The organism is Saccharopolyspora sp. 7B, assembly GCF_020177435.1.
GTDB classification, from domain to species: Bacteria; Actinomycetota; Actinomycetes; order Mycobacteriales; family Pseudonocardiaceae; genus Saccharopolyspora_C; species Saccharopolyspora_C gregorii.
Genome location: NZ_JAIUKC010000079.1, coordinates 1 through 57,671 on the forward strand (window position 1 = coordinate 1; position 57,671 = coordinate 57,671).

General features: G+C 74.0%; 46 protein-coding genes and 1 riboswitch (1 of these 47 running past the window's edge). Of the genes, 25 read left to right on the plus strand and 21 right to left on the minus strand.

The window, feature by feature from the left end; all coding sequences use genetic code 11:
• Positions 1–144 precede the first annotated feature (144 nt).
• Both LCD33_RS13690 and LCD33_RS13695 read right to left on the minus strand, forming a co-directional pair.
• Positions 145–1,461: an NlpC/P60 family protein gene (locus LCD33_RS13690; protein ID WP_224957428.1), complete on the minus strand. Its 1,317-nt coding sequence runs from the start codon at positions 1,459–1,461 to the stop codon at positions 145–147.
• A gap of 259 nt (positions 1,462–1,720) precedes the next feature.
• Positions 1,721–2,551 carry an NAD-dependent deacetylase gene (locus LCD33_RS13695; protein ID WP_373690053.1) on the minus strand — a complete coding sequence of 277 codons (831 nt, stop codon included), beginning with the start codon at positions 2,549–2,551 and terminating at the stop codon, positions 1,721–1,723.
• Between the two features lie 170 nt (positions 2,552–2,721).
• On the opposite strand from LCD33_RS13695, the gene LCD33_RS13700 reads away from it, so the two are divergent.
• The 9 genes from LCD33_RS13700 (at position 2,722) to LCD33_RS13740 (ending at position 17,843) form a co-directional block, all read left to right on the plus strand.
• A complete protein-coding gene (locus tag LCD33_RS13700) occupies positions 2,722–4,098 on the plus strand; it encodes an MFS transporter (RefSeq protein ID WP_224977916.1) in 1,377 nt (458 codons plus the stop codon).
• Positions 4,091–6,196, plus strand: coding sequence for a molybdopterin oxidoreductase family protein (locus LCD33_RS13705; RefSeq protein WP_224966132.1), 2,106 nt, complete (start codon positions 4,091–4,093; stop codon positions 6,194–6,196). The genes LCD33_RS13700 and LCD33_RS13705 overlap by 8 nt, the downstream gene beginning before the upstream one ends.
• Entirely contained in the window at positions 6,193–7,605 is a 1,413-nt protein-coding gene (locus LCD33_RS13710; protein ID WP_224977917.1) for an FAD-dependent oxidoreductase, read from the plus strand. The genes LCD33_RS13705 and LCD33_RS13710 overlap by 4 nt, the downstream gene beginning before the upstream one ends.
• A complete protein-coding gene (gene nirB, locus LCD33_RS13715) occupies positions 7,602–10,127 on the plus strand; it encodes a nitrite reductase large subunit NirB (RefSeq protein WP_224957424.1) in 2,526 nt (841 codons plus the stop codon). Before LCD33_RS13710 ends, nirB begins: the two co-directional genes overlap by 4 nt.
• Positions 10,124–10,450, plus strand: coding sequence for a nitrite reductase small subunit NirD (nirD, locus tag LCD33_RS13720; RefSeq protein WP_224966134.1), 327 nt, complete (start codon positions 10,124–10,126; stop codon positions 10,448–10,450). Before nirB ends, nirD begins: the two co-directional genes overlap by 4 nt.
• Before the next feature lie 112 nt (positions 10,451–10,562).
• Positions 10,563–11,669, plus strand: coding sequence for a uroporphyrinogen-III synthase (locus LCD33_RS13725; RefSeq protein ID WP_224977927.1), 1,107 nt, complete (start codon positions 10,563–10,565; stop codon positions 11,667–11,669).
• Positions 11,666–12,367 (plus strand): sirohydrochlorin chelatase, encoded by a 702-nt coding sequence (locus LCD33_RS13730; protein ID WP_224966135.1) that lies wholly within the window; start codon positions 11,666–11,668, stop codon positions 12,365–12,367. Before LCD33_RS13725 ends, LCD33_RS13730 begins: the two co-directional genes overlap by 4 nt.
• Before the next feature lie 113 nt (positions 12,368–12,480).
• The gene (locus tag LCD33_RS13735) at positions 12,481–13,158 is read left to right on the plus strand and encodes a hypothetical protein (RefSeq protein ID WP_224966136.1); all 678 of its coding nucleotides are present in this window, start codon (positions 12,481–12,483) and stop codon (positions 13,156–13,158) included.
• 146 nt (positions 13,159–13,304) lie between these two features.
• The gene (locus LCD33_RS13740) at positions 13,305–17,843 is read left to right on the plus strand and encodes a cation-translocating P-type ATPase (protein ID WP_224977918.1); all 4,539 of its coding nucleotides are present in this window, start codon (positions 13,305–13,307) and stop codon (positions 17,841–17,843) included.
• Between the two features lie 300 nt (positions 17,844–18,143).
• On the opposite strand, the gene LCD33_RS13745 is transcribed toward LCD33_RS13740, so the two are convergent.
• Positions 18,144–19,103: a DMT family transporter gene (locus LCD33_RS13745; RefSeq protein WP_224957419.1), complete on the minus strand. Its 960-nt coding sequence runs from the start codon at positions 19,101–19,103 to the stop codon at positions 18,144–18,146.
• A 114-nt stretch (positions 19,104–19,217) separates the two neighbouring features.
• The gene (locus LCD33_RS13750) at positions 19,218–20,087 is read right to left on the minus strand and encodes an MIP/aquaporin family protein (protein ID WP_224966139.1); all 870 of its coding nucleotides are present in this window, start codon (positions 20,085–20,087) and stop codon (positions 19,218–19,220) included.
• A 355-nt stretch (positions 20,088–20,442) separates the two neighbouring features.
• Here LCD33_RS13750 and LCD33_RS13755 point away from each other — a divergent pair, with 355 nt between their 5' ends.
• Positions 20,443–23,265 carry an aconitate hydratase gene (locus LCD33_RS13755; RefSeq protein ID WP_224966140.1) on the plus strand — a complete coding sequence of 941 codons (2,823 nt, stop codon included), beginning with the start codon at positions 20,443–20,445 and terminating at the stop codon, positions 23,263–23,265.
• A 78-nt stretch (positions 23,266–23,343) separates the two neighbouring features.
• Here LCD33_RS13755 and LCD33_RS13760 read toward each other — a convergent pair whose 3' ends face one another.
• Positions 23,344–24,738 (minus strand): LCP family protein, encoded by a 1,395-nt coding sequence (locus LCD33_RS13760; protein WP_224957415.1) that lies wholly within the window; start codon positions 24,736–24,738, stop codon positions 23,344–23,346.
• A gap of 290 nt (positions 24,739–25,028) precedes the next feature.
• On the opposite strand from LCD33_RS13760, the gene LCD33_RS13765 reads away from it, so the two are divergent.
• Together LCD33_RS13765 and LCD33_RS13770 are read left to right on the plus strand one after the other, a co-directional pair.
• Entirely contained in the window at positions 25,029–25,304 is a 276-nt protein-coding gene (locus LCD33_RS13765) for a hypothetical protein (protein WP_224957412.1), read from the plus strand.
• 345 nt (positions 25,305–25,649) lie between these two features.
• Positions 25,650–26,360 carry a cyclopropane-fatty-acyl-phospholipid synthase family protein gene (locus LCD33_RS13770; RefSeq protein ID WP_224966143.1) on the plus strand — a complete coding sequence of 237 codons (711 nt, stop codon included), beginning with the start codon at positions 25,650–25,652 and terminating at the stop codon, positions 26,358–26,360.
• A 13-nt stretch (positions 26,361–26,373) separates the two neighbouring features.
• Here the strand turns inward: LCD33_RS13770 and LCD33_RS13775 are convergent, their stop codons facing one another.
• The 5 genes from LCD33_RS13775 to egtA all read right to left on the minus strand — a co-directional run bounded on the left by LCD33_RS13775 (position 26,374) and on the right by egtA (position 31,360).
• Positions 26,374–26,838: a nitroreductase/quinone reductase family protein gene (locus LCD33_RS13775; protein WP_224957409.1), complete on the minus strand. Its 465-nt coding sequence runs from the start codon at positions 26,836–26,838 to the stop codon at positions 26,374–26,376.
• An 81-nt stretch (positions 26,839–26,919) separates the two neighbouring features.
• Positions 26,920–27,891 carry an L-histidine N(alpha)-methyltransferase gene (gene egtD / locus LCD33_RS13780; protein ID WP_224966144.1) on the minus strand — a complete coding sequence of 324 codons (972 nt, stop codon included), beginning with the start codon at positions 27,889–27,891 and terminating at the stop codon, positions 26,920–26,922.
• On the minus strand, positions 27,888–28,646 hold the full coding sequence (egtC, locus tag LCD33_RS13785; protein ID WP_224966145.1) for an ergothioneine biosynthesis protein EgtC: 759 nt from the start codon (positions 28,644–28,646) through the stop codon (positions 27,888–27,890). Before egtC ends, egtD begins: the two co-directional genes overlap by 4 nt.
• Before the next feature lie 7 nt (positions 28,647–28,653).
• On the minus strand, positions 28,654–29,952 hold the full coding sequence (gene egtB, locus LCD33_RS13790; RefSeq protein WP_224966154.1) for an ergothioneine biosynthesis protein EgtB: 1,299 nt from the start codon (positions 29,950–29,952) through the stop codon (positions 28,654–28,656).
• A 160-nt stretch (positions 29,953–30,112) separates the two neighbouring features.
• Positions 30,113–31,360, minus strand: coding sequence for an ergothioneine biosynthesis glutamate--cysteine ligase EgtA (gene egtA / locus LCD33_RS13795; RefSeq protein WP_374201647.1), 1,248 nt, complete (start codon positions 31,358–31,360; stop codon positions 30,113–30,115).
• Positions 31,361–31,616: 256 nt separating this feature from the next.
• Between egtA and LCD33_RS13800 the strand changes: the two genes are divergently transcribed.
• Complete coding sequence (locus LCD33_RS13800; RefSeq protein ID WP_224966146.1) at positions 31,617–32,210, plus strand: TetR/AcrR family transcriptional regulator; 594 nt, start codon at positions 31,617–31,619, stop codon at positions 32,208–32,210.
• A 100-nt stretch (positions 32,211–32,310) separates the two neighbouring features.
• Positions 32,311–34,488 carry an FUSC family protein gene (locus LCD33_RS13805; protein WP_224957404.1) on the plus strand — a complete coding sequence of 726 codons (2,178 nt, stop codon included), beginning with the start codon at positions 32,311–32,313 and terminating at the stop codon, positions 34,486–34,488.
• A gap of 46 nt (positions 34,489–34,534) precedes the next feature.
• Here LCD33_RS13805 and LCD33_RS13810 read toward each other — a convergent pair whose 3' ends face one another.
• Complete coding sequence (locus LCD33_RS13810) at positions 34,535–36,013, minus strand: peptide MFS transporter (RefSeq protein ID WP_308011277.1); 1,479 nt, start codon at positions 36,011–36,013, stop codon at positions 34,535–34,537.
• Positions 36,014–36,509: 496 nt separating this feature from the next.
• Between LCD33_RS13810 and LCD33_RS13815 the strand changes: the two genes are divergently transcribed.
• The 9 genes from LCD33_RS13815 to LCD33_RS13855 all read left to right on the plus strand — a co-directional run bounded on the left by LCD33_RS13815 (position 36,510) and on the right by LCD33_RS13855 (position 44,256).
• On the plus strand, positions 36,510–37,856 hold the full coding sequence (locus tag LCD33_RS13815) for a hemolysin family protein (protein WP_224966147.1): 1,347 nt from the start codon (positions 36,510–36,512) through the stop codon (positions 37,854–37,856).
• Complete coding sequence (locus tag LCD33_RS13820; protein ID WP_224957401.1) at positions 37,853–38,896, plus strand: hemolysin family protein; 1,044 nt, start codon at positions 37,853–37,855, stop codon at positions 38,894–38,896. Before LCD33_RS13815 ends, LCD33_RS13820 begins: the two co-directional genes overlap by 4 nt.
• A gap of 374 nt (positions 38,897–39,270) precedes the next feature.
• Entirely contained in the window at positions 39,271–40,110 is an 840-nt protein-coding gene (locus LCD33_RS13825; protein WP_224957399.1) for a mycofactocin-coupled SDR family oxidoreductase, read from the plus strand.
• Positions 40,107–40,529, plus strand: a complete 423-nt coding sequence (locus LCD33_RS13830) for a nuclear transport factor 2 family protein (protein WP_224957396.1) — start codon at positions 40,107–40,109, stop codon at positions 40,527–40,529. The genes LCD33_RS13825 and LCD33_RS13830 overlap by 4 nt, the downstream gene beginning before the upstream one ends.
• On the plus strand, positions 40,526–42,076 hold the full coding sequence (locus LCD33_RS13835) for an AMP-binding protein (RefSeq protein WP_224977919.1): 1,551 nt from the start codon (positions 40,526–40,528) through the stop codon (positions 42,074–42,076). Before LCD33_RS13830 ends, LCD33_RS13835 begins: the two co-directional genes overlap by 4 nt.
• The gene (locus LCD33_RS13840; RefSeq protein WP_224977920.1) at positions 42,073–42,522 is read left to right on the plus strand and encodes a hypothetical protein; all 450 of its coding nucleotides are present in this window, start codon (positions 42,073–42,075) and stop codon (positions 42,520–42,522) included. Before LCD33_RS13835 ends, LCD33_RS13840 begins: the two co-directional genes overlap by 4 nt.
• 5 nt (positions 42,523–42,527) lie before the next feature.
• Positions 42,528–42,932: a MaoC family dehydratase gene (locus LCD33_RS13845; RefSeq protein ID WP_374108036.1), complete on the plus strand. Its 405-nt coding sequence runs from the start codon at positions 42,528–42,530 to the stop codon at positions 42,930–42,932.
• Between the two features lie 5 nt (positions 42,933–42,937).
• The gene (locus LCD33_RS13850; protein ID WP_224977921.1) at positions 42,938–43,363 is read left to right on the plus strand and encodes a thioesterase family protein; all 426 of its coding nucleotides are present in this window, start codon (positions 42,938–42,940) and stop codon (positions 43,361–43,363) included.
• A gap of 17 nt (positions 43,364–43,380) precedes the next feature.
• Positions 43,381–44,256, plus strand: coding sequence for a 3-methyladenine DNA glycosylase (locus tag LCD33_RS13855; protein WP_224957389.1), 876 nt, complete (start codon positions 43,381–43,383; stop codon positions 44,254–44,256).
• 104 nt (positions 44,257–44,360) lie between these two features.
• Here the strand turns inward: LCD33_RS13855 and LCD33_RS13860 are convergent, their stop codons facing one another.
• The 8 genes from LCD33_RS13860 to LCD33_RS13895 all read right to left on the minus strand — a co-directional run bounded on the left by LCD33_RS13860 (position 44,361) and on the right by LCD33_RS13895 (position 52,465).
• Positions 44,361–44,645 (minus strand): HesB/YadR/YfhF-family protein, encoded by a 285-nt coding sequence (locus tag LCD33_RS13860; protein ID WP_224957388.1) that lies wholly within the window; start codon positions 44,643–44,645, stop codon positions 44,361–44,363.
• Between the two features lie 84 nt (positions 44,646–44,729).
• Entirely contained in the window at positions 44,730–47,627 is a 2,898-nt protein-coding gene (gcvP, locus tag LCD33_RS13865; protein WP_224957387.1) for an aminomethyl-transferring glycine dehydrogenase, read from the minus strand.
• Positions 47,628–47,791: 164 nt separating this feature from the next.
• Positions 47,792–47,894: riboswitch (glycine riboswitch) on the minus strand.
• 383 nt (positions 47,895–48,277) lie between these two features.
• The gene (locus LCD33_RS13870) at positions 48,278–48,898 is read right to left on the minus strand and encodes a MerR family transcriptional regulator (protein ID WP_255614343.1); all 621 of its coding nucleotides are present in this window, start codon (positions 48,896–48,898) and stop codon (positions 48,278–48,280) included.
• Positions 48,899–49,203: 305 nt separating this feature from the next.
• Positions 49,204–49,680, minus strand: coding sequence for a bifunctional nuclease family protein (locus LCD33_RS13875; protein ID WP_224957385.1), 477 nt, complete (start codon positions 49,678–49,680; stop codon positions 49,204–49,206).
• Positions 49,681–50,205: 525 nt separating this feature from the next.
• The gene (gene garA, locus LCD33_RS13880; protein ID WP_224977922.1) at positions 50,206–50,664 is read right to left on the minus strand and encodes a glycogen accumulation regulator GarA; all 459 of its coding nucleotides are present in this window, start codon (positions 50,662–50,664) and stop codon (positions 50,206–50,208) included.
• 115 nt (positions 50,665–50,779) lie between these two features.
• A complete protein-coding gene (gene gcvH, locus LCD33_RS13885) occupies positions 50,780–51,163 on the minus strand; it encodes a glycine cleavage system protein GcvH (RefSeq protein ID WP_224977923.1) in 384 nt (127 codons plus the stop codon).
• A gap of 155 nt (positions 51,164–51,318) precedes the next feature.
• Positions 51,319–51,924, minus strand: a complete 606-nt coding sequence (locus LCD33_RS13890; RefSeq protein WP_224957460.1) for a CDP-alcohol phosphatidyltransferase family protein — start codon at positions 51,922–51,924, stop codon at positions 51,319–51,321.
• A 322-nt stretch (positions 51,925–52,246) separates the two neighbouring features.
• Entirely contained in the window at positions 52,247–52,465 is a 219-nt protein-coding gene (locus LCD33_RS13895; RefSeq protein ID WP_224957459.1) for a hypothetical protein, read from the minus strand.
• A gap of 423 nt (positions 52,466–52,888) precedes the next feature.
• Between LCD33_RS13895 and LCD33_RS13900 the strand changes: the two genes are divergently transcribed.
• Both LCD33_RS13900 and LCD33_RS13905 read left to right on the plus strand, forming a co-directional pair.
• Complete coding sequence (locus tag LCD33_RS13900) at positions 52,889–54,766, plus strand: propionyl-CoA synthetase (RefSeq protein WP_224966158.1); 1,878 nt, start codon at positions 52,889–52,891, stop codon at positions 54,764–54,766.
• Between the two features lie 145 nt (positions 54,767–54,911).
• Positions 54,912–56,474: a beta-N-acetylhexosaminidase gene (locus tag LCD33_RS13905; protein ID WP_224977924.1), complete on the plus strand. Its 1,563-nt coding sequence runs from the start codon at positions 54,912–54,914 to the stop codon at positions 56,472–56,474.
• A 245-nt stretch (positions 56,475–56,719) separates the two neighbouring features.
• Here the strand turns inward: LCD33_RS13905 and LCD33_RS13910 are convergent, their stop codons facing one another.
• Together LCD33_RS13910 and LCD33_RS13915 are read right to left on the minus strand one after the other, a co-directional pair.
• Positions 56,720–57,127 (minus strand): DUF779 domain-containing protein, encoded by a 408-nt coding sequence (locus LCD33_RS13910; RefSeq protein WP_224977925.1) that lies wholly within the window; start codon positions 57,125–57,127, stop codon positions 56,720–56,722.
• On the minus strand, positions 57,127–57,671 hold the final stretch of the coding sequence (locus tag LCD33_RS13915) for an aldehyde dehydrogenase family protein (protein ID WP_224977926.1). 979 nt of this gene lie beyond the right edge of the window; 545 of the gene's 1,524 nt are visible here — the last part of the coding sequence; its start codon lies beyond the right edge, outside the window; the stop codon is at positions 57,127–57,129. Before LCD33_RS13915 ends, LCD33_RS13910 begins: the two co-directional genes overlap by 1 nt.

Below are 57,671 nucleotides of genomic sequence, written 5' to 3' on the forward strand. Positions count from 1 at the left end.
GCTGGTACCCCCCCCGTAAATCCGCCCCCCCCCCCCCCCCCCCCCCCCCCCCCCCCCCGCGGGGGCGGGGGGGCCCCCCCCCGAAACCCCGGGGGGGGGCGGGGCGGGGGGGGACCCACCCGGCACGACCGCCGCCGGAACCGATCAGAGGAGGCGGACCGCGTAGGGCGCGATGCCCGCGTACCGCACCGAGGTGACCCGCACCTTCGAACCCGAGTACGGCGCCTCCACCATCCGGCCACCGCCCAAGTACAGCGCCACGTGGTGCACCCGTCCCCCGCTGCGCCAGAACAGCATGTCCCCGCGCTGCATCGAGGACAGCGGCACCTGGGTGCCGGACTGGTACTGGTAGCCGCTGTAGTGGTCGAGCTGCACGCCCGCCCCGGCGAACGCGTAGATCATCAGCCCGGAGCAGTCGAACCCGATCTTCTGGTAATCGCCGTACGAGTCGGCCACTCCCCCGTCGCGGATGCCGCGGGTCGGGCCGCTGGAGTTGCCGCCGCCCCACGCGTAGGGCATGCCGAGCTGGGAGAGCGCCCGCCGCACGACGGTCTCCACCGAACCGGTGGCGACCTCGGTGTCGTCGTCGGAGTCCGGCGCGGGGCTGCCCTGCGCGTTCCCGGCGGCGGCCTGCGCCTCGGCCGCTTGCTGGGCCTGCGCCGCCTGGCTCGCCTTGAGCCACTCCTCGTAGCGGTCGCGCTGGGATTCCAGCCCGCGCACGGCGGCGCGGGCGGCGGTGAGCTCCTGCTGGACGCCGGAGCGTTCGGCCTCCAGCCTCGCGGAGGTGCTCGCCTGCGAGGCGCGGGCGGCGATCGCGGCCTGCTGCGCCGTGTCGGCGCGCCCCTTCGCCTCGGCGGCGGTGGCGCGGGCCGCGGCCGCTTCCTGCAGGGCTTCGCGCGCGAGGGAGTCCTTGTTGACCCGGTCGATGCGGGACCGCTCCAGGTCGTCGAGCACGTCGAGCTGGGTGCGCCCGACGGTGTCGAGGAGTTCGGCGCGCTCCAGCAGCTCGTCCGGCCCGCGGGCGCCCACGTACGCGGTGAGCGAGCCGAGCTTGCTGCCCTGCCGGTAGCTGCCCGCCGCGAACTCGTCGAGCCGGGCGCGCTGGCGCTCCACCTCGTCGGCGGCCGCGTTGGCCTGGCCCTGGGCGCCGGCCGCGGTCTGCTCCGCGCGGGAGCGGGCGAGTTCGGCGCGGTCCAGGTCGACGCGCGCCTTGTTGGCGTCCTCCATCGCCAGTTCCACCCGCGCGCTCAGCTCGGTCAGCCGGGTCTCGGCTTCGGAGAGGCGTTGGGTGAGCTCGCCGACGCGGTCCGCCCGGTCGCCGACCCGGTCGCGCTGTGTTTGGATCTCGCCGTCGTCAGGTCGCGCCGGGGGGTCCGGCGCGCCGGCCGCGGCCAGCGGGAGCGCGAGGGCGAACGCGGAGGCGAGCACCAGACCGCCGGGCAGTAGTCGAGGTCGCCGCACGACCGCCACCTCCAGGCACCGAACTAGGCCGTTCGGACTTGCAGTGTTGCGCCATTCAGCGCACAGGACGAGCACAACTGTGCATCGTGACCCCACTACTCGCAATTCGTCGCACGAACCACTTGCACCACAAGTCGTACTTCAGGGCTTGAACGGGACTTTTCGGGCGCGCTGAACCGCTCAAGCCGCGCAGGCGAGCAAGGAATCGACCCGAGACCGTCGAGACGCTCTCGGGTGCTTGCGGGGTGCGAGGGCCGGTTCAGCCCCAGGTGCTCGGGTCGCCCCAGGTGCGCAGCGGCTCACCGGACTCGGCGAGCGGCACCGCGGCCAGCTCCGGCAGCACCTCGGCCAGCGGCTCGCGCAGCACCGCGGCGGCGAGCTCGTCGTACGGCGTCGGCTCGGCGTTGCAGATCACCAGCCGCGCACCGGCGCGCACCGCGAGCTCCGCCAGCCCCGCCGCCGGGTGCACCGTCAGCGACGTCCCGGCCGCGACGAACAGATCGCAGTCCAGGGCGGCCCGCTGCGCGGCGCGGATCACGTCCGGGTCGAGGTTCTGGCCGAACGAGATGGTGGTGGACTTCAGGATCCCGCCGCAGGAACGGCACGGCGGGTCCTCCTCGCCGTCGGCGACGCGCTCCAGCGCCGCCCGCATCGACCCGGTCGCACCGCAGTCCAGGCAGACCACGCCGAACACCGAACCGTGCAGCTCCAGCACCAGCCCGGCCGGGAGCCCCGCCCGCTGGTGCAGTCCGTCGATGTTCTGGGTGAGCAGCGAGGTCAGCCGGCCCTGCGCGGCCAGGTCGGCGAACGCGCGGTGCGCCGGGTTCGGCACCGCCTCCCACGCCGGGTGCTCGGCTCGGCCGCGCCAGGCGAGCCTGCGCACCTCCGGGTCGGCCACGTACGAGTCGAGGTCGGTGAGCCGCTGGGCCCGCGGATCCCGCGTCCACACCCCGTTCGGGCCGCGGAAGTCCGGGATGCCCGAGGCGGTGGACACCCCCGCCCCGGTCAGCGCCGTGATGCGCCGGGCCGAGCCGAACAACTCCCGGGCGCGGGCGTGCTCGGTGCCGGGATCGCTGCCGCGTGCTGTCACCCCACCACGGTGCCACGTGGCCGCAGCCACCCCGAATCCGGGCGTCGGCGCAGTTCACGCCCGGCGGCCGCGCGGGTGTGATGGCGGCTTTGCCTCGCGGTAACGCGCGGCGTCGATCGGCGGAAACACCCGGTTCCTAGCGTCGGCCCTGCCCGACGAGAGGAGGCGCGGTGACCACCACCCCGCACAGCAGGCCCGGCCGCCGGATCGACGGCTGGGACCCGGAGGACGAGGCGTTCTGGCAGCGCACCGGCCGGCGGGTCGCGCACCGCAACCTGCGGCTGTCGATCCTGTCCGAGCACGTCGGGTTCTCGGTGTGGAGCATCTGGTCGGTCCTGGTGCTGTTCATGTCCCCGGAGATCGGCCTGGACTTCGACGCCGCCGAGAAGTTCCTGCTGACCACGGTGCCGACGCTGGTGGGGGCGCTGCTGCGGCTGCCCTACAGCTACGCGGTGACCCGCTTCGGCGGGCGGAGGTGGACGGTGTTCGCCACCTCGGTGCTGCTGGTGCCGACCGGGCTGATCTGCTACTTCGTGCAGCAGCCGGGGACGCCGCTGGGCGTGTTCCTGGTGCTGGGCGCGCTGACCGGGCTCGGCGGCGGCAACTTCGCCTCCTCGATGACCAACATCACGAGCTTCTTCCCGCAGCGGGAGCAGGGTTGGGCGCTGGGGTTGAACGCCGGTGGCGGGAACATCGGCGTCGCCGTCGTGCAGGTGGTGGGGCTGCTCGTGGTGGCCACCGCGGGCGGGACGAGCCCGGCGCTGGTCGCCGGGATCTACCTGCCGCTGATCGTGCTGGCCGCGCTGCTGGCGGCGCTGCGGATGGACGACATCGACGCGGTCGTCACCGCACCGGGCGCGCAGCGGGAGGTGCTGCGCAGCTCGCACGCCTGGTGGCTCTCGCTGCTCTACGTCGGGACGTTCGGGTCGTTCATCGGCTACGGGTTCGCGTTCGGGCTCGTGCTGCAGAGCGAGTTCGGCTTCACCCCGCTGCAGGCCGCGACCTGGACGTTCCTGGGGCCGCTGCTGGGTTCGCTGGCGCGGCCGGTCGGCGGGCTGCTGGCCGACCGGTGCGGCGGGGCGCGGGTGACGTGCTGGAACTTCCTGGCGATGGCCGCGGGGACCGGGGTGTTGCTGGTGGCCTCCGGGCTGGACTCGTTCCCGCTGTACCTGGGGTCGTTCGTGGTGCTGTTCGTGCTCAGCGGGATCGGCAACGGCTCGGTCTACAAGATGATCCCGGCGGTGTTCGCGGACCGGGCGCGCCGGGAGATCGCCGGGGGCGGGGCACCCGCGGACGCGTTCGCGCGGGCCCGCAGGTCCTCCGGGGCGCTGATGGGCGCGGCCGGCGCGGTCGGGGCGCTCGGCGGGGTGTTCATCAACCTGGCGTTCCGCGCCTCGTTCGGCGGGGCGGCCGCCAGCGGGGACGCCGCGCTGGCCACGTTCCTCGGCTGCTACCTGGTGTGCGTGCTGGTGACCTGGGCGGTGTACCTGCGGCCGCGGCACGCCGCGGCGCGGCCCGCGATCGCGGGAGGTCCCGGCCGTGCCTGAACCCCACACGACGACCACCCACTGCCCCTACTGCGCGTTGCAGTGCGGCACCCGGTTGACCCGGGAGCGCACCGGCGTCGTGGTCGAACCGACGGACTTCCCGGTGAACCGGGGCGGGCTGTGCCAGAAGGGCTGGACCGCGCCCGCGCTGCTCGACGTCCCCGATCGGCTGCTGCACCCGATGGTGCGGCGCGGCGGCCGGCTGCGGGCCGTGGACTGGGACACCGCGCTGCGCACCGTCGCCGACCGGGTGCGGGAGCTCCAGGCCGAGCACGGCTCGGACGCGGTCGGCGTGTTCGGCGGCGGCGGGCTGACGAACGAGAAGTCGTACCTGCTGGGGAAGTTCGCGCGGCTCGCGCTGGGCACCAGCCGCATCGACTACAACGGCCGGTTCTGCATGTCCTCGGCGGCCGCGGCCGGGACCGCCGCGTTCGGCTCGGACCGGGGGCTGCCGTTCCCGGTAACCGACCTCGGCCGGGCGGACGTGGTGCTGCTGGCCGGGGCGAACCCGGCCGAGACGATGCCGCCGCTGCTGCGGCACCTCACCGCGCCGGAGCTGGTCGTCATCGACCCGCGGCGCAGCGCCACCGCGCAGCGCGCCGCCCTGCACCTGCAGCCCGCGCCGGGCACCGATCTGGCGCTGGTGCTGGGGATGCTGCACATCGCGGTCGTCGACGGCTGGGTGGACGGCGACTACGTCCGGGACCGCACCACCGGTTTCGACGCGGCCCGGCAGCGCGCGATGAGCTGGTGGCCGGAGCGGGTGGAGCGGATCACCGGCGTACCGGTGCGCGCGCAGCGGGCGGCGGTGCGGATGCTCGCGCGCGCCGACCGGGCCTACGTGCTGACCGGGCGCGGCGCCGAGCAGCACGCGAAGGGCACCGACACCGTCGCCGGGTTCATCGACCTCGCCCTCGCGCTCGGGCTGCCCGGCCGCGACGGCAGCGGGTACGGGTGCCTCACCGGGCAGGGCAACGGGCAGGGCGGCCGGGAGCACGGGCAGAAGGCCGACCAGCTGCCCGGCTACCGCTCGATCACCGACCCCGCGGCGCGCGAGCACGTCGCCGGGGTGTGGGGCGTGCCGCCGGAATCGCTGCCCGGGCCGGGGATCAGCGCCTACGAGCTGCTGGATGCGGCGGGCGCGCCGGGCGGGGTGCGCGGGCTGCTGGTGTTCGGGTCGAACCCGGTGGTCTCCGCGCCGCGCGCCGGGCACGTCGCCGAGCGGCTGGCGGCGCTGGACCTGCTGGTGGTGGCGGACTTCGTGCCCTCGGAGACGGCGCGCGCGGCGGACGTGGTGCTGCCGGTGGCGCAGTGGGCCGAGGAGGACGGCACCGTGACGAACCTGGAAGGCCGGGTGCTGCGCCGCCGCCGGTTGCGGGTGCCGCCGGGGCACGCGCGCAGCGACCTGGAGGTGCTGCACGGGCTGGCGCGGCGGCTCGGCGAACCCGGCCACCGCTACCCCACCGCGCCGCGCGAGGTGTTCGAGGAGCTGCGCCGCGCGTCGGCGGGCGGCGCGGCCGACTACGCGGGGATCAGCTACGAGCGGCTCGACGCCGGGGAGGCGCTGCACTGGCCGTGCCCCGCCGAGGACCACCCGGGCACGCCCCGGCTGTTCCTGGACCGGTTCGCCCACCCCGACGGCCGCGCCCGGTTCGCCGCGGTGGAGCACCGCCCGGCGGCGGAGCAGGTGTCCGCCGAGTTCCCGCTGCACGCCACCACCGGCCGGGTGCTGGCCCACTACCAGTCCGGTGCCCAGACCCGCCGGATCCCGGAGCTGGCGGCCGCAGCGCCGGAGGCGTTCGTCGAGGTGCACCCGGACACGGCGCGGCGCGCGGGGCTCGCCGACGGGGATCTGGCGCTGGTGAGCTCGGCGCGCGGCCGGACCGCCGCGCGGGTGCGGCTGGTGGACTCGATCCGGGTGGACACCGTGTTCCTGCCGTTCCACTTCCCCGGCGCGGGGCGCGCGAACCTGCTGACGAACCCGGCGCTGGACCCGCGCAGCCGGATGCCGGAGTTCAAGGTGGCCGCGGCCCGGCTCGATCCGCTGCCCGCCGACGCGGCGCCGCCCGCCGGGGACGCGGCGGAGGTGTTCGCGTGAACCACGTGCTGATCGCCGGGAACGGTCCCGCCGCGCACCGCCTGGTGGAGCGACTGCGCGGGCACGGCCACGACGGCCCGATCACGGTGCTGGGCGCGGAGGACCGGCCCGCCTACAACCGGGTGCTGCTGGCCTCGGTGCTGGACGGGACGTTGCCGCCGGACGCGGTGGAGCTGCCGGAGCTCGACGCCGAGGTGCGGACCGGAGTCACCGCGACCGCCGTCGATCCCGCGCGGCGGCTGGTGCGCACGGACGCCGGGGTGGTGCACCGGTACGACGAGCTGGTGCTGGCGACCGGGGCGCGGGCGGCGGTGCCCGCGGTGCCGGGGCTGCGCGCGGCGGACGGGACGCTCGCGGCCGGTGTCACGGCGCTGCGGACCCTCGCGGACTGCGCGCGGATTCCGGCCGGGGCGCGGCGCGCGGTGGTGCTCGGCGGCGGGGTGCTCGGCGTGGAGACCGCGCGCGGGCTGCTCGGCCGCGGCCTGGACGTGGTGCTGGTGCACCCGAATCCGCACCCGATGGACCGGCAGCTCGACGCGGCGGGCGGGACGCTGCTGGCCGAGCACCTGCGGGAGGCGGGCGTGCGCACCCGGTTCGGCCGCCGCGCCGCCGCGCACCGGCCGGGTGAGCTGGTGCTCGACGACGGCGAGGTGCTGGCCGCGGACGTGGTGGTGCTGTGCACCGGTGTGGTCCCGGAAGCGGGGCTCGCCCGCGAGGCGGGGCTGCGGGTGGGCCGCGGCGTGCTGGTGGACGACCACCTGATGACCTCGGATCCGCACGTGCACGCCCTCGGCGACTGCGCCGAGCACGACGGGCGGGTGCCCGGGCTGATCGCACCGGCCTGGGAGCAGGCGGAGGTGCTGGCGCGGCGGCTCGCCGGCGGTGCGGCGCGGTACCGCGCCGGAGCGACCGCGACCCGGCTCAAGGCGCGCGGCATCGACGTGGCCTCGCTGGGCGACGTGGCGCTGCTGGCGTCCCCCGAGGTGGAGCAGGTGGTGCTCTCGGACCCGGCGCGCGGCCGGTACGCGAAGCTCGCGGTCCGCGCCGAGCGCCTCGCCGCAGGGGTGCTGATCGGGTTCCCGCAGGCCGCCGCCACCCTCGCCCAGCTGCACGACCGGGGCCTGCCGCTGCCGGTGGACCGGCTGGGCCTGCTGCTGGGCGCCGCGCCCGCCGCCGCACCGGCCGAGCTGCCCGCGGACGCGGTGCTGTGCCGCTGCAACGACGTGAGCAAGCGGCGGCTGGAGGACGCGTGGCACGCCGGTGCCCGCGACCTCGGCTCGCTGGCCCGGACCACCCGGGCCACCACCGGCTGCGGCGGCTGCGCCGACGAGGTGCGCGGCCTGTGCGCCGCGCTGCGCGCCGACGGACCGACCGGAGCCGACGAACCCGAACAGGAGGGCGTCGCATGACCCGAACCCTTGTCGTGATCGGCCACGGGATGGTCGGCCACCGCCTCGTCGAGGAGCTGCGCGCCCGCGACGACGCGGACCGCTGGCGGGTGGAGGTCCTCGCCGAGGAACCCCGCGCGGCCTACGACCGGGTGGCCTTGTCGTCCTACCTGGACGGCAGCAGCGCCGCGGACCTCGGCCTGGCCGGGCCGGGATTCTTCGCCGACCCGCTGGTGCGGCTGCACCTGGACCACGCCGTCACGAGCGTCGACCGCGCGGCGCGGACCGTGCGCACCACCGGCGGCGCCGAGTTCCGCTACGACGCGCTGGTGCTGGCCACCGGGTCCCGGCCGTTCGTGCCGCCGGTGCCCGGTCACGACCTGGCCGGCTGCCACGTGTACCGCACGCTCGACGACCTGGACGGCATCCGGGACGCGGCGGTGGCGGGCGCGCCCGGGGTCGTCATCGGTGGCGGGCTGCTCGGGCTGGAGGCGGCGAACGCGCTGCGGCTGCTGGGGATGCGCCCGCACGTGGTGGAGCGGGCGCCCCGGCTGCTGCCGCTGCAGGTCGACGACGGCGGCGGGCGGGTGCTGGCGCGGCTGGTCGAGGACCTGGGGCTGGCGGTGCGCTGCGGGACGGCTACCGCCTCGATCGACGCCGGGCCGGACGGGCGCGTAGCCGGGGTGACCCTCGGCGACGGCGACAGCATCGCGGCCGAGCTGGTGGTGTTCTCCGCGGGAGTGCGCCCGCGCGACGAGCTCGCCGAGCGGTCCGGTCTGGCGCGCGCCGACCGCGGCGGGGTGCTGGTGGACGGGCGCTGCCGCACTTCCGACGAGCACGTCTGGGCGGTCGGCGAGTGCGCCGCCGTCGAGGGCCGCTGCTACGGGCTGGTCGCCCCCGGCTACGCGATGGCCGAAGTGGTGGTGCGCCAGCTGCTGGGGCTCGACGGCGACGCGTTCACCGGTGCCGACATGTCGACGAAGCTGAAGCTGCTCGGAGTGGACGTGGCCAGCTTCGGCGACGCGCACGCGACCGCGGACGGCGCGCTGGAGGTGGTGCACGCCAACCACGCGGCGGGCACCTACGCGAAGCTCGTGCTCAGCGACGACGCGCAGGTGCTGCTGGGCGGGGTGCTCGTCGGCGACGCGAGCGCCTACGCCTCGCTGCGGCCGCTGGTGGGCCGCGCGCTGCCCGCCCCGCCGGAGCGACTGCTGCTGCCCGCCGGCCCCGCGCCGGACGCGGGGGCGCTGCCGGACGACGCGGTGGTGTGCTCCTGCAACAACGTGTCCAAAGGGGACATCACCGCGGCGATCGGCGGCTCCGGGCTGTCCGATGTGGCCGGGATCAAGGCGTGCACCCGGGCGGGGACGAGCTGCGGATCGTGCGTGCCGATGCTCGGCAGGCTGCTCGCCGACTGCGGCGTCGCGCCCTCCCGCGCGCTGTGCGAGCACTTCGCCCACTCCCGCGCCGAGCTGTTCGAGATCGTCCGGGCCACCGGAATCGCCACGTTCTCCGAACTGGTCCGCGCCCACGGCCGCGGTCGCGGCTGCGACGTGTGCAAACCGGTGGTGGCCTCGATCCTGGCGAGCCTCGGGCGCGGGCACGTGCTCGACGCCGAGCACGCCGGGCTGCAGGACACCAACGACCGGTTCCTGGCCAACCTGCAGCGCAACGGCACCTATTCGGTGGTGCCGCGGGTGCCGGGCGGGGAGATCAGCGCGGACGGGCTCATCGTGCTCGGTGAGGTGGCCCGCGAGTTCGGGCTCTACACGAAGATCACCGGCGGGCAGCGGATCGACCTGTTCGGCGCCCGCGTCGAGCAGCTCCCCGCGATCTGGCGGCGGCTGGTGGACGCCGGGTTCGAATCGGGGCACGCCTACGGCAAGGCGCTGCGCACCGTGAAGTCCTGCGTGGGCACCGACTGGTGCCGCTACGGCGTGCAGGACTCGGTGGCGATGGCGGTCCGGCTCGAACTTCGCTACCGCGGGCTGCGGGCGCCGCACAAGCTGAAGTCGGGGGTGTCGGGCTGCGCGCGCGAGTGCGCGGAGGCCCGATCGAAGGACTTCGGCGTCATCGCCACCGACCAGGGCTGGAACCTGCACGTCGGCGGCAACGGCGGGTTCAGCCCGCGGCACGCGGAGCTGCTCGCCGCCGACCTGGACGACGAGCAGCTGATCCGGCTCGTGGACCGGTTCCTGATGTTCTACGTGCGCACCGCCGACCGGTTGCAGCGCACCGCCGCGTGGATCGAATCCCTCGACGGCGGCCTGGACCACGTGCGGGAGGTCGTCGTCGAGGACTCGCTGGGCATCGCCGCCGACCTGGAGGCCGCGATGGCCGAGCACGTCGCGGGCTACGCCGACGAGTGGGCCGGGGTCCTGGCCGACCCGGCGAAGCTGGCCCGGTTCGTGTCCTTCGTCAACGCCCCCGACGCGCCCGACCCGACGGTCGGTTTCCTGCCCGATCGAGACCGGCCTGGCACCGGCCCGGTCCCGCTGCCCGCGCCGTCGATCCGGCCCGGTTCCGCGGAGGTCCCCGCATGACGACCTGGTACCCGATCTGCCCGTGGGAGGCGCTGCCGCTCGCCTGCGGCGTGCCCGCGCTGCTGGCCGCCGGGCCGGTCGCGCTGTTCCGCACCTCCGACGACGAGCTGTACGCGGTGGGCGGCGTCGACCCGTTCTGCGGGGCGGGGGTGATCAGCCGCGGCATCGTCGGCGATCGCGGCGGCGAACCGACCGTGGCCTCGCCGATGCTCAAGCAGGTGTTCTCGCTGCGGACCGGTGCGTGCCTGGACGATCCGGCCGCCCGGCTGCCGACCTTCCCGGTGCGGCGGCGCGGCGGAGTGGTGGAGGTCGGGCTGCCGTGAACGCGTGCTGCCCGTCTTCGTTCCGGCGCCGAGCCGACGCCCCGGCCCGCCCACCGGTTCCCGAGCTCGTCGCGACCGGTGCGGGGAGGTGGTGACGTTGCGCGAACCACCGATGCCGCTGGCCGGGTTCACCGTCGGTGTCACCGCCGCGCGCCGCGTCGACGAGCAGACCGCGCTGCTGGCGCGGTGCGGGGCGCGGGTGCTGCCCGGGGCGGCGCTGCGGATCGTGCCGGTCGCCGACGACGCGCGGCTGCGCGCCGCCACCGAGCGGTGCGTCGAGGCCCCGCCATCGGTGGTGGTGGCCACCACGGGGATCGGGTTCCGCGGCTGGGTGGAGGCCGCCGAGGGCTGGGGGCTCGGCGCGGACCTGCTCAGCGCGCTCGGCTCGGCCCGCCTGCTGGCGCGGGGGCCGAAGGCGCGCGGCGCGGTCCGCGCCGCCGGGTTGCCGGACACCTGGTCGCCCGAGTCCGAGTCGTCCGCGGAACTGCTGGCGCACCTGCTGTCCGCACCGTTGGCCGGGGTGCGGGTCGCGGTGCAGCTGCACGGCAGATCACTGCCGGAGTTCACCGCCGTGCTGCGGTCCGCGGGCGCCGAGGTCGTCGAGGTCCCGGTGTACCGCTGGTGCCCGCCGGCCGACACCGCCGCGCTGGCGGCGCTGGTCGACGCGGTGTGCGCCCGCGAGCTCGACGCCGTCACGTTCACCAGCGCGCCCGCCGCGGCCGGACTGCTGGCTCGCGCCACCGAGCAGGGGTGCCGCCGTGAACTGCTCGCCGCGCTGCGCGGGCCGGTGCTGGCGGCATGCGTCGGCCCGGTGACGCACGCGCCGCTGGCCGAGGTGGACGTGGCCGCGGTGCTGCCGCGGCGCGCCCGGCTCGGCGCGCTGGTGCGGGAGCTGTGCGAGCGGTTGCCCGGGCGTTACCCGTCGCTGCCCGTCGCCGGGCGCACCCTGCAGCTGCGCGGGCACGCGGCCGCCGTCGACGGGGTACCGCGGCCCCTGTCGCCGGGCGGCAAGGCGCTGCTGCGGGTGTTGCTGGCCCGGCCCGGCGAGGTCGTCGCCCGCGAGGAGCTCGCCACCGCCCTGGCGCCGAGGCGGTCGCCGTCCGCCGACGCGCACGCCGTGGAGCAGGCCGTGGCACGGCTGCGGTCCGCGCTCGGCGCCCCGGAACTGGTGCAGACGGTGATCAAGCGCGGCTACCGGCTGCCGCTGGAGGGCGCGTGACTCCCTCGCTGCTGCTGGTCGCGCACGGCACCCGCGACCCGGCCGGGCCGCCGGTCGTGGATCGGATCGCCGACGCCGTCGCCGAGCGCGCCGGGATCGCGGTGCGCACCGCCTACGTCGACGTCATCGGACCGACCGTCGCCGAGGCGCTGGACGGGCTGGACGGGCCGGTGGTGGCGGTGCCCGCGTTCCTCGCCGCCGGTTACCACGTGCGGGTCGACCTGCCCGCGCAACTGGCCGCCGCGGGACGCGAGGACGTGACGACGAGCGCGCCGCTGGGGCCGGACCCGACGCTCGCCGAGGTGATGCTGCGGCGGTTGCGGGCCGCGGGGTGGCGGCCGGGCGCGGCGGTGGTGTTCGCCGCCGCCGGTTCGACGGATCCGCGGGCGCTCGCCGACGTGCGGACCGCCGCGCGGCTGCTCGGCGCGCGCTGCGGGCAGGTGCTGCGGCCGAGTTACGTCACGACCGCGGCGCCGCGCACCGCGGAGGTGTGCGCCGATCCCGGGCCGGAGCGGTTCGTCGCGCCGTACCTGCTGGCGCCGGGGAGGTTCCACCGCGGGCTCGCGGCGCTGCCGGTGCGCGCGGCGGCCCCGATCGGGGCGCACCCGCTGGTGGTGGACCTGGTGCTGCGCCGCTACCGGTCCGCCTGCCGGGAGGTGTTCGACCCCGTCCGGGCCGGGCCGAGCCACCCGCGGTGAAGCCGGGTCCTCCGACCTGACTCCTTCGTGGGGACTTGGCGTTCGTTCGATTCATAGCTCGTTCAGCCCCGCTTACGGTGGACATTTCTTGCGTCGTCAGCGGGGAGGCACACATGACCAGCGCAACCAGTTCCGGAGCGAAATCAGGTTCCGGTCGGCGCACGTCCGGCGGCAGCGTCCGGGGGCGCGGATCCGGCTCCTCCGGGTCCGGCTCGCGCTCCGGCGGTTCCCGCTCCAGCAGCACCCGGCAGAGCACCGGTACGTCCGGGACGAGCACCACGTCGAGCAGCACCGGATCGTCGCGCACGTCGAGCGGCTCCGGCTCCAGCACGGCCCGCGGTTCGCGCACCGGATCCAGCACTTCCCGGAGCTCGCGCAGCAGCAGCGGGACCACGCGCAGCGCCGGAACCTCGCGCAGCACCAGCGGCACGTCGCGCCCCGCCACGACCGGGCGCCGCACCGCAGGCAGCCGCGGCACCACGAGCACCGGCACCACCAGCACCGGGACGAGCGGCACCTCGCGGACCGCCGCCACCTCGTCGAAGGCGCAGGAAGCCACCGTGCACCTGCCGTTCGTCACGGCCCAGTTCTACAAGCCCGACGTACACCTGCCGGGCAAGCACGAACTCGCCTCCGCGACCGAAGCGGTCCGCGCGCAGCTGCCCGAACCCGGCCAGGCCCTGTTCTACGGCGGTCTCGCCGCGGGCGTCGCGCTGAGCCTGCTCGAATGGCCGGTCGCGCTGGCCATCGGCGTCGGCACCGCCGTCATCGGCCGCGAGCGGCACGAGTAGCCGCACCGCGGTGCCGGGCGACCGCGCACCGCACCGCCCCGGCCCCCGGACCCGCGTCCCGGGCCGGGGCGGTGCGCGCCGCACTCGGAACCTCGCGTCCCGCCCACCGCGTCCGCCGACGGGACGCACGCCTGGAGAGGGGATCCATGCCGTTCGGCGCCCTGCTGTCCCGAGTCGCCCACCTCGCCGCGCCGGTGCTCGACGCCGTGCGCAACACCGGTTCCCCACCGCTGAACCGCCGCACCTACTCCCGGCAGGGCCGCACCCACCTGGAAGTGCGCGGCCTGCACCTGCCCGAGTCCGCCGGAGCCGCGCGGGACCTGCGCGCGCGGCTGTCCGAAGTGGACGGCGTGGCGTCGGTCGAGGTGAACGCCGTGCTCGGCCGGGTGCTGGTGCACCACGACGCCGAGCAGGTCGGATGCGCGGTGCTGGCCGAGGTCGTCGACGCCGTCGAGCGCGACCACGACCTGGCCGGCCTCGGCAGCTCCCCCGCTGGCGTCGCGCACCCCGGCAACCCCGACGCGCTGATGCGCGACGTCGGCGCGTTCGGGCTGAGCGTGCTCGGCCTCGGCTACTCGGCCGTCGCCGGACTGCTGCCGTTCCGTCCCGCGTCCCCGCTGATCCCGGCCGCGGTGTCGCTGGCGGACGCGGTGCCGTGGCTGCGCGAAGGAGCCGAACGCACCCTCGGGCGCACCGGTGCCGAAGCGGCGCTCGCGGTGGGCGGGGCCGTCACCCAGGGCCTCTCGCAGAACCCGCTGGCGGTGTTCAGCGACCTGTCCGCCCGCTTCTGCTCCGCCCGCGAGGGCATCGCCCGCCAGCAGGCGTGGCGCCGGTGGGAGGAGACCACCCCGCCGGGCGCGCACGAATCCACCGCGATCAGCACCGAGCCGCGGCCGGTCGAGCTGCCGGACGGGCCGGTCGAGCAGATCTCGAACCTCGCGGGCGCGTTCGCCCTCGGCGGCTACGGCACGGTGCTCGCCGCCACCCGCGATCAGCGGCGCGCGCTCGCCACCATGCTCGCCGCGATCCCGAAACCGGCGAAGACCGGCCGCGAGGGGTTCGCCGCGCAGCTGACCACCGCGCTGTCCGCCCGCGGCACCCTCGTCCTCGAACCGAAGGCGCTGCGCAAGCTGGACCGAGTGGACACCGTCGTGCTGGACGCCCCGGCGCTGCTGACCGGCAGGCGCGTCGTGGACGAGGTGCTGCCGCTGGACAGCGACGCCGACGCCACCCGGTTGTTCGCGCACGCCGCCGAGCTCGTCGACCCGCAGCGCCCGAAGGCCCGCCGCAGCCGCGGGAAGTGGTCCTGCGCGCCGCTCGACGGCCGCGCCGCGCAACTGCCCGGGCGAGTGCAGGCCGAGCTGCGCGCGCACCGCGACCGGGGTGCGGTACTGCTGGAGCTGCGCCGGAACGACGAGGCCGTCGCCGTGGTGGTCGTCATCGACGAGCTCGACCCGCTGGCCGAAGCGCTCGCCGAGGCCGCCCGGGCCGCGGGGACCGCGGTGCTCGCCGGGATCGGCAGCAAGCTGAACCGCCGGATCACCGTCGACGACGTGGTGCACGGCGGCACCCGGCTCGCCGCCTCCGTGCGGCGGCTGCAGCAGGACGGCCGGGTGGTGGCGGTGCTGTCCACCCGCGCGCACGCCGCGTTGGCCGCCGCCGACGTCGGCATCGGGATCGCCGAGGACGACCAGCCGATGCCGTGGGGCGCCGACCTGCTGTCCCCGAACCGGTCCGAGGCGCACAGCACGCTGTGCGCCGTCGCCGAAGCCCGCACCGCCAGCAAGCACGCCGCGGCGCTGTGCGCGGGCGGGGCGTGCCTCGGCGTGCTGTTCGGCGCGCTCGGACCGTCGGCGGGCGCGCCGGCGCGCGCCGGGCTGCCGGTGCACGCCGCGAACCTCTTCGCGCTCGGCACCGGGACCCTGGCCGGGTTCCAGGCGGGCGAGCGACCACCGCCCGCGCCGCACCAGCGGACCCCGTGGCACGCGCTGCCCGGCAGGGCCGTGCTGGGACTGCTGGACAGCTCGGTCGACGGCCTCAGCGCCGCCGTCGCGCGCCGCTGGCGCCGCGCCCAGCCGCAACGCGCCGACCGCGGGATCGGGGTCGTCGGCGCCACGCTGGAAGGGCTGGTCAACCCGATGACCCCGGTGCTGGTCGCCGGCGCGGTCGTGTCCGCCGGGCTGGGATCCGCGGTGGACGCGGTGCTGATCACCGGGGTGCTCGGGATCAGCGCGCTCATCGACGGGGTGCAGCGCATCGCCACCGACCGCGAGCTCGCCAGGCTGCTCGACGCCGGGCAGCTGCCCGCGCACGTGCGCCGCGACGGCACCACCTCCACGGTGCCCGCCGACCAGCTGGTGCCGGGAGACGTGGTGGAACTGCGCTCCGGCGACGGGGTGCCCGCCGACTGCCGGGTGCTGGCGGCCGAGTACCTGGAGGTCGACGAGTCCAGCCTCACCGGCGAGTCGGCCCTGGTGGTCAAGACGCCGGAGGCGACCTCGGCGGCGGCGCTCGGCGACCGCACCGGGATGCTCTACCAGGGCACCACCGTGGCCACCGGCACCGCGACCGCCGTCGTCGTCGCCACCGGCGCCGCCACCGAGGTCGGGCGCACCACCGGCGAGGACGGGCACCCCACCGGTGCCGCGGGCGGGGTGGAGGCCCGGCTCGCCGAACTGACCCGGCAGATCCTGCCGCTGTCCGTCGGCGCGGGCGGCGCGCTGCTGGCCGTGGACCTGCTGCGCGGCACCCCGCTGCGGACCACCGTCGGCCGCGCGGTCGGCCTCGCGGTCGCCGCGGTCCCGGAAGGGCTGCCGTTCGTGGCGACCCTCGCCGAGCTGGCCGCGGCGCGGCGCCTGGCCCGCCGCGGCGTGCTGGTGCGCAGCCCGGCCACCATCGAGGCGCTGGGCCGGGTGGACGCGCTGTGCTTCGACAAGACCGGCACCCTCACCCAGGGGCGCATCACCCTCGGGCAGGTCTCCGACGGCACGCGCAGCAGCACCCCGGACCGGCTCGACGCCGCCGGGCGCGCCGTGGTCGAGGCCGCGGTGCGGGCGAACCCGCAGGCCGAGGGCGACCAGCCGCTGCCGCACCTCACCGACCGGGCCGTGCTGGAGGGCGCGCTGGCCGCCGGCATCGACCCGAACGACCGCGAGGTGCTGGCGGACCTGCCGTTCGAACCGTCCCGCAGCTTCCACGCCACCCGCACCCGCGGACCCGACGGGGTCGAACTGCACGTCAAAGGCGCGCCCGAGGTCGTGCTGGAGCGCTGCACGCGGTGGCGGGGCGCCGAGTTCGACGCGCCGGCCCGCGCCGAGGTGGAGCGCGAGATCGAGCGGCTCGCGCTGCTCGGCTACCGGCTGCTGGCCGTCGCCGAGAAGGCCGCGCCGGACGACACCGGGTCCGAACTGGACGACGCCGAGGTGTACGGGCTGAACTTCGTCGGGCTGCTCGGCCTGGCCGACCCGGTGCACCCCACCGCCGCCGAAGCGGTCAGCCGGCTGCGGCGGGCCGGAGTCGACGTCATCATGATCACCGGCGATCATCCGAGCACCGCCGAGGCCATCGCCGCGGAGCTCGGCATGCTCGGCGGCAAGCGGGTGCTGCACGGCGCGGAGCTCGACGAGCTCGACGACGAGGAGCTGGCCGCCGAACTCCCCGCCGTCTCGGTGTTCGCCCGGGTCAGCCCGGCGCAGAAAGCCCGCATCGTGCGGTTGCTGCGCGCCGACGGCCGCACCGTGGCGATGACCGGCGACGGCGCCAACGACGTGCCCGCGATCAAGCTCGCGCACGTCGGCATCGCGCTGGGTTCGCGCGCGACCCCGGCCGCGCGGGAGTCGGCGGACCTCGTGGTGGCCGACGACCGGATCGAGACCATCACCGACGGCATCGTGGAGGGCCGCGGAATGTGGGCTTCGGTGCACGACGCGCTGTCGATGCTGCTCGGCGGCAACCTCGGGGAGATCGGCTACGCGGTCGGGTCCGGGTTCTTCGGCGGGGACGCCGGGCTCAACGCCCGCCAGCTGCTGGTGGTGAACATGCTGACCGACGTGCTGCCCGCGATCGCGAGCGCGGTGCGGCCGCCGCCGCACGCCACCCCGGAGCGGTTGCTCGCCGAAGGGCCGGACGCCTCGCTCGGCAAGGCGCTCACGGAGGCCGTGTACCTGCGCGCGGCGGCCACGGCGGGCGCGGCCGGACTCGCCTGGGCGCTGGCCCGCCCGGTGTCCACCGCGGCGCAGGCCCGCACCACCGGCCTGGTGGCGCTGGTGGCCGCGCAGCTCGCCCAGACCCTCGCCGTGCGCGGGCGCACGCGGCTGGTGCTCGCCTCGGGCGCGGTGTCGCTGGTGGTGCTGTTCGGGGTGGTGCAGGTGCCGGGATTGAGCCGGTTCTTCGGTAGCAGTCCGCTACTACCACACCAGTGGTGCATCGCGGTGGGCTCGGCGATCGGAACCACCACGGCCGTGGTGCTGTGGCAGCGCCCACCTGCGGATTCCTCCCCCGCCGAACCGCGCGCGCTGCCCGCGGCGGAGGAGGAACCGGCCGAACCCGCCCCGGACGAGATCACCGAGGGTGCGGACGGTCCGGTCGTGGACGGCGAGGTGCTCCCGCCTCCGCGCGCCGCCCGCAACGGCGCCGACCGCGGCATCCCCACCGGGTCCGCGCCGCTCGCCACGACACCCGGGTGAGCGGCGCGCAGCACCTCGGGCGACCGGTCGCACGCGGCCCGGGAGATCCCCTCACCTGGTGGAACGGCGGATTTTCCCCGCCGCTTCACCTGCCCGTCACCCGGAACCAACCCGGCCCTCACCCCGCACCGGGACCGTCGGGGCGTACGAGCAGGAATCCGACGGCAGAAAGCACGCCCACCATGAACTTCCTGGCGACCCTGCTGACCAGCGTGGCCGTGGCCCTCCTGGAGGGGCTCATCGTCCACGCCGCCAAGACCGCCTACCAGCGCATGTCCCGCACCCGCGCGGCCTGACCGATCAGCGCTCCGGCGTTGCTCGGACCTCGACGGGCCGGGCGGTGGGTTCGACCGCGGGGGCGGACCGCTGGGCGATGAAGGCACCGGCGAGCACCAGCGCTCCCCCGGCGAGCTGCCACGGGCCGACGTGCTCGCCGAGCAGCAGCCAGGCCAGCACGGTGGCCACCACCGGCTCCAGGAACGCCACCGCGCCCGCGACCGGCGGCGACAGCCGCCGCACCGCCAGGATGCCGGTGAGGTAGGCGAGCACGGTGCTCACCAGCACGACCCATCCGACGACGAGCAGCGCCGGGAACGGCGTGCCGGACAGCTGCACCGGCCGCGCCAGCAGCGCCCAGTCCAGCTCCCACGGCCGCGCGACCAGCGTGACGACGGCGGCACCGACGAGCAGGCCGTAGGAGACCAGCGCCCGCGGATCCACCTCGGCGGAGCTGTCCGAGAGCAGGAAGTACCCGGCCTGGCACCCGCCCGCGGCCAGCGCGAGCAGCAGCCCGGCCGGGTCGAAGCGCAGCCCGGCGGCGACCTCCACGACGCACGCCAGCCCGACCAGCGCGAGCGCGGTGCCGATCGCGGCCTGCCTGGTCACCGGGGCGCGGCGCACGAACCGGATCCAGCCGAGGACCAGCACCGGCCCCAGGAACTCGATGAGCAGCGCCACCGCCACCGGGATCGAGGCGATGGCCGCGAAGTAGCAGGTCTGCACCCCGGCGATGGCGAACAGCCCGTAGCCCAGCAGCAGCCACGGCGCCCGCCGCAGCGCTCCGGCGTGGCGCACCGCGAACGGCAGCATCAGCAGCGCCCCGCCCGCCAGCCGCATCCACGCCACCTGCAGCGGGGTGAAACCGACGGTGATCAGCGGTTTCGCGAACGGGCCCGAGCCGCCGAAGCAGAGCGCGGAGAGGACCGCGGCGGTCACGCCGGCGGACTTGGGAGCGGCGAGCAGGGTGCGCACGCAGGTCATCGAAGCACAGGCGCCGGGCCCGCCGCTCCGAGTCCCGGCACCACCCGGAGCACCGCACCTCCGCGGTTCCCCCCGACCGGTCGACCCGCTCGGATCGAGGGCGGACCGTCCGGTCTAGTCGCCGGTCCGGCCGGGTTCGGGCGCCGTGTCGCGCGCGGCGAGCACCCGGCCGATGAACAGGTCGTAGACGACCGCGCCGAGCACCCCGCCCACCAGCGGCCCGACGATCGGGATCCAGAAGTACCAGCTGAAGTACTGGTAGCTGCCGGGCAGCGCGATCTCGTCCCACCCGGCCAGGTAGGTCCACAGCCGCGGCCCGAAGTCGCGCGCCGGGTTGATCGCGTACCCCGCGTTGGTGCCGAAGCTCAGCCCGATGGCGGTCACCACCATCCCGATCAGGAACGGGCCGAGGTTCGAGGCGGGCGCGGTGTTGCGCAGGTCGATGAGCGCGCAGATCAGCGCGACGAGGATCGCGGTGCCCACGACCTGGTCCAGCAGCGGGCCGAACCAGGAGTCGCCGAAGTACTTCGCCGGGAACGTCGCGAAGATCGAGAACGTGTCCAGCGCTTCCGGGCGGGTGACCCCGGCCTTCGCGTTGTAGGCGTCGATGGCCCACCGGTAGCAGGCGTGCACGACGCCTGCGGCGAGGAAGGCCCCGACCACCTGGGCGGCCACGTAGGGCACGACCTTGCGCCACGGGAAGCTCCGCCGGACGGCGAAGGCCAGGGTGACGGCGGGGTTGATGTGCGCGCCGCTGACGCCGCCCGCGATGTAGACGCCGAACACGACGGCGAAGCCCCAGCCGAAGGCGATGATGAGCCAGTTGCCCGCGCCGAACGCGTCCTCCTGGCGGCCGGAACCGGGGAGCCCGGCGAGCGCGACGGCCACCGAGCCGCAGCCCAGCAGGATGAGCACGAAGGTGCCGAGGAATTCCGCCGCCAGCTCGCCGCCGAGCCCGCTGCGGGACCGCTCCCGTGTGGCCATGGTTCCCTCCTGCGCTGGAGCGCCGGACGGCACCGTTCCGCCCGGGCGGTCTGCCGCGTCGAGCGTAAGTCCGCGGCCCGGTGGGCGCGCGGCGCCGAGGCGGGCGGGACGCGTCCGGGGCGAAACGTGATCTCCCGCACCGTTCCGCGGCGTTCCGGACGGGATTCCGCCGGAAAAAACGGGGTTGTGCACGAACCGGAACATCGGACGGCCGATTCGGGCGGACCCGGCCTTGAGCCGGATTACAGGACAAGCGTACTGTTATGACCATCAGACCGCCGGGGCTGCGCGCATGCTCGGCCGACGTGCGCGAGACTCGCGGTCGTTCCCTGAACTGACTTGCGCCCGTCGCGAGATGGAGTTGAACGTGACTGCACCTGCGAGCAAGGACAGCTTCGGTGCCCGCGGCACGCTGAAGGTCGGTGACGCCTCCTACGAGGTGTTCCGGCTGAACGCGGTCGACGGCGCGGCGCGGCTGCCCTACAGCCTCAAGATCCTGCTGGAGAACCTGCTGCGCACCGAGGACGGTGCGAACATCACCGCCGACCACGTGCGCGCCCTGGCGAGCTGGGATGCCAAGGCCGAGCCGTCGACGGAGATCCAGTTCACCCCCGCGCGGGTCATCATGCAGGACTTCACCGGAGTCCCCTGCGTGGTCGACCTGGCCACCATGCGCGAGGCCGTCGCCGACCTCGGCGGCGACACCTCCAAGGTGAACCCGCTGGCCCCCGCCGAACTGGTCATCGACCACTCGGTGATCATCGACGTGTTCGGCAAGCCGGACGCCTTCGAACGCAACGTCGAGTTCGAGTACGGCCGCAACAAGGAGCGCTACCAGTTCCTGCGCTGGGGCCAGGGCGCCTTCGACGAGTTCAAGGTCGTCCCCCCGGGCACCGGCATCGTGCACCAGGTCAACATCGAGCACCTGGCCCGCACCGTGATGGCCCGCAACGGCCAGGCCTACCCGGACTCGTGCGTCGGCACCGACTCGCACACCACCATGGTCAACGGCCTGGGCGTGCTGGGCTGGGGCGTCGGCGGCATCGAGGCCGAGGCCGCGATGCTGGGCCAGCCGGTGTCGATGCTCATCCCGCGCGTCGTCGGCTTCAAGCTGACCGGGGAGATCCCCGCCGGTGCCACCGCCACCGACGTGGTCCTCACGATCACCGAGATGCTGCGCAAGCACGGCGTCGTCGGCAAGTTCGTCGAGTTCTACGGTTCGGGCGTCGCCTCGGTGCCGCTGGCCAACCGCGCCACCATCGGCAACATGAGCCCCGAGTTCGGCTCGACCGCCGCGATCTTCCCGATCGACGACGAGACGATCCGCTACCTCAAGCTCACCGGCCGCCCGGCCGACCAGGTCGCGCTGGTGGAGGCCTACGCCAAGGAGCAGGGCCTCTGGCACGACGCCGACCACGAGCCGGAGTACTCCGAGTACCTGGAGCTGGACCTCTCCACCGTGGTGCCGTCCATCGCCGGGCCGAAGCGCCCGCAGGACCGCATCGAGGTCTCCGACGCCAAGCCGTCGTTCCGCAAGTCGCTCACCGACTACGTGCAGGTGCAGAACACCGACGACGCGGCGCTCGACGAGGCCGGCGAGGAGTCCTTCCCCGCCAGCGACCCGGTGTCGGTGACCCACCACGGCGAGGGCGACAAGCCGCGGCTGGTCTCGGCCGCCGACGGCGCCTCCGGCCGCCCGACGAACCCGATCAAGGTGTCCTCGGACGAGTACGGCGAGTTCGAGCTCGACCACGGTGCCGTGGTGATCGCCTCGATCACCTCCTGCACCAACACCTCGAACCCGTCGGTGATGCTGGGTGCCGCGCTGCTGGCCCGCAACGCCGTGGACAAGGGCCTCACCCGCAAGCCCTGGGTGAAGACCTCGATGGCGCCGGGTTCGCAGGTCGTCACCGACTACTACGAGAAGGCCGGTCTCTGGCCGTACCTGGAGAAGCTGGGCTTCCACCTGGTCGGCTACGGCTGCACCACCTGCATCGGCAACTCCGGCCCGCTGCCGGAGGAGATCTCCGCCGCGGTGCAGCAGAACGACCTGTCGGTCACCTCGGTGCTGTCGGGCAACCGGAACTTCGAGGGCCGGATCAACCCCGACGTCAAGATGAACTACCTGGCCTCGCCGCCGCTGGTCATCGCCTACGCGCTCGCGGGCACCATGGACTTCGACTTCGAGACCGACCCGCTCGGTCACGACACCGAGGGCGAGCCGGTGTTCCTGCGCGACCTGTGGCCCTCGCCGCAGGAGGTCCAGGAGACCATCGACTACGCGATCACCCAGGAGATGTTCACCAAGGACTACTCCGACGTGTTCAAGGGCGACGAGCGCTGGCGTTCGCTGCCCACGCCGGAGGGCGAGACCTTCGAGTGGGACTCCGAGTCCACCTACGTGCGCAAGCCCCCGTACTTCGAGGGCATGGGCATGGAGCCGAGCCCGGTCACCGACATCTCCGGTGCCCGCGTGCTGGCGCTGCTGGGCGACTCGGTCACCACCGACCACATCTCCCCGGCCGGTGCGATCAAGCCGGACTCCCCCGCGGGCAAGTACCTCAGCGACCACGGCATCGACCGCAAGGACTTCAACTCCTACGGGTCGCGCCGCGGCAACCACGAGGTCATGATCCGCGGTACCTTCGCGAACATCCGGCTGCGGAACCTGCTGCTGGACGACGTGCAGGGCGGCTACACGCGGGACTTCACCCAGGACGGCGCTCCGCAGGCGTTCATCTACGACGCCGCGCAGAACTACGCCGCGCAGGGCACCCCGCTGGTCGTGCTGGGTGGCAAGGAGTACGGCTCCGGTTCCTCCCGCGACTGGGCCGCGAAGGGCACCAGCCTGCTGGGCGTGCGGGCGGTCATCGCCGAGTCCTTCGAGCGCATCCACCGCTCGAACCTGATCGGCATGGGCGTCATCCCGCTGCAGTTCCCCGAGGGCTCCTCGGCGAAGTCGCTGGGCCTGGACGGCACCGAGACCTTCGACCTGTCGGGCATCACCGCGCTCAACGACGGCGAGACCCCGCAGACGGTCAAGGTCGTGGCCACCAAGGGCGACGGTTCCACCGTCGAGTTCGACGCCAAGGTGCGCATCGACACCCCCGGTGAGGCGGACTACTACCGCAACGGCGGCATCCTGCAGTACGTGCTGCGCAAGATGATCCGCTCCTGATCACCTGCCGATCCGGCAGGTAGCTGATCGGCGGGGGCGGCACGTCACAAGCGGCCGGGGGCCGTCGCGCGTTCCGGGTCAGTTGATGCAGTTGATGCCGTCGGCGGTGAGCGGTTCCGGGGCGATGGGCTGCTCCTGGCGGGGCGCCGAAGTGCCCGTGCGGCTCGTCGTCGGCTCCGAGGTCCGCGTGGTCTCCGAGGTCGTGGAGCGGGTGCTCGACGAGCGGGTGCTGCTGGAGGGGCTCGTGGTCTCCTCGCTCGACCGGGACGTGCGGGTCGTCGAGGTTCGCGGCGAGCTCGTGGACGCGCCGGTCTCGTCGGCCTCCCGGGTGCTGCGGGTGGACGTCGACCGGCCGGTCTCCGCGGTGTGCTCCCCGGTGGAGCGCGCGCCCGTGGGATCGGCCTGGCGCGGCACCGGCCTGCCGTGCGCGGCGCCCTGCACGGCGCGACCGACCTCGACCGGATCGACCCGCACCGCCTGGCCGTCGCGGGTGTCGAAGTTCGCGTCCCGGATCGGGATGGTGGAGAACTCGACGGCCCCCGCGGTGAGCCCCTGCATCCGCTGGGCGAAGGTCAGCACGTCCCACTCCCGGTCCAGCACGATCGACTGCCGCGCCGAGTCGATCAGCTCGCTCAGCCGCGCGGGCTGCGCGAGCACCCCGCCGGAGGTCGCGGTCCGCACCAGCCCGGCCAGGAACGCCTGCTGGCGCACCATCCGGTCCAGGTCCCCGCGGGGCAGGCCGTGGCGCTGGCGCACGAACGCCAGCGCCTCCGCACCGGCGATCCGCTGGTGCCCCGCGGCGAACTCCGCCCCCGAGTAGGAATCGCGCACCGGCCGCTTCAAGCACACCGGCACCCCGCCGACGGCCTCGGTGAGCCGCGCGAAGCCCAGCAGGTTCACCTCCGCGTAGTGGTCGACCTGCACCCCGGTCAGCCGCTGCACCGAGTCGGTGACCAGCGATCGGCCCGCGTCGGCGGAACGCCGTTCCCGCTCCGCCGGGTCGAGCCCGACCAGGCGCGCCGCGGCCGCCGCCTTCCCCCGCCCGTACGCCGAATTGATCTTGTGCTCGCCGTGCCCCGGGATGGTCGTGTACGTGTCGCGCGGGATGGAGAACGCGGTGGCCCGCGACCCGTCCTCCGGCACGTGCACCAGGATCAGCGTGTCGGTCAGGCTCGCCGGGTTCCGCCCGGCCCCCAGCCGGCGCAGCACGTCGTCCGGCAGCGGCCGCCCCTGCGCGTCGGTGCGGCTGTCCAAGCCCACCAGCAGGATGTCGGTGGCCCCGTCGGCCGTCGCGCCCTCGGTGGCGGCGCTGGTGCTCAGCGCCCACCGCAGGTCGCCGTAGTTCGCCCAGCCGTAGCCGGTCACCGCGCGCACCGCCGCCGACAGCAGGGCCGCACCGACCCGGGCCACCGTCGAAGCCCGCGACCGGTGCGGCAGCCGCGGCGCGTCGAACGCGCGTGATTCTCGACCCAACGAGCCACCCCCTGGATTGCGCGGACCGCTGGTCAGGCTAGCCGCGGCTGCCCCGTTCAGCCGTGCGCCGACGGCCCACTGCCGCATCGGCGGACGTGCTCCGTTCCGCCGAACACCCGCGCGCAGCACCGGGAACGTCCGGCCGCGGTCACCGTCCGCTGCGCCGAACCCGCCCGCGGATCGGAGGTTCCGCCCTCCGCCCGCTGTCGTTACCCTGCTCGGGTAGCGGCGCCGCCTACCCCGCGTCACCCGCGTCGGCGGCCGCGTCCCACCCCCGGAGGTGAACCGGCTTGCCCGACGCATCGGAGAACGCCCCGTCCGGTGGCCAACGAACACCCGCCCGCACCACCCGGGTCGTGGCCGTCCGCTACGCGCCGGGCGCCGTCGCCGAATCCCGCCGACAGGCGCACCTGGCCGAAGCCGACGGGCCGGTGGCGGACGTCGTGCGCTGGACGACCGCGTGCGGCGAGCTGATCCCCGCCGACGTCGCCGAGGTCTCGCCGGGACCGGCGGGCATGCCGTGCCTGCGCTGCCTCGTCGGTCTCCCCGCACCCGGCCGCGCCTGACACGGGCCGCCTGCGGGCGGTGCTCGGCGGACCTGGTCGCACTTGACGCACACCATCCGGCCCCCTTGCTCGGGGATCAGCACGTGATCACCGCCCGCCGGGCACTCGTCCCCGTGCGGCTCCCGCGACGGCCGGTCGGGTTGCGCCACGCGGGGCGGCCTCCCCCGAAGCCGGGTCGGCTCGCACGGGTCATCGGCCCTCCTCGCGGTCCGACTGCGCGCACGGCCGCAACTCTGCTCCGGTCCCGGGGCGCGCCCAAGATCCATCCCGGCAGTTCCGCCCGCCGCAGCCGGGGGACGAAACACCGGGCGGGGGTGATCTCCGGGTCCGCTACCCTTGCCGCCGATGAGCGACAGCGACTACTTCTCCATCGTCGAATCCACCCACGACGTGCAGAACCCGATCAGCCCCGCGAAGCTCCGCGAGGTCGCCGAACACCTCGAGATCGGCGCCGGTGACCGGGTGCTCGACGTCGGGGCCGGGCGCGGTTGGTGGGCCGCCGAACTCGCCGCGATGGGCGCCGAAGTGGTGGGGCTGGAGAACAACGAGGAGTTCGTGCGGGCCGCGCGGGACCGCGCCGCGGCCTCCGGGCTGACCGACCGGGTGCGGCACGTGCACGGGCCCGCGCTGGAGTTCGAGCCGGAGCCCGGCGGGTACGCGGTCGCGACCTGCCTGGGCGCGAGCTTCGCGCTCGGCGGGTTCCGCGCGTCGATGGAGTGGATGGTCGCGGCGCTGGTGGAGCACGGCCGGTTCGCGATCGGCGACGTGCACTCCGTCGACGGTTCCTCCACCGAGGAGCTGCCGTCGCTGATCGAGCTGGTGCACGTCGCCGAGGAGTTCGACGTGGAGGTCACCGGCCTGGTGTCGGCTTCGCTCGACGACTGGGACCGCTACGAGTCCGGGCAGTGGAAGAACGCCCACACCTGGGCCAGGCGCAACCCCGAGCACCCCGACCGGGAGCGGATGCTGGGCGACTCGCGCCGGTTCCGCAACGACTACCTGACCCGGGAACGCGGGTCGCTCGGCTGGTCGGTCCTCATCGGCGAACGCCGCTGAGGACCCGCTCGCCTCAGCGCGGGGTGAGGCGGAAGACGCGCAGTTCGCGGCCGCCGGCGCGGCGGGCGTAGTCCGCGTAGGCGGGCCAGAACGGCAGGACCACCTCGTGCCACAGCCGTTCCCGCTCCTCGCCGGTGAGCAGCACCGCGCGCACCGGAACCCGGCGGGAGATCACGTCCACCTCGGCCTCCGGGTGCGCGAGCAGGTTCGCCGACCAGGCCGGGTGCGACGCCTGGCCCCAGTTCGAGCCGACCACCAGGAAGTCGTCGCCGTGCGGCACGTACAGCAGCGGCACCTCCCGCGGCAGGCCGCTGCGCCGCCCGGTGGTGGTGAGCAGCATCGAGGACAACCCGGCCAGCCGCGCCAGGCCGAGCCGGCCACCGGTACGCCGCTGCACGGCGAGGTCGACGGGCACCAGCTTCCGGCCCGCCGAGGCGAACCACTGCTTGCGACCCAGCCACTGCGCAACCTTGATCATGCCGCTCACCCGGCCAACCCTGTCACACCGCACCGCGGCCGCGACCCGCGGTCGTGATCGCGGCCACGGTGCGGGCGGGGTTCAGACCGCGGTGGCCAGGGACAGCGCGAAGTCGCCCGCGTCGTCGAGCCACCAGCGGGTGAGCTCGAACCCGGCGTCGGCGAGTTCGCCCTCGACGCGGGTGCGCCGGAACTTCGCCGACACCTCGGTGCGGATCTCCTCGCCTGCGGCGAGCTCCACGGTCAGGCCTAGCTCCTCGATCGGCACCCGCATCGCCCGGCTCGCCCGCAACCGCATCTCGATCCACTCCTGCTCGGCGTCCCACCGGGCCACGTGCGCGAACGCGTCCGGGTCGAACCCGGCGCGCAGCTCCCGGTTGAGCACCCGCAGCACGTTGCGGTCGAACTCGGCCGTCACGCCCTGGGCGTCGTCGTAGGCCCGCACCAGCCGGTCCGGGTCCTTCACCAGGTCGGTGCCCAGCAGCAACCACTCCCCCGGCCGCAGCGCGGCGCGCACCGCGGCGAGGAACCGGGCGCGCTCGGCGGGCGGGAAGTTGCCGATGGTGCCGCCGAGGAACGCCACCAGCCGCCCGCTGCCCGCGGGCACCGCGGCGAGCTCGGTGGTGAAGTCGCCGACGATGCCCCGCACCGGCAGCTCCGGGTAGTCCACGGCGATCGCGGTGATCGCCTGGCGCAGCGCGGACTCCGAGACGTCCAGCGGCACGAACCGCCGCAGCGTCGCGGTCTTGCGCAGCGCGTCCAGCAGCAGCCGGGTCTTCTCCGAGGAGCCGGAGCCGAGCTCGACGAGGGTGCCCGCCCCGGTGAGCTCGGCGACGTCCACGGCGTGCCTGCTGAGGATGCCGTGCTCGGCGCGGGTCTGGTAGTACTCCGGCAGCGCGGTGATCCGCTCGAACAGCTCGCTGCCCGCCGCGTCGTAGAGCCACTTCGGCGGCAGCCACTTCGGCCGGTCGGTCAGACCGGCGCGGACGTCGGCGCGCAGTTCGCGGGCCGCGTCCTGCTCGGTGAAGTGCACGACCAGTTCGGGTTCGGTCACGGCGTTTCCCCCTCGTCGAGTAGTGGTGCGACGTGCACGGATCCGGGCCGGGCGACGACCAGGTGCCGGTCCGGGACCGGCTCCCACCGCGCGTCGTCGCCGAACGGTTCGGAGGACAGCAGCACCGAGTCGGCGTTGCGGCGCACCGACAGCGCGTGGCCCCAGGTGCTGGCGACCAGCGCGGAACCGTCGGTGATCAGCAGGTTCAGCCGCGATTCGGGCCGGGTGCGCACCACCTGCCCGACCACGGCGCGCACCGCCCGCGCCGGGTCCTCGCCGCGGTGCAGCCGGTGCCGCAGCAGCGCCCACAGCACCGCGGAGTCCGTCGGCGCCTCCAAGGTCATCAGGTCCACGACGTCCAGGTCGGCCGCGGCCTTCGCCAGCGACTCGGGCCAGCCCGCGACGACGCCGTTGTGGCTGAACAGCCACCGCCCGTCGGTGAACGGGGCGCACGCCGCCTCGCTCACCGGCATGCCGACCGTGGCCGAGCGCACCGCCGCCAGCACCGCGCCGGAGCGCTGCCTGCGGGCGAGCTCGGCGAACGAGCGGTCCGTCCACATCGGAACGGCGCGCCGGTGCCGGGCGGGTTCGCCGCCGTCCTCGTACCAGCCGGCGCCGAACCCGTCGACGTTGACGGTGCCGCCGCCGCGCATGTCCCGCGGCGCCCACGTCTGCTGCAGCAGCGAGTGCGGCGGGTCCAGCAGCAGTTCCGCCAGCGGCAGCGGTGGCCCGAGGTATCCCAGGTGCCTGCACATCCCGCGCTCAGCCGAGCTCGCCCGGGCGCGGGGTGCGCGCGCAGCGGAAACCGCTGAAGATCTGCCGCCGGATCGGCAGGTCCCAGTTGCGGAAGGTGCCGCGGCAGGCCGCCGCGTCGGTGCCGAACGAGCCGCCGCGCAGCACCTTGTGCCCCGGCCCGAAGAACACCTCCGAGTACTCCCGGTACGGGAAGGCGCCGAAACCCGGGTACGGCAGGAAGTCCGAGGAGGTCCACTCCCACACGTCCCCGATGAGCTGGCGCGCGCCGCACGGCGCGGCACCGAGCGGGTAGGCGCCCGCCGCCGCGGGCCGCAGGTGCCGCTGCCCGAGGTTCGCGTGCTCGGGCCCCGGGTCCCCGTCGCCCCACGGGTAGCGCAGCGAGCGGCCGGTGCGCGAGTCGTGGCGGGCGGCCTTCTCCCACTCCTGCTCGGTGGGCAGCCGCTTGCCGGCCCACCGCGCGTAGGCCTCGGCCTCGTGGAAGCTGACGTGCAGCACCGGTTCGTCCGGCGGCAGCGGTTCCACGTGCCCGAAGCGGCGGCGCAGCCAGCCGTCGCCGTCGCGGCGCCAGAACCGGGGCGCGGTGAGCTCCGCGTGCTGCCGGTACGCCCAGCCCTCCTCGCTCCACCAGCGGGGCTGGTCGTAGCCGCCGCCCTCGACGAAGCGGCGGTAGGCGGCGTTGGTGACCGGGGTGGTGTCGATGAGGAAATCCGGCACGTGCACCGGGTGGGCGGGGCGCTCGTTGTCCAGCGCCCACGGTTCGGTGGAGGTGCCCATCGTGAACGGCCCGCCCGGCACCAGGACCTCCGCCGGGAGCGCCTCCGCCCTGGCCGCGGGCGGGTCGTCGGCGGTGAGCACCGGCGGGCCCTTCCGCAGCTGGTGGGTGGCCAGCATCGTCTCGTCGTGCTGCTGCTCGTGCTGCACGATCATGCCGAAGGCGAACGCCTGCTCCACCAGCCGCCTGCCCTCCAGCGGGGTGCGGTCGAGCAGGTCGAGCACCTTGGTGCGCACCTCCCCCACGTAGGAGCGGGCCTCGGCCGGGCCCAGCAGCGGCAGCTGCGGCCGGTCGCGGCGCGGGTGCTGGAACGCGTCGTAGAGGTCGTCGATGTCGGGGCGGATCGCCTCGGCCCCGCCGACGTCGCGCACCAGCCACAGCTCCTCCTGGCTGCCGATGTGCGCGAGGTCCCAGACCAGCGGCGACATCAGCGGCGAGTGCTGCCGGGTCAGGTCGTCGTCGTCGACGCTGCCGGTGAGCACCTCGCTGCGCTCGCGGGTGCGGACGAGTTCTTCGGCCACGCGCGAGCGCAGCCCTTCGACGCCGAGTTCGGCGAGGTCACCGCGGCCGGGCCGCGGGGCGTCCTGGGATTCGGTACCTGCCTGGGACCTGGTGGTCACCGGGTCACCTCCATGATCGCGGGAACGGGCGCGCCGGGCCGCCGCCGCGGCGCGCGGGACGACTGCGCGCCGATCAGCGGGCTTCGGTGAGCCGCCGGGGCACCACGTCGGCGAGCGGCTCCACCAGTTCCGGGGTCTCGTCCAGCCGGTCGAGCTCGCCGCAGGCCAGCTCCAGCACGGCCGCCGCGGTGCGGGCCAGCGCCGGGTCGGCGAGGCCGTGCCGAGCGGCGTCGACCCAGCGGCCGCCGGCGGGGACGGCGAGTTCCAGCACCCGGTCCACGGTGGACTCGTCGGCGAACAGGGCGACGAGCGCGGCGGTGGGCAGCATCCAGTCGTCGCCGTGCTGCGCGTCCAGGTAGCGGACCTCGAAGTACCCGCGCGGGCGCACCGGGGGGAACAGGGTGCTCAGGTGGTAGTCGAGGTCGTCGAAGGTCGGTGGCCACGGCAGCGCGCCGCAGATCCACTCGGCGAAGGTCACCCCGCCGGGCGCCCGCCAGTCGGTGCCGTCCCGGCGCAGGCACAGCAGCGCGGTGTCCAGCACCCGGCGCGCCCAGTCCGCGGCAGGGTCGGCCGTCGCCGGTCCGGGCCGCATCCGCGGGATGTCGGTACGCAGCAGCGAGCGGGTGCGCACCGACGCCCAGCCGGTGGGGTCGCCGAACAGCTGCGGGGAGTTCGCGAACGCGGCGATGAACACCGGCCCGAGCGCGTGCAGCGCCGCCCAGCGCGCCGCGATCCGGTGCGGTTCACCGGCGTCCAGGCACACCTGCACCCCGGCGGTGCTGCACATCATGAGGCGGCCGCCGATGCCGATGCGGTCGAACGCGCACTCCATCGCCGCGTAGCGCGGGACGTCGAGCAGCCGGTGCGGGACGCGCCACGGGTCGGTGCCGCGCTCGCCGAGCAGCAGTCCGCCGTCGGCGAGCCGGCTCCGGACGTGCGCGGCGTCGGCGGCGGTGGAGTCGAGCAGGGTGCGCAGCGAAGGGGACGGCAGGCTGGAGACCTCGACCTGGCCACCGGGTTCGACGGTGAGCGCGGAGCCGTTCGGCAGCGGGCGCTGCGGGCTGTCCGGGACCAGGGAGCGCGGGGCGTGCGGGCCGAGCGCGGCGATCAGCGCCTCGGCATCGAGCGGTCGTCGCGGGTCGGCCGCGTGGTGGACGGTCCATTCGAGTTCGACGCCGAGCAGCCGGGGAGGGCCGTGCTTGAAGCAGACCGAGGCCACGTAGGCCTCCGCCTCGGCGCGGGTGCGGATGCGGGAGCTGGGGACCTCGGCGGGCGGGTGCGCCGCCGTGGGGGAATCGATCGAAGCGGTCATGCGGATCATCACCACCTGGATGGGGCACCGGCGTCACCGGGGCCCGTCGCGGGGCCGCCGGGACCGTCCGGGCGCGGTGCCTGCCCGACCGGAGCCGGCGGGAACGCCCGGAATCGGGCGAAGTGCGCGGGCGGGTCGAATTCGGTGCGCAGGTGTGCGGAAAAGTCCAGTGCCTCTGCGCGATAATTCCCCAACAGGTGGACGGTTGCCAACAATACGTACGTACGGATTGCATGCGGCGCGACGGAGCTGGGACGATCAACCCATGCCCAGGGTCAGTCAGGATCACCTCCAGGCCAGGCGCCGCCAGATCCTCGACGGTGCCCGCAGCTGCTTCGCCCGCAACGGCTACGAAGGCGCCACCGTCCGCAGGCTCGAAGAGGCCACCGGGCTGTCCCGCGGCGCGATCTTCCACCACTTCAAGGACAAGGAATCCCTGTTCCTGGCGCTCGCCGAGGACGACGCCGCCCGGATGGCCGACGTGGTCGCCGAGCAGGGCCTGGTGCAGGTGATGCGCGACCTGCTCGCCGACCGCACCCCCGGCGGCGGCAGCGAACCGGAGGCCGAGTGGCTGGGCACCCGGCTGGAGGTGTCCCGGCGGCTGCGCACCGACGCCGAGTTCCGGGCCCGCTGGGCGCAGCGCTCCGAACAGCTCACCGCCGCCACCAAGGCCCGCCTGCAGTGGCAGCGCGACGGTGGGAACCTGCGCGACGACGTGGACGTGGACGTGCTCACCGCCTACCTCGAACTGGTCCTCGAAGGACTCGTCTCGCACCTGGCGATGGGGCTGCCCGCCGACGACCTGGGCCCCGTGCTCGACGTCGTCGAGGAGAGCGTGCGCCGCCACCGCGGCGCCTGACCGCCCCCCCCCCGGCCCGGCGCGCCCCGCCCGTCCGGGGGACGCGCGGCGTAGGGTCGCGGCGGCGGCCGCGGCGAGCGGCGGGAAGGAGCGAGCGCACGTGGTCAGCGAGTGGTGGAACCGCTTCCTCGCGTCCGACCCGGCGCTGCGCCGGCTGCGCAACGCCACCCGCGTCACGCTGGCCACGGCCTGCGCGATCGGCGCCGCGATGGGCGTGCTGGTGCTGCTACACCGCCCGGTGACCAGCGGAATGGTCGCCGCGGTGGTGGCGATCAACTCGATCACCGCGGTGAACGACCCCACCGACCGGGAGCGCCGCCGCACCACGCTGCTGATGCCGGTGCCCGCCGCGCTCTCGCTGACCCTGGCCACCGCCACGGCGAGCGCGCCGGTACTGCACGTGGCGCTGTTCCTCCCCGTGGTATTCGCGGCGACCTACATCCGGCGGTTCGGCCCGCGGTACTTCGCGTTCGGGATGGTCGCGTTCATGGGGTACTTCTTCGCGATGTTCCTGCGCCCGCAGCTGCCGCAGCTGCCGGACCTGCTGTGGGCCGCGGTGTGCGGGGCGGGCAGCGCGTTCCTCCTGCGGTTCGTGGTGCTGCGCGACGACCCGCGCGGCGTGCTGGAGCGGGGGCGGCGCACGCTGCGCGCCCAGGTGCAGGGCCTGCTGCACGAGGTGCGCGCGCTGGCCCAGCAGCCGGAGGCCGAGCGGCACCGCAAGCGGCTGCGGCACCGCTCGGTGCGGCTCAACGAGACCGCCCGGATGCTGGAGGGCACCGTCGCCGAGCTCGACGGGCTGGACGAGGCGGGCCGGGAACTGCTGCGGCGACGCATCCTCAGCGTCGAGCTGACCGCGGAGAACCTGCTGAACCCGCTGATGCGGGTGCTCGACCACCCCAGCGGCGGGACGGCGGTGCCGCAGGCGGTGGCCGGCCTGCTGGCCGTGGTGCGCAGCGACGCCTCCGAGGTGCGGGCGGCAGCGCGTTCGCTCGCCGACCGCATCGAACGCGACGGGGTGCGCGCCGCCGGGCAGCCGGACGACGGCGCGTCCCGGCCGCGGCGGCGGGACGGTTCAGTGGAGCTGGCGATGGCGATCCGCAGGCTCGGCGCCGCGCTCGCCGAGCTCACCACCGCGTACGGAGACCTCGGCCGCGTCGGGCCGCGCACCGACGACACCGATGACGAGGGCACCGGGCAGCGCTCCGGCGACGAGCGCGAACCCGACGAGGACCGGACCGACCGCGAGGAGACCGGGCTGCGCCGTCCCGAGCTGCGCGCCGCCGTGCAGGTCACCTGCGCCGCGGCGATGGCGATCGTGCTCGGCCAGCTGGTCTCGCCGAACCGCTGGTACTGGGCGGTGATCACGGCGTTCGTGGTGTTCATCAGCGCCAACAGCCGCGGCGAACTGCTGGTGCGCGCCTGGCAGCGCACCGCGGGCACGATGCTCGGGGTGGTGGCCGGGGTGCTGGTCGCCTCCCGCATCACCGGTGACGCCACGGCGGAGCTGCTGATGATCCTGTGCTGCGTGTTCGCCGCGTTCTACCTGGCGGGGGTGTCCTACGCCGGGATGACGTTCTTCATCACCACGATGCTCGGGGCGCTCTACGGCGTGCTGGGCACGTTCGACGTGAACGTGCTGGGCGTGCGCCTGGCCGAGACCGCGATCGGTGCGAGCGCGGGCGTGCTGGCGGCGACCGTGGTGCTGCCCACCCGCACCCGGCGGCTGCTGCGGGACAACACCGAGGACTTCCTGCTGCGGCTGCGGGACCTGCTGCGCTCCACCGGCACCGCGGTCGGCGCGGGCGACTGCGGCGACGGCCTGCGCGAAGCTGTCCGGGAGGTCGACGACGCGCTGCACAGCGCGCTCTCCAGCGCCCGGCCGCTGGTGGCCTACCGGATGCCGTCGCGGCGCAGCGCGCTGGACCGGTCCCTCACGGTGCTCACCGGCTGCGCCTACGCCACCCGCAACCTGGCGGCGGTGCTGCCGCCGACCGTGGACATGCTCGACGAGGACACCCGGGACCGGCTGGCCGAGCTGCTGTGGGCGATGGCCGAGACGGCGGCGTCGATGACCGCGGAGGCCACCCAGGGCCTCCGGGAGGCCCGCGAGTCCGCGCAGTCCTGGGCCGACGACCTGCGCGACCTGGCCGAGTCGCTGCCGCAGGACCCGACGTCGCTGCACCGCACGCTCGCCACCCTGGACCGGCTGCGGGGGCTGCTGGACGACCTCGCCGAGGAGACCGGGCTCGGCAGCACCCCGGAACGGGCCCCGGCATGACGCGGCGGGCGACCCGAACCGGACCGCCCGCCGCCGAGGAACTCGATCACGGAACCCCGTGCATCAACTTCTTGATCTTCGGCGCGCCCAGCGCGAGCAGCCCGCCGCAGGCGATGGTCGCCAACCCGATCACGCCGAAGTACAGCGTCTGGTTCGCCGGGTCGTAGAGCTTCACCACCTGCGCACCGATGCCCTGCCCGAGCGCCGGGGCCAGGAAGTACAGGCCCATCGTCTGCGAGGAGAACACCGGCGGCGCCAGCTTCGTGGTCACCGACAGGCCCACCGGCGAGATCATCAGCTCACCGATGGTGAGGATGACGAACACCAGCGCCACCACCAGCGCCAGCTGCTTGCCACTGGAGTCGGTGATGAACCCGGACACCACGACCCACAAGAAGCCCAGCCCGACGAACACGAGACCGCCGACGAACTTGATCGGCGTGCTCGGCTGCCGGTCGCCCAACTTCAGCCACAGCGCGGCGAACACCGGTGCCAGGACGATGATCGCCAGCGAGTTGATCGACTGGAACCAGCTGACCGGGAACTCCCAGCCGAACACCTCGTGGGTGGTCTGCATGTCGGTGACGATCACCAGGGTGCTGGCCTGCTGCTCGAAGAGCATGAAGAACAGCGCGGTCGCCAGGAACAGCGGGATGTAGGCGACGAGCCGCTCCCGCTCCACCTTGTTGATCTGCTTGCTGCTGAGCATCACCGCGAAGTAGGCGATCGGCAGCACGGCCGAGATCACCGTGACCACGTTGACCAGGCCGGCGAGGCCGATGACCCCGGTGCCGACCAGCGCCACCAGCCCGATCACGAACACCGCGGCGATACCGCCGGCCCGGCCCAGCACGGCGCCCTTGTGCTCGGCGGGCAGCGGGTTGCCGGGCACCTCGCTGACGCTGGAGAGGTTGCGCCTGCCCAGCACGTACTGCACCAGGCCCAGCGCCATGCCGACCGCGGCGGCGCCGAAGCCCCAGTGGAAGCCGATCTCGGACTGGAGGAACCCGGCGATCAGCGGCCCGGCGAACCCGCCGAGGTTGATCCCCATGTAGAAGATCGAGAAACCGGCGTCGCGGCGCTTGTCCTGCTGCGCGTAGAGGTCGCCGACCATCTTCGAGACGTTCGGCTTGAGCAAGCCGGTACCGGCGATGATCAGCACGATGCCGATGCCGGTGGTGGCCAGCCCGCCGGGCACCGCCATCGCGATGTGCCCGAACATGATCAGGACGCCGCCCCAGAACACGGCGCGGCGAGCACCGAAGATCCGGTCGGCGATCCAGCCACCCGCGACACCGGTCAGGTACACCGAGGCGCCGTAGGCGGAGACGAGCGAGGTGGCGGTGGTCTCCGGGAGCCCGAGACCACCGTCCTGCACGGCCGTGTACAGGTAGAGCGCGAGGATCCCGCGCATCCCGTAGTAGGAGAACCGCTCCCACATCTCGGTGAAGAACAGCGTGGACAGTGCCCGTGGCTGGCCGAAGAAGCCCTGCTGCGGCGCGTCCGCAACCGTGGGGGTACTCACGATCACGACCTCTCTGGTGCTGGATGCGGCGGGTGGCCGCGTGCGGAACTGCGCAGAGGTTACGCCTTGCCCAAATGGTGTGAACCGCAACCTGGAAATACGGTGAAAATCGGTGGGGTGATCATCCGCAGCGGCGTACGCAGCGCTGTTGCGCGAGCACTCGGCGCGGTCGCGCTACCGCCGATCGGACGCAACCCACCGCATCCACCGCTCCCCGCGGCCCTTCCCGCCGCGTCCTGCCGGAGGGACGCGGCGGCGTGACCGCGGGTGGCGGCACCGTCGCACCGCGCGGCTCCGCCACCCCTCCGCGCGTCGCCGGAGTCACGATGCGCGGTTCCGGTGCTCCGATCGGGATATACTCGGGTCGCTTATTTCCGATTTCCTCCCGAGGAGTGACACGTTCGGTGCCCACGGCACAGTCCCCTGAAGGAAGTACCGAGCCGGGACGTGGTCCCGGCTTTCCGCTCACTACCGGCCTGCGGCGAGGTGATCGCTGATGGCCATCGTGCTCTCCGTCCTCGGACTCCTGTTCGTCGCCGTGCTCACCTTGGGCACCGCGCTCGCCGTGGCCGCGGAATTCTCCCTGACCTCGCTGGAACGCAGCACCGTCGACGCCCACGTCACCCAGGTCGGCGACCGCCGGGCGAAAGCGGTGCAGCGCGCGCACCGCACCCTCTCGTTCCAGCTCTCCGGCGCGCAGGTCGCCATCACCCTGACCACCCTGATCACGGGTTACGTGGCCGAGCCGCTGATCGGTGAGCTGCTGCGCCCGGCGTTCCTGGCCGTCGGCCTGCCGAACGCGGTAGCGGCACCGATCTCGCTGGTGGTGGCGATCCTGCTGGCCACCACGCTGTCGATGGTGTTCGGCGAGATGGTGCCGAAGAACCTGGCCATCGCGCGCCCGCTGCCGACCGCCCGCGCCGTCTCCGGCTACCACTCCCGCTTCTCGCAGGTGTTCCGCTGGTTGATCGACAGCATGAACAACAGCGCGAACTGGGCGGTGCGCCGCTTCGGCATCGAGCCGCAGGAGGAGCTGCGTTCGGCGCGCTCCCCCGACGAGCTCGGCTCGATCGTCCGCTCCAGCGCCGAGCACGGCACGCTCGACGAGTCCACCGCGGTCCTGATGGACCGCTCGCTGCGCTTCGGCGACCGCTCCGCGGACGAGCTGATGACGCCGCGGGTGAAGGTCGAGTCGCTGTCCTCGGACGCGTCGGTGCTGGACCTGCTGACGCTGGCCCGGCGCACCGGGTTCTCCCGGTTCCCGGTGCACGACCACGACCTGGACGGCGTGCAGGGCGTCGTGCACGTGAAGCAGGCGTTCGGCGTGCCCGCCGACCAGCGCGACAGCACCCGGGTCGGGTCGCTGGCCCGCCCGGTGCCGACGGTGCCGGAGACGCTGGACGGCGATTCGCTGCTGAACCGGCTGCGCGGTTCCGGGCTGCAGCTGGCCCTGGTCGTCGACGAGTACGGCGGCACCGCGGGCCTGGTGAGCTTGGAGGACGTGGTCGAGGAGATCATCGGTGACGTCCGCGACGAGCACGACCGGCGGGAGACCGCCGCGGTGCGCCCGCTGACCGAAGGCACCTGGATCGTCTCCGGGCTGCTGCGCGCCGACGAGATCGAGGAGGCCACCGGCTTCGAGATGCCCGAGGGCGAGTACGAGACCGTCGCCGGTCTGGTGCTGGCGCGGCTGGGCCGCATCCCGGCCTACGGCGACCAGGTCGAGGTGGGCCCGTGGCGGCTCACCGTCGCGAGCATGGACCGCCACCGCATCGCCGAGCTGCGCCTGACCCGGGCGCACCGCCCGGCCGACTCCACCGGCACCTCTGGGGGAACCCGATGAGCGACACCGTGGCGATCCTGCTCGGCGTCCTGCTGCTGCTGCTCAACGCGTTCTTCGTGGGCGCGGAGTTCTCGCTGCTGTCCTCCCGCCGGGACCGGCTGGAGGCGCTGCTGGACCAGGGCGTGAGCCGGGCCCGCACCGTGATCAAGGCGAGCCAGGAGGGTTCGCTGATGCTCACCAGCGCCCAGCTGGGCATCACGCTGTGCTCGCTGGGCCTGGGCCGGCTCGGCGAACCGGCCGTGGCGCACCGGCTGGAGCTGCTCATCCAGCCGTTCTCGGTGCCCGCGCCCGTGGTGCACGCGCTGGGCTTCACGATCGCGCTGGCGATCGTGGTGGTGCTGCACGTGCTGATCGGCGAGATGGTGCCGAAGAACCTGGCGCTGGCGGACCCGGAGCGGCTCGCGCTGTGGCTGGTGCCCGCGCTGGTGGCGTTCGTGAAGCTGGCGCGGCCGCTGATCGCGCTGTTCAACATGATGGCGAACGGCGTGCTCAAGGCGCTGAAGGTGGAGCCGAAGGACGAGCTGGACACGGCGTACACGTCCTCCGAGCTGGCCGAGCTGCTGGTGGAGTCGCGGCGGGAGGGCCTGCTGGAGCAGTCCGAGCACCGCAGGCTCGCGCAGACGCTGTCGTCGGTGGAGCACACCGTCGCCGACGTGCTGGTGCCGCTGGACCAGGTGACCAGCCTGCCCGGCGCGCCGACGCTGGGCGACGTGGAGCACGCGGTCTCCAGCACCGGGTTCTCCCGCTTCCCGGTGCGCGCGGACTCCGGCGAGCTGCTCGGCTACCTGCACGTGAAGGACGTGCTGGACCAGGCCGGCGGCGAACCGTCCACCCCGATCGCGTCCACCCGCATCCGCAGGTTGCCGTCGGTTCCGGTGACGGCCCGGCTGGACCAGGCGCTGACCTCGCTGCGGCGGGCGCGCAGCCACCTGGCGGTCGCGGTCGATTCGGACGGCGCCTCGCACGGCGTGGTCGCGTTGGAGGACCTGGTGGAGGAGTACGTGGGCACCGTCCGGGACGGCACGCACGTCACCGCCTGACCGGCGCGGAGCTCGATCGACGCGGGTCGTCCCCTCGGGGGCGGCCCGCGTCGCCGTCTTCCCGCCCGGTCTCCCGCCGAACGGGTGACGAGCGCGGCGGGGCTGTCCTGCGCCGAACGCGTGAATTCGCGACTCCCGGGCACGCGCGGTGATGCCCGCAACACCGTGCGCGATCGCCGCAACTGCGCAGCGAACGGCCCCGGCGACCGGTCCGGCGCGGGCCGCGGGGGCTGTTCAGGAGCGGTTTCCGGTGCCTTGACAGCAAGATCGGCACGGCCATACTCCGCTACGGAGCCGGGGCTCCGGACCGGGGCCGCGGGCTCCCGGCAGCACGCGCACCGCGCGCCGCGGGGCGCGCGAAGAAGGGCGGACGGATGGCCGATCGGATGGCCGGCAAGGTCGCGTTCATCACCGGGGCGGCGCGGGGGCAGGGACGTTCTCACGCGCTGCGGCTGGCCGCCGAGGGCGCCGACGTCATCGCCGTCGACCGGTGCGCCGAGATCGACTCGGTCGCGCCGGTCTACTCGATGCCCACCGAGCACGACCTGGCCGAGACCGCCCGCCGCGTCGAGGAACTGGGCAGGCGCGCGGTGGCCCGGATCGCCGACGTGCGCGACTTCGACGGGCTGCAGGCCGCGTTCGACTCGGGCGTGGCCGAGCTCGGCAGGGTCGACGTCGTCATCGCCAACGCGGGCATCGTCTCCTTCGGCCGCAGCTGGGAGCTGACCGCCGAGCAGTGGCAGGACATGATCGACGTGAACCTCACCGGGGTCTTCCACACTGCGAAGGCCGCGATCCCGACGATGATCGAGCAGGGCGACGGCGGCTGCCTGCTGCTCATCTCCTCGGTCGCCGGGTTGAAGGGCCGCGGCGGGCTGGCGCACTATTCGGCCGCCAAGCAGGGCGTGGTCGGGTTGATGCAGAGTCTCGCCGGTGAGCTCGGCGAGCACGGCATCCGGGTCAACACGATCCACCCGACGAACGTGAGCACGCCGATGATCCAGCACCCGACCTTCTACGGGATGTTCAGCCCGCCCGGCGCGGAACCGACGCTGGAGAACGCGGAACCGGCGATGCGGGCGATGCACGTGCTGCCGACGCCGTGGGTGCGCGAGTCCGACGTCAGCGACGCGGTCGCGTTCCTCGCGGGCGACGAGGCGCGGTTCGTGACCGGCGCGGCGTTCCCCGTCGACGCCGGGGTCGGCGTCCGGTGAGCGCGGCGGTCCGCTCCGCCGTCGAGGACGTGCTGGCGCGGTACGCGCTCGGCTACGACGAGGGCGATCTGGAGCTGCTCGCGGACTGCTTCACCGCCGACGCCGAGCTGTCGGTGCACGTGGCGGACGGCGCGGTGACGGGCCCGGTCCGCGGCCGCGACGCCATCGTCGAGCTGGTCCGGGGGACGGCGCGTTCGCAGCGGGACCGGCGCAGGCACGTGCTGAGCAACCTGGTGCTGGAGCACGCCGGTGACCGGGCACGGGCGCGCAACTACCTGACCCTGTTCGCGGTGGCGGACGGCGCGCTGCGCGCGGTCACCACCGGCCGCTACCTCGCCGAGCTGCGCGGAGCGCCGGACGGAGCCGGGGGCTGGCGGATCAGCAACCTGCGGGTCGAGCTGGACCTGCCGTTCTCGTGACGCTCAACCAGGGCCTCATCCCGGCGAAGTGGGCGGCGCTGGCGCCGCGCGCGCTCGCCGTGCACGACGTGCCGACCGGACGGCGGGTGCGCTGGGCTGAGCTGGACGAGCGGGTGCGGCGGCTCGCCAACGGACTGCTCGGGCTCGGATTGTGCCGCGGCGACCGGGTGGCGGCGCTGTCCCGGAACCGGGTGGAGCTGCTGGAGCTGTACTTCGCCTGCGGCCGGGCCGGGCTGGTGCTGCAACCGCTGAACTGGCGGCTCGACACCGCGGAGCTGGCCCGGCTGCTGCGGGACGCGACGCCGCGGGCGCTGATCACCGCCGCCGAGTGGTCCGCGCAGGCCGCGGAGCTGCGGCGGACCTGCGACCTGGCGCACTGGCTGGAGTTCGGCGGTGACGGCGGCTACGAGGAGCTGCTGGCCGTCGCCTCCGCCGCCGAACCGCCCGGTAGCGAGCACGTCGGCGACCACGACCCGTTCTTCATCCTCCACACCGGCGGCACCACCGGCCGCAGCAAGGGCGCGCTGCACACCCACCGCAGCGCCGAGGCGGGCGGCGTGCACCAGACCGTCGCCGAGCGGATCGTGCCGGGCGACGTGTACCTGCTGACCGGGCAGATGTTCCACATCCCGATCGTGCTGGCGATGAACTACCTGCGGCACGGCTGTCCGCTGGTGCTGGTGGACTTCGCGGCCGAGCAGGCGTTGCGGGTCATCGAGCAGGAGCGGGTCTCGGCGTTCCTCGGCATCACCACGATGCTGAACTGGATGCTCGCGGTGCCGGGGTTCGACCGCTACGACCTGCGCAGCCTGCGCAACATCCAGTACGGCGGCGGGCCGATGCCCACCTCGGTGGTGCGGGCCGCGCTGGAGTCGTTCCCGTGCTCGCTGATCCAGGGCTACGGGCAGACCGAGGGCCCGGGCATGGCGTTCCTGTCCCAGGAGGACCACGCGGCAGCGATCGCCGGGCACCACCCGCACCGGTTGCGCTCCTGCGGGCGGGAGGGCTTCGGGGCCCGGCTGCGGGTGCTGGACGACTCGGGTGCCGAGGTGCCGCGGGACGGCCGCACGCCGGGCCAGATCGTGGTGCGCTCGGAGGCGAACATGGCCCGCTACTGGAACCGGCCCGAGCTGACCGCGCGCACGCTGCGCGACGGGTGGTTGTGGACCGGGGATGTGGCGACCTGGGACGAGGACCGTTACGTCTACGTGGTCGACCGCGCCAAGGACATGATCATCTCGGGCGGGGAGAACATCTACAGCGTCGCCGTCGAAGAGGCCGTCGCGGCCCACCCCGCGGTGCTGGAGTGCGCGGTCATCGGCGTGCCCGATCCGGAGTGGGGCGAGAACGTGAAGGCCGTCGTGGTGCTCAAACCCGGCACCACCGCCACCGAAGCCGAGATCATCGCCACCGCCCGGCAGCGGCTGCCGTCCTACCAGAAGCCGAAGTCGGTGGACTTCGTCGCGAGCCTGCCCAAGGCCCCGACCGGGAAAGTGATCAAGCGCGAGCTGCGCGCCCCCTACTGGGCGGATCAGGAGCGGACATGACCTCAGCCGTACCCGACGAGGCGGCGCTGGCCGAGCTCGTCGGCACCGAGTTCCCCGGCGGGGAGTTCACCGTGGAGCCGTGGTGGGTGCGGCTGGTCAACGACTGCGCGCTCGCCGATCCGGACGACGGGGCCGGCAGCCCGGTGTTCGCGTTCCTCGCCGCGACCTCGGCGATGGGGGTGAGCTGGGAGCGGTTCTGGGGCTGGTTCGGCGCCCGCGAGTCGGACGGCCCGATGGCCGGGGAGGTGCACACCGTGCTGCACCGCCCGCTGCGGGTCGGCGCCACCTACGCGGTGCGGGGCCGGATCGAGTCGGCACGGCGCAAGCGCGGCGCTCGCACCGGCGTGTTCGACCTGGTCGAGTACCGGCTGGACCTGCACGAACCGGACGGGTCAGCGGCCGCGTCCTGCACCAGCTCGATCCTGTTCCCGCGGCGGCCCCGATGAGCGGCGTGCGGCCAGGGGACGTGCTGCCCGACCACCAGGTCGGCCCGGTCAGCGCGGAGAAGATGAAGACGATGGCCGCCCTGATGCGGGACGCGAACCCGATCCACTTCGACCCGGCCGCGGTGCGCGCCCTCGGGCTCGGCGATCGGGTGGTGAACCAGGGGCCGCTGAACCAGGCGTACGTGGTGTCGATGCTGGCGCGCTGGGCGGGCGGGGCGCACCGGATCCGGGAGCTGCGGTTGCGCCACCTCGGCGCGGTGTTCGCCGGGGACCGGTTGCGCGCGCACGGCACGGTGACCGGCGTGTCCGAACAGGACGGTGTCCTGGTGGCGTGCTGCGCGGTCGGACTCGACGTGCTCGGCGGCGATCCGGTGCTCTCCGGCACCGCGTCCGTCCACATCGGAGGGTGATGGCGGTGGACCAGGTGCAGCGCTTCCAGCTGTCCTACGGGGACTGCGACGCGCTCGGCATCGCGTACTTCGCGATCTACTACCCGTGGATGGAGCGGGCCTACAGCAGCTGGCTGCACGCCCGCGGGCTGCGCTCGGCGGAGCTGGCCGCGCAGCTGGGCACCGGGACGGTCGGGGTGCGCTCGGCGGCCACCTACCTGGCGCCGGTGCGGGTGTTCGACGAACTGGCCTGCGAGGTGGTGCAGGACCGGGTCGGCACCACCTCCTACTCGCTGGGCTTCGAGTTCACCCGGGACGACGAGCTCGTCGTCCACGGCCGGATGACCTTCGCCTGCCACGACCCGGAAGGCGCCAAGGCACCGGTCCCGCCGCGGCTGCGGGAGCTGATCGCGCAGCTGCGCCCCGGCCGGACCGGCCCCGACGAGGGCTGACCTATCCTGGCGGCACTATGCGAGTGCTGGGCGAACAGGAATGGCGGGACCGCGCGAACGCGCACCGGGAGCGGGTGGAGCGCTGGACCGGACCGCACCGGCGCAGGCAGCGCGCCGGGGAGAAGCACCCGGTGATGGACTTCCTGTTCACCTACTACTCGCACCGCCCGTCGCTGCTGGAGCGCTGGCAGCCCGGTTTCGGCGTCGCGCTCGAAGGCGGCGCCGAGTTCCTGGAGCGCCGCGGCTACCGGCGCGTCCCCGAGGGCGTGGCGCTGGACCCGGCGGTGCTCACCGCGAAGCGCCGCGAGTCGGTGCGCTTCGTGCACGGGCTGCTCACCGCGGTGCGCTCCCGCAGCCCGCAGCTGGGCTGCTTCGGGCTGCACGAGTGGGCGATGGTCTACCGCACCTCCCCCGGCGACGTGCGCCACGAGTCCTGGCCGCTGCGGCTCGGGCACGCGGGCACCGACGCGGTCGTCGAGTCGATGCCCATCAAGTGCACCCACCACGACGCCTTCCGGTTCTTCACCCCGCCCGCGCGGCCGTTGAACGCGCTGCAACCGGCCCGCGAGGACCAGGTCGCCCTGGAACAGCCGGGATGCCTCCACGGCAACATGGACCTGTTCAAGTGGGCCTACAAACTGGATCCGCTGGTGCCCGCCGAACTCGTCGCCGACTGCTTCGAACTGGCGGTGGACATCCGCGAGCTGGACATGCGCGCCAGCCCCTACGACCTCGCCGCCCTCGGCTACCCGCCGGTCGCGGTGGAGACGCCCGAGGGCCGCGCCGCCTACGTGCGCGCGCAGCGCGAGTTCGCCGAGCGGGCCGCGCCGCTGCGGGACCGGCTGGTGGAACACTGCGAACGGCTGCTGGCCGTTTCGCAGCCGGTGGGCTGAGCCCGGAACGCGGCAGCGCCGACCAGGCCGGGGAAGGTCGCTCCCCCGCTCCCGGCCGGCGCTGTCGTCGGCTCGGTGACCCGCGCGCGGCGGGTCGCTGCGGCTCAGTCCCGGACGGCCAGGTTCAGCTCGCCGTTGTCGTCGCGCTCGGCGTCGAGCACCTTGTCGCCCAGCAGCGACGCCGCCTGCGGTTCGAGGAAGACCCGGGCACCGGATTCCTCCAACACCTGGTCGTCTCCCTGCGGCTCGCTGGCGATCGACGCCTGCAACTCGGCCTGCCCGGCCTCGTCCGCGACCGGGGCGATGCGCAGCCCCGATCCTTCGGGCGAGTCACCGCCGGCCAACACGACCTTGATGACCTCGGCTGCGCTCTCGCTGATCGTGAGCATTGCTGCACTCCTCTCGGAGGCGATCGGATGGAGTCGCCCACCGTAGTGCATCGGCGGCGGCTCCCGCTCACCCCCGCGCCGCGGTCAGCCCTCGTAGGCCGAAAGCGGAGGGCACGAGCACACCAGGTTCCGGTCCCCGCGTGCCCCGTCGATCCGGCGCACCGCGGGCCACACCTTCGGCGCCCCGGTGCCCATCGGGTAAGCCGCCTCCGCCCGGCTGTAGGGGTGCTCCCACGGCCCGGCCAGCGAGGCCGCCGTGTGCGGAGCGTGCACGAGCGGGTTGTCGTCGGCCGGCCAGTGGCCGCCGGCGACCTTGTCGATCTCGCCCTTGATGGCGATCATCGCGTCGCAGAACCGGTCCAGCTCGGCGAGGTTCTCGCTCTCGGTCGGCTCCACCATCAGCGTGCCCGCCACCGGGAACGACATCGTCGGCGCGTGCAGCCCGTAGTCGGCGAGCCGTTTGGCCACGTCGTCCACGGTGACGCCGGAGGCCTTGGTGAGCGGCCGCAGGTCCAGGATGCACTCGTGGGCGACGAACCCGCCGGAGCCGGTGTAGAGCACCGGGAAGTGCTCGTCGAGCCGCCGCGCCACGTAGTTCGCCGCGGCGACGGCCGTCAGCGTCGCCCGCCGCAGCCCGTCGGAGCCCATCATCCGCACGTAGGCCCAGGAGATCGGCAGGATCGAGGCGCTGCCCCACGGCGCGGCGCTGATCGGCCCGACCCCGGTCTCCGGCCCCGCGGCGGGCTGCAGCGGGTGGTTCGGCAGGAACGGCGCCAGGTGCTCGCGCACCCCGATCGGGCCGACGCCGGGACCGCCACCGCCGTGCGGGATGCAGAACGTCTTGTGCAGGTTCAGGTGCGAGACGTCGGAGCCGAACTCGCCCATCCGCGCCAGGCCGATGAGCGCGTTCAAGTTCGCGCCGTCCACGTAGACCTGGCCGCCCGCCTCGTGCACCAGCCCGCACACCTGTTCCACGGTGTCCTCGTACACGCCGTGCGTGGACGGATAGGTGATCATGATGGCGGCGAGGTCGTCGCGGTGCTGGTCGACGACTTCGCGCAGGTGGTCGAGCTCGATGTTGCCCTGGTCGTCGCAGCGCACCACGACCACGCGCAGCCCGGCCATCACGGCGCTGGCCGCGTTGGTGCCGTGCGCGCTCGCCGGGATCAGGCACACGTCCCGCGCCGCCGCACCACGGCTGTGGTGGTAGGCGCGGATGGCCAGCAGCCCGGCGAACTCGCCCTGGCTGCCCGCGTTCGGCTGCAGGCTCACCGAGTGGTACCCGGTGATCTCGGCCAGCCAGCGCTCCAGGTCGTGCACGATCTCCAGCAGGCCGGTGGCGTCCTGGGCGGGCGCGAACGGGTGGAGCTCGGCGAACTCCGGCCAGGTGATCGGCTCCATCTCCGCGGTCGCGTTGAGCTTCATCGTGCAGGAGCCCAGCGGGATCATGCTGCGGTCCAGCGCCACGTCCGAATCGGACAGGCTGCGCAGGTAGCGCAGCAGCGAGGTCTCCGAGCGGTGCGCGTGGAACACCGGGTGCGTCATGTACTCGGAGGTGCGCAGCAGCGCGGTCGGCAGCGCGTCGTCGGTCTCGGCGTCCAGCTCGTCGATGCCGGCCAGCGAACCCCCGGCGATGCCGAACGCCTCCGCGACCCGCACCAGCGCTTCCCGAGTGGTGGTCTCGTCGCAGCTGACGCCGACGTGGTCGTCGTCGATGTGGCGCAGGTTGATGCCGCCGTCCCGCGCGGCGCGGACCACCTCGGCGGCCCGGCCGGGGACCTCGGCGACGAGGGTGTCGAAGAACTCGGCGTGCACGATGCGCACCCCGCCGCGGCGCAGCCGCTCGGCCAGCACCGCCGCCATCCGGTGCGCCCGCTTCGCGATGGCCCGCAGCCCGGCGGGACCGTGGTACACGCCGTACATGCCCGCCACCACGGCGAGCAGCACCTGGGCGGTGCAGATGTTGCTGGTGGCCTTCTCCCGGCGGATGTGCTGCTCGCGGGTCTGCAGCGCCAGCCGGTAGGCCTGGTTCCCGTCCGCGTCGACGCTCACCCCGACCAGCCGGCCGGGCAGCTGCCGCTCGATGCCCTTGCGCACCGCCATGTAACCGGCGTGCGGGCCGCCGAAGCCCATCGGGACGCCGAAGCGCTGCGTCGTGCCCACCACCACGTCCGCGCCCAGCTCACCGGGAGCGCGCAGCACCGTCAGCGCGAGCAGGTCGGCGCTGACCACCACCATGCCGCCGCGCTCGTGCACCTCGTCGATGACCGCCTGGTGGTCGCGGACCGCCCCGGACGCACCCGGGTAGGCCAGCAGCGCCCCGAAGAACTCGCCGTCCGGCAGCGCCGACGCGCCCGCGGACAGGTCCGCCACCACGACCTCGATGCCCAGCGGTTCCGCCCGCGTGCGCAGCACCGCGAGGGTCTGCGGCAGCACGTCGGCGTCCACCACGAACCGCGGCGACTTGGCCCGGCCCGCGCGGCGCACCAGCGTCATGCCCTCGGCCGCCGCGGTGGCCTCGTCGAGCATCGACGAGTTCGCGACCGGCACGCCGGTCAGGTCGGCCACCATGGTCTGGAAGTTCAGCAGCGCTTCGAGCCTGCCCTGCGAGATCTCCGGCTGGTACGGCGTGTACGCCGTGTACCAGGCGGGGCTCTCCAGCACGTTGCGCCGGATCACCGGCGGCGTGATCGTCGGGTAGTAGCCCAGGCCGATCATCTCGGTGTGCGGGCTGTTCAGCCTGGCCAGGTCGCGCAGCTGCTGGAGCGCCTCGGCTTCGGTGGCCGGTTCCGGCAGCGCCAGCTGCAGGTCCCGCTCGCGGATGCCGTCGGGCACCGCCGACTGCCCCAGCTCCTCCAGCGACCCGACGCCGATCACGTCGAGCATCCGGGCCAGCTCAGCGGGCAGCGGCCCGACATGGCGGTCGGCGAACGGAGTGCCGTGTTCCAGGGCGGCCAGCGGGATACGGTCTTCGGTCGTCATCGCCACACCTCATTCATCGCGACGGACAGGGCGGCAGCACGTGTGCTGCTCTCCCCCTCTGTCACTGTCCGCGACGCGAACGCCTGAGAGCTTCACCCGGTCCGTGGACCGGACTTGCACCGTCGGCGGGGAACCACGTCGGTGGTCCCGCTTTCCAGAGGTATCTCGCCCGTGCGGTCCAGCAGGCCTGAGAGGTTGTCGGGGAGGGTTTGCTCCTTCGGCGCCGCCGCTGACCAGGTCAACGGCGAACTCTCCCGCGCGGGGTCGGCGATGCACAGCAGCTTACCCGATCCGGTGACGGCCGAACGGTGCGATCTTCATCCCGCCCGATCATCCCAGCGGCACGGGGCGTGACATCGACGGGCGGTGACGCGACGGCCACGGCGCACCAGGAAGTCCTGGCCGGATCCGCCGACAGCCCGCGCACGACGAGCGGGACCGGACAGGCCGAACGGTGGCCTATGCACGAGGGGCCGAACAGGCCGAACGGCGCCTACGCACGACGAGCGGGACCGAACAAGCCGAACGGTGGCCCGCGCAGGGTGAGAGCGGCCGATCGGGTCGAGCGGTGGCCCACGCACCTGGCGCCGGCCAGGCCGGACCCGCGCCGGGCGGCTCGACGGCCTCCGCGGGCTAGCGCGCCTCGGCGATCAGCCGATGCGGCGGTCCCGGCGCCGCGACAGCTCGTCGGCGACCGGCTCGTCCGGCTCGGCACCGTCGGCGCGCTCGGCGGGGAACTCGTGGATGGTGCCGGTGATCTCGCGCATCGCGCCGCTGACCGCGATGCCGAACACGCCCTGGCCGCCCTGCAGCAGGTCCACGACCTCTTCGGCGGAGGTGCACTCGTAGACCGTCGTGCCGTCGCTGAACAGCGTGATGCGGGCCAGGTCCTCCACCCCGCGGTGGCGCAGGTGCTCGACCGCGACCCGGATGTTGTGCAACGAGACCCCGGTGTCCAGCAGCCGCTTGACGACCTTGAGCACCAGGATGTCCTTGAACGAGTACAGCCGCTGCGACCCGGAACCGGCGGCGCCGCGGATCGACGGCCCGACCAGCTTGGTGCGCGCCCAGTAGTCCAGCTGCCGGTAGGTGATCCCGGCGATCTGGCACGCCGCGGGGCCGCGGTAGCCGACGAGCTCGTCCGGCAGCGCGGTCTCCGGGAACGGCTTCGACCCCTCCGCGGCGGCATCCTCGCCAGGTGCTCGCTCCACCACGCCTGCCTCCCTCCGCCCGGCCGAAGCCGGCGAACCACCGAACCCGGCTCGTCGCATGATCACCACCCGAGCGCGAGGACGATCATGGAACCGGGGGTTTGACCTTCCCCGACCTGGAAAATCACATCGGGGCGATTCGCGCACTCCGAAGGTAAGCCCGCCCGGTGGGCGGGTCAACGCGACGCGCGGGGACGCCCGCCCACCCCGGGTGTGACGCACGCCCCGCCTTCGCGCACGCACCGCACCCGAAGCCGCACCCGCGCGGGCCCCGACATGCGAAAGGGGCTCCCGGTGCGTGCTGCACCAGGAACCCCTCGCGACGACGCGGGCGGCGGGGGGGGGGGGGCGCCCGCCCGCCGCGATCAGGTGTCCGCGCCGCGGAAGTCCTCCGGCGAGACCGAGTCCAGGAACTCCCGGAACTTCTCGACCTCGTCCTCCTGCTCGTCCGGGATGATCAACCCGGCTTCGTCCAGCACCGATTCGTCGGCGTGGATCGGCACCCCGATCCGCAACGCCAGCGCCACCGAGTCGCTCGGCCGCGCCGAGACCCGCACGTCCCCGTCGAAGATGAGCTCGGCGAAGAACGTGCCCTCCTGCAGGTCGGTGATCCGCACCTGCTCCAGGTCCCGCCCGAGGGCGCCGATGACGTCCTTGAGCAGGTCGTGGGTGAGGGGTCTGGCGGGTCGCACCCCCTGCTGCTCCAGCGCGATCGCGGTGGCCTCCACCGATCCGATCCAGATCGGCAGGTACCGCTCGCCCTCGGTCTCGCGCAGCAGCAGGATCGGCTGGTTGGCTGGTAGTTCCACTCGCACGCCGACGACGCGCATTTCGCTGCTCATCGACACATCGCCTCCTCCAGCGCGCCGAAGCGTGACATCCTTGGTCGAGGATCGCGCACCGACGCCTCTGACGCTACCCGCGATACGGCGGACACGCCGACCTCCGGCCGTCGTCCCCGCCCGGATTTTCCGCTCGGTGGACGGCTTTTCCGGCTCGTTCCCGGCCTCGCACCGACGGTGTCGCCGGTACCGGGCCTTTCCGTTGTCCGCCCCGGGCCGGGGCGGTCGTTGACGCCGTTGCGCACCGGTTCCGCGGCACCCGCAGGTGCTCACCGGACGCGATTCCCGCGACGTTTCCGCCGCGGACCGCCCCGGATCCGGGCGCCCGGCACCCGGGAGGGCGCCGACCGCTCGCGACGCGAACGATGTCCCCCGTCACGATACACCGCAGCACATCCCGCAGAACCCGTTCCGGAGTGCGGGAACCACCGGCTCGAAGATCGCTCGCAACGATCACCGCCGAGAACGATCGGGGCGGCGCCGGATGGCGTCGCCCCGATGCGCTCTGTCCGCGGAACGTCCGGCTCAGCGGCCCTGATCGTCGATGGGACCGGTCAGGAACACCAACCGGAACTTCCCGATCTGCACCTCGTCGCCGTTGGCCAGCACCGAGGTGTCCACCGGTTCCCGGTTGACGTAGGTGCCGTTGAGGCTGCCGACGTCGACGACGACGAAGTCGTTGCCCTCTCGCCGGAACTCGGCGTGCCGACGGGACACCGTCACGTCGTCGAGGAAGATGTCGCTGTCCGGGTGGCGTCCGGCGCTGGTGGTCTCCCTGTCGAGCAGGAACCGCGACCCGGCGTTCGGGCCGCGCTTGACCACCAGCAAGGCAGCCCCGGCGGGCAGCGCATCGACCCCGGAGGCCGCTGGCTCCGGGGTCGCACTCTCGGTGCTCTCCGGCTCCGAGAGGAACGGCCTGAAGACCGAGGTGGTCTCCGGTGACTGCTCCGGCGGAACGCCGCCGGGCCCGTCGTTCTGGCTCACCTGAGCTCTCCTCTGCGCGGATGGGTCGTGCAAGTGCGTTCAAACGTACCGTGCCGTCGCAGGCCGCAGACGCGGGACTCCCACCTCACGCCGTTCGCGAACCCGAGATCAACGATCATCCCTGGTCGATGATGCCTTGGTAGTCGCTCTCGCTGAGCAGTCCGTCGATCGCGGCCGGGTCCGAGAGCTTGATCTCGATCATCCAGCCGTCGCCGAACGGGTCGGAGTTGACCAGCTCCGGCTCCTGGTCGAGCTTGTCGTTGCGGGCGACGATCTCCCCCGCCAGCGGGGCGTAGATGTCGGAGACGCTTTTGGTCGACTCCACCTCGCCGATGCCGCCACCGGCCTCGACGGTCTCGCCCACCTCGGGCAGCTGCACGAACACCACGTCGCCGAGCTGCTGCTGGGCGTAGTCGGTGATCCCGATGCGCGCGGTGTCGTCGCCGGTGCGCCGCACCCACTCGTGCTCCTGGGTGTACTTGATCCCGTCCGGGGCCACTGGGGTCCCGCCTTCCTCGTCGTGCCGTGGGCGGGGCGAGGTGCCGCCGCACCCGCGCGATGATCGCCACGGGCCAGGCGAGCCTAGGTCGGGGCCGCTCCCGGCCGCAAGGCGGCCGAGCGTGATCGGGTCGGGACCGGCCGGACCTGGAACGATCAGGTCTTCAGCGTGCGGGCCGCGCGCACCGCGGCGATCACCTGCACCAGGTACAGCGCCCCCGCCCAGACGTACAGCGCGCCGCCCCAGCAGGTGAACGCGTAGGCGATCGGCCGCGCCACGCCCGCGAACGCGAAGTCCTCCTGCACGAGCAGCAGCAGCGGGAACGCGTACATCAGGCAGAACGTGGCGGCCTTGCCGAGGTAGTGCACCTCCGGCGGCTCGAACCCGTGCCAGCGCAGCACCGGCAGGCACAGGGTGAGGACCACGTCGCGGCCGATGAGCGCGGCCGCGGCCCACCACGGGATCACGTCGCGGAGCACGAACGCGACGAGGGTGGCGACGATGTAGAGCCGGTCGGCCGCCGGGTCCAGCAGCTCGCCGACGCGGCTGTACTGGTCGAGCCAGCGGGCGAGCTTGCCGTCGAGCCAGTCGGTCGCGCCGCTGACCACCAGCACCAGCAGCGCCAGCAGGTCGGACTGCGGGCCGAGCAGCAGCCAGAGGAACAGCGGGACCCCGGCGAGCCGCACGACGCTCAGCAGGTTGGGCCAGGTGAGCCACGGGTCGTCCCAGACGCTCGCGGCGACTTCCTTGATCCGGGCGATGCCCGGGTCGGGCGGCTGGGCGGGGTCCTCGCCCTGGCCCGCGGCGGGCTCCGCGGCCGGTTCGGTCCCGGGCTGCCCGCCGGTGCCGATCCGCGGGCCGTCCGGCTCCGGGGACGCGGGATCGCCCGCTCCACCTCGGCCTTCGGATCCGGCCGTGGTGCCGTCGGCGTCCTGCACCACAGCCCTCCCCTGACGCGGTTGTGCGTTCCGCCGCGAAGCGCTCACCTGCGCCTGCGGCTCCGGGGCGCCCGGGGGCGCCCGCACCGATCAGGGTGCCACACCCCCCTCGCGGTGGCCGGGGCGGCCAGGGGTGCGCGGCCGGTCAGCGGCGGTCGTGGCTCCAGCCGCGGCGCCGCATCTCGGCGTCGGTCAGGAAGCGGGCCCGGCCGCGGTCGTCCACGCCGGCCCAACGGGCGCGGCCGCCCACGCCTTCGAGGACGAACGAGTGCCCACCGCTCCACACCACGCTGCACGGGGTGGTGGGCAGTTCCGCCGCGTCGTCGTCACCGTCGGTGATGCCGTCCCGGTGAGTCGTCTCCACGCTGGTCAAAGCTTGACACCTCCATCACGGTCGTCGGCCGGACCGACCCCTTCGTCGACCGACCGCCTCCCCACCCACGCATTGTGTTCGACCGGCGACCGGGAGTTCCGCCGAATCCGCCTGGCCTGCGCCCAGCGGAAGCGACCCGACGCCGAATGGATGATCTTGAAAGTGCACGGGTTCGGCGCGGCCGAAGCGCGACCGACCGTTCGTCGCAGGAACCCGCGATCTTCGGTCGCCGCACCGGAAACCACCCCTCCCGTCGATCGACCATTGTGGACTGTCGGGCACGCGGGCGCCACGTCCGCGGACCCGGCGCGTCGCCGCCACCGCTCGCCGGCGCCGCGTGGGTGCTGGCGCGAACGGCCCCCTTCGGGTAGACCACCGGCATCCGTCCCACACATACCGCGGGAGGTCTCGACCATGGGTGCCCACGCCGACGCGCACCGGCGCAGCCTCGCCGACCCCGACGGGTTCTGGCTGGAGGCCGCGACCGGCATCGACTGGGACCGGGCGCCGAGCAGGGCGCTGGACGAGTCCGGGCGCTGGTTCCCGGACGGGGTGCTCAACACCTGCTTCAACGCGCTGGACCGGCACGTGCGCGACGGGCGGGGCGAGCAGGCCGCGGTCATCTGGGACTCGGCGATGACCGGCGAGGTGTCCCGCTGGACCTACCGCGAGCTGCTGGACCGCACCGCCCGCTTCGCCGGGGCGCTGCGGGCGCGCGGCGTCGGCAAGGGCGACCGGGTGATCGTCTACCTGCCGATGATCCCGGAAGCCCTGGTGGTGATGCTGGCCTGCGCGCGGATCGGCGCGGTGCACTCGGTGGTCTTCGGCGGCTTCGCGCCGAAGGAGCTCGCCGCCCGCATCGACGACGCCCGCCCGGCGATCGTGGTGGCCGCCTCCTGCGGGCTGGAGCCGAACCGGGTCGTGGAGTACAAGCCGATCGTCGACGAGGCGCTGCGGCTGGCCGAGCACCGCCCGGCCGGCGGCGTGCTGGTGTTCCAGCGCGACCGGGCGCGCGCCGAGCTCGGCCCGGACGACGCCGACGCCGCCGAGGCGCTGGCGGCCGCCGAGCCCGCCGACTGCGTGCCGGTGGCGGCCACCGACCCGCTGTACGTGCTCTACACCTCCGGCACCACCGGCCGTCCCAAGGGCGTGGTGCGCGACCACGGCGGGCACGCGGTGGCGCTGCGCTGGTCGATGGGCGCCATCTACGACATCGGGCCCGGGGAGGTGTTCTGGACCGCCTCCGACGTGGGCTGGGTCGTCGGGCACTCCTACATCGTCTACGGCCCGCTGCTGGCCGGGGCGACCACCGTGGTCTACGAGGGCAAGCCGGTGGGAACCCCGGACGCGGGGGCGTTCTGGCGGGTCATCGCCGAGCACGGGGTGAAGGCGCTGTTCACCGCGCCGACCGCCTTCCGGGCGATCAAGCGGGTCGATCCGGAGGCGGCCGAGCTCGCGCACTACGACCTGTCCTCGCTGCGCACGCTGTTCCTCGCCGGGGAGCGGCTGGACCCGGAGACCTACCAGTGGGCGGTGCGCACCCTCGGCGTGCCGGTGGTGGACCACTGGTGGCAGACCGAGACGGGCTGGCCGATCTGCGCGAACCTGCGCGGCCTGGAACCGATGCCGATCAAGCCGGGATCGCCGACGGTGCCGGTGCCCGGGTTCGACGTGCGGGTGCTCGACCAAGCGGGCGCGGAGGTGCCGCCGGGAGTGGACGGTGCGATCTGCATCAAGCAGCCGCTGCCGCCGGGGATGCTGCCGACGCTGTGGGGCGACGACGAGCGGTTCCGCGAGTCCTACCTGTCCCGGTACCCCGGCTACTACCTGACCGGCGACAGCGGGCACGTGGACGAGGACGGCTACGTGTTCGTGATGGGCCGCACCGATGACGTGATCAACGTGGCGGGGCACCGGTTGTCCACCGGATCGATGGAGGCGGTGCTCGCGGCGCACCCGGCGGTGGCGGAGTGCGCGGTGATCGGCGTGCACGACGCGCTCAAGGGCCAGGTGCCGCGCGGTTTCGTGGTGCTCAAGTCCGGCGTCGAGGTCGACCCGGCGGAGCTGCGGGCGGAGCTGGTGGCCGCGGTGCGGGACCAGATCGGGCCGGTCGCGGCGTTCCGGGACGTGGACGTGGTGGACGGGCTGCCGAAGACGCGGTCGGGGAAGGTGCTGCGCAAGTCGATGCGGGAGATCGCCGACACCGGCGAGGCGAAGGTGCCCTCGACCATCGAGGACCCGGCGGTGCTCGACGCCCTCCGAAGCGCGCTGCGCGGGCAGCGACCGAGTTGATCGGCCCGTTCGCCCGGGCGGGCAGGCCGTTCATCCGGCGTTGATCGGGGGCGGGCAGGCGGCGTTTTGGGTCCGTTCGGGTGCTGTCCGCGCCGGATGGGTGGTCTATACCTTTTAGGACCTCGTTTCCGACCGGGAGTTGCCGATGCCCCTCACCCCCGTGCGCGCCGCGACGGCGGCCCTGCTGACCGGCGTGCTCACCGCCGGAGTCCTGAGCACCCTCACCCCCGCCGCCGCCGCGGATCCGCAGGCGCGGCTGCACCAGGTCGTCCCGGCTCCCGAAGCGGTGCGGGAAGCCCCCGGCGTCGCGTTCGAGCTGACCGCCGACAGCGCGATCACCGCCGACCGCGGCGCGACCGAGGTGGCCGACCGCCTCGCCGAGGTGCTGCGGCCCGCCACCGGGTTGCCGCTGGCGGTCGGCGACGGCGACGGCCGCGTGCAGCGCCTCGACGAGCCGGAGACCGGGCCGGAGGGCTACCGGCTGGAGGTCACCGCGGACGCGGTGACGCTGCACGCCGCCACCGACACCGGCCTGTTCCACGGCGTGCAGACGCTGCGCCAGCTGCTCCCGGCCGAGATCGAGAGCCCGCAGGTGCAGGACGTGCCGTGGACCGTGCCCGGCGGGGAGATCACCGACCGGCCGCGCTACGAGCACCGCGCCGCCGGGCTCGACGTGGCCCGGCACTTCTTCGACGTCGACTCGGTGAAGCGCTACATCGACCAGCTCGCGCGGTACAAGGTGAACTTCCTGCGCCTGCACCTGAGCGACGACCAGGGCTGGCGGATCCAGATCACCGATTGGCCGCGGCTGACCGAGCACGGCGGCAGCACCGAGGTCGGCGGTGGTCCCGGCGGCTTCTACACCCAGCAGGACTACTCGGAGATCGTGGCGCACGCCGAGTCCCGGCACATCACCCTCATCCCGGAGATCGACACCCCGGGGCACACCAACGCGGCGCTGTCCTCCTACGCGGAGCTCAACTGCGACGGGGTGGCGCCGCCGCTGTACACCGGCATCGAGGTCGGGTTCAGCTCGTTGTGCGTGGACGAAGACGTGACCTACGAGTTCCTGGACGACGTGATCCGCGAGATCGCCGCCCTCACCCCCGGCCCGTACCTGCACATCGGCGGGGACGAGGCGGACGCCACCACCGACGAGCAGTACCGCGCGTTCATGGACCGCGCGCTGCCGATCGTGGCCAAGTACGGCAAGACCGCGGTGGGCTGGCACGAGTACGCCAAGGCCGAACCGGCCGCCGGGTCGGTCGTGCAGTACTGGGGCACCGAGGGCGCCGACGCGGAGCTGATGGCGGCGGCCGCCGAGCGCGGCAACCGGATCCTGCTGTCGCCCGCGGACCGGTCGTACCTGGACATGAAGTACGACGCGTCCACCGAGCTGGGACTGAGCTGGGCCGGGTACGTCGAGGTGGCCGACGCCTACGGCTGGGACCCGGCGACGCACCTGCCGGGCGTGCCCGCCGAGGCGGTGCACGGCGTGGAGGCTCCGATGTGGACGGAGACGCTGGAGACCTCCGAGCACGTCGAGCTGATGGCGTTCCCGCGGCTGCCCGCGATCGCCGAGCTGGGCTGGTCGCCCGCGGCCACCCACGACTGGGAGTCGTTCCGGGCGCGGCTGGCACAGCAGGGACCGCGCTGGGAGGCGGCGGGCATCGGGTTCACCCGCTCCCCGCAGATCGACTGGCCGTGAGCCGATCCCGGTGCGGGCGGGCCCCCCCGGCGGCCCCCCCCCCGGGGCCCCGGCCCCCCCCCCCGGCCCCCCCCCGGGGGGGGGGCCCCCGGGCCGGGGGCCGGCGCCCCCCCCCCCGGGGGCCGCCCCCGGGCAGGGGGGGCCGGGGGGGGCCGGCGCGGCCGCCCCCCCCCCGCCCCCCCCGCCCCGCGCGCGGGGCGCGGCGCCCGGGGCCCCCCCCCCCCCCCCCCCCCCCCCCCCGCGGATCACCGTCCGCCGAGCCCGGCCCACTCCTCGTCGGTGAGCAACCGGGACCGGATCAGGAAGCGCACGCCTTCGGGCGCCTCCAAGGAGAAACCGCTCCCCCGCCCCGGAACCACGTCGACGGTGAGGTGGGTGTGCTTCCAGTACTCGAACTGGGCGCCGGACATCCACATCGGCACCGGGTCGGGGTCGCCGTTCTCGTCGGCCACCGCGAGGTCGCCCAGGTGCACGTCGGACACCCCGGTGCGGAACTCGCCCTGCGGATAGCACATGGGGGCGCTGCCGTCGCAGCACCCGCCGGACTGGTGGAACATCACCGGGCCGTGCTGCGCCCGGAGGCGGCGGATCAGATCCGCCGCCTCCGGCGTCACGGCCACCCGTGCGGGAGTGCCCGTGTCCTCGTCCCCCATCAGAACAACCCCGGACCGCTCTGGGAGTAGCTGATGAGGAGGTTCTTCGTCTGCTGGTAGTGGTCCAGCATCATCTTGTGGGTCTCGCGGCCGATGCCGGACTGCTTGTAGCCGCCGAAGGCCGCGTGCGCCGGGTAGGCGTGGTAGTTGTTCACCCACACCCGGCCCGCCTGGATGTCGCGGCCCGCCCGGTAGGCGGTGGAGCCGTCCCGGGACCACACGCCGGCGCCGAGGCCGTAGAGGGTGTCGTTGGCGGTCTTGATCGCCTCGTCGTAGTCGGTGAACGAGGCCACCGACAGCACCGGCCCGAAGATCTCCTCCTGGAAGATCCGCTGCTTGTTGTGCCCCTCGAAGATGGTGGGTTGCACGTAGTAGCCGCCGGCGAGTTCGCCGCCGTGCTCGATGCGCTCGCCACCGGTGAGGATCTTGGCGCCCTCCTGCTTGCCGATGTCGATGTAGGAGAGGATCTTCTCCAGCTGGTCGTTGCTGGCCTGCGCGCCGATCTGGGTGTCGGTGTCCAGCGGGTGCCCGGTCTTGATCTTCT

Excerpts from the sequence above, each read along its gene's own strand:
- nirB (WP_224957424.1), top strand. The coding sequence starts at position 7,602 with ATGACCCGAACCCTTGTCGTGATCGGCCACGGGATGGTCGGCCACCGC.
- nirD (WP_224966134.1), top strand. The coding sequence starts at position 10,124 with ATGACGACCTGGTACCCGATCTGCCCGTGGGAGGCGCTGCCGCTCGCC.
- LCD33_RS13725 (WP_224977927.1), top strand. The coding sequence starts at position 10,563 with ATGCCGCTGGCCGGGTTCACCGTCGGTGTCACCGCCGCGCGCCGCGTC.
- LCD33_RS13735 (WP_224966136.1), top strand. The coding sequence starts at position 12,481 with ATGACCAGCGCAACCAGTTCCGGAGCGAAATCAGGTTCCGGTCGGCGC.
- LCD33_RS13740 (WP_224977918.1), top strand. The coding sequence starts at position 13,305 with ATGCCGTTCGGCGCCCTGCTGTCCCGAGTCGCCCACCTCGCCGCGCCG.
- LCD33_RS13745 (WP_224957419.1), bottom strand. The coding sequence starts at position 19,103 with ATGACCTGCGTGCGCACCCTGCTCGCCGCTCCCAAGTCCGCCGGCGTG.
- LCD33_RS13750 (WP_224966139.1), bottom strand. The coding sequence starts at position 20,087 with ATGGCCACACGGGAGCGGTCCCGCAGCGGGCTCGGCGGCGAGCTGGCG.
- LCD33_RS13755 (WP_224966140.1), top strand. The coding sequence starts at position 20,443 with ATGGAGTTGAACGTGACTGCACCTGCGAGCAAGGACAGCTTCGGTGCC.
- LCD33_RS13770 (WP_224966143.1), top strand. The coding sequence starts at position 25,650 with ATGAGCGACAGCGACTACTTCTCCATCGTCGAATCCACCCACGACGTG.
- LCD33_RS13775 (WP_224957409.1), bottom strand. The coding sequence starts at position 26,838 with ATGATCAAGGTTGCGCAGTGGCTGGGTCGCAAGCAGTGGTTCGCCTCG.
- egtC (WP_224966145.1), bottom strand. The coding sequence starts at position 28,646 with ATGTGCAGGCACCTGGGATACCTCGGGCCACCGCTGCCGCTGGCGGAA.
- egtA (WP_374201647.1), bottom strand. The coding sequence starts at position 31,360 with ATGATCCGCATGACCGCTTCGATCGATTCCCCCACGGCGGCGCACCCG.
- LCD33_RS13800 (WP_224966146.1), top strand. The coding sequence starts at position 31,617 with ATGCCCAGGGTCAGTCAGGATCACCTCCAGGCCAGGCGCCGCCAGATC.
- LCD33_RS13815 (WP_224966147.1), top strand. The coding sequence starts at position 36,510 with ATGGCCATCGTGCTCTCCGTCCTCGGACTCCTGTTCGTCGCCGTGCTC.
- LCD33_RS13820 (WP_224957401.1), top strand. The coding sequence starts at position 37,853 with ATGAGCGACACCGTGGCGATCCTGCTCGGCGTCCTGCTGCTGCTGCTC.
- LCD33_RS13825 (WP_224957399.1), top strand. The coding sequence starts at position 39,271 with ATGGCCGATCGGATGGCCGGCAAGGTCGCGTTCATCACCGGGGCGGCG.
- LCD33_RS13840 (WP_224977920.1), top strand. The coding sequence starts at position 42,073 with ATGACCTCAGCCGTACCCGACGAGGCGGCGCTGGCCGAGCTCGTCGGC.
- LCD33_RS13855 (WP_224957389.1), top strand. The coding sequence starts at position 43,381 with ATGCGAGTGCTGGGCGAACAGGAATGGCGGGACCGCGCGAACGCGCAC.
- LCD33_RS13860 (WP_224957388.1), bottom strand. The coding sequence starts at position 44,645 with ATGCTCACGATCAGCGAGAGCGCAGCCGAGGTCATCAAGGTCGTGTTG.
- gcvP (WP_224957387.1), bottom strand. The coding sequence starts at position 47,627 with ATGACGACCGAAGACCGTATCCCGCTGGCCGCCCTGGAACACGGCACT.
- LCD33_RS13870 (WP_255614343.1), bottom strand. The coding sequence starts at position 48,898 with ATGCGACGAGCCGGGTTCGGTGGTTCGCCGGCTTCGGCCGGGCGGAGG.
- LCD33_RS13875 (WP_224957385.1), bottom strand. The coding sequence starts at position 49,680 with ATGAGCAGCGAAATGCGCGTCGTCGGCGTGCGAGTGGAACTACCAGCC.
- LCD33_RS13900 (WP_224966158.1), top strand. The coding sequence starts at position 52,889 with ATGGGTGCCCACGCCGACGCGCACCGGCGCAGCCTCGCCGACCCCGAC.
- LCD33_RS13905 (WP_224977924.1), top strand. The coding sequence starts at position 54,912 with ATGCCCCTCACCCCCGTGCGCGCCGCGACGGCGGCCCTGCTGACCGGC.
- LCD33_RS13910 (WP_224977925.1), bottom strand. The coding sequence starts at position 57,127 with ATGGGGGACGAGGACACGGGCACTCCCGCACGGGTGGCCGTGACGCCG.